The 57,671-nt window shown below is 38.9% G+C and carries 45 protein-coding genes, 9 tRNA genes, 1 rRNA gene and 2 pseudogenes (1 of these 57 running past the window's edge); 42 read left to right on the forward strand and 15 right to left on the reverse strand.

What is annotated here, in order from left to right; all coding sequences use genetic code 11:
- Positions 1 to 10: 10 nt before the first annotated feature.
- From rrf to gor, 15 genes are all read left to right on the forward strand, one after another.
- Positions 11 to 126, forward strand: a 5S ribosomal RNA gene (gene rrf, locus OZZ83_RS07250).
- Between the two features lie 13 nt (positions 127 to 139).
- Positions 140 to 212: transfer RNA gene (locus OZZ83_RS07255), tRNA-Val, on the forward strand.
- 3 nt (positions 213 to 215) lie between these two features.
- Positions 216 to 288, forward strand: a tRNA-Lys gene (locus OZZ83_RS07260).
- Positions 289 to 295: 7 nt separating this feature from the next.
- Positions 296 to 377: transfer RNA gene (locus tag OZZ83_RS07265), tRNA-Leu, on the forward strand.
- A gap of 17 nt (positions 378 to 394) precedes the next feature.
- A tRNA-Thr gene (locus OZZ83_RS07270) sits at positions 395 to 467 on the forward strand.
- 11 nt (positions 468 to 478) lie between these two features.
- Positions 479 to 550: transfer RNA gene (locus OZZ83_RS07275), tRNA-Gly, on the forward strand.
- A gap of 16 nt (positions 551 to 566) precedes the next feature.
- Positions 567 to 652, forward strand: a tRNA-Leu gene (locus OZZ83_RS07280).
- Positions 653 to 662: 10 nt separating this feature from the next.
- Positions 663 to 736, forward strand: a tRNA-Arg gene (locus OZZ83_RS07285).
- Positions 737 to 757: 21 nt separating this feature from the next.
- Positions 758 to 831 (forward strand) — tRNA-Pro (locus tag OZZ83_RS07290).
- Positions 832 to 888: 57 nt separating this feature from the next.
- Positions 889 to 962, forward strand: a tRNA-Arg gene (locus OZZ83_RS07295).
- A 135-nt stretch (positions 963 to 1,097) separates the two neighbouring features.
- Positions 1,098 to 1,565, forward strand: coding sequence for a CtsR family transcriptional regulator (locus OZZ83_RS07300; protein WP_002310600.1), 468 nt, complete (start codon positions 1,098 to 1,100; stop codon positions 1,563 to 1,565).
- Positions 1,566 to 1,571: 6 nt separating this feature from the next.
- Positions 1,572 to 4,058 carry an ATP-dependent Clp protease ATP-binding subunit gene (locus OZZ83_RS07305; protein ID WP_002310599.1) on the forward strand — a complete coding sequence of 829 codons (2,487 nt, stop codon included), beginning with the start codon at positions 1,572 to 1,574 and terminating at the stop codon, positions 4,056 to 4,058.
- Positions 4,059 to 4,279: 221 nt separating this feature from the next.
- The gene (locus tag OZZ83_RS07310; protein WP_104760424.1) at positions 4,280 to 5,203 is read left to right on the forward strand and encodes a peptidase U32 family protein; all 924 of its coding nucleotides are present in this window, start codon (positions 4,280 to 4,282) and stop codon (positions 5,201 to 5,203) included.
- 5 nt (positions 5,204 to 5,208) lie between these two features.
- Positions 5,209 to 6,462 (forward strand): peptidase U32 family protein, encoded by a 1,254-nt coding sequence (locus tag OZZ83_RS07315; protein WP_002310597.1) that lies wholly within the window; start codon positions 5,209 to 5,211, stop codon positions 6,460 to 6,462.
- A 133-nt stretch (positions 6,463 to 6,595) separates the two neighbouring features.
- A complete protein-coding gene (gene gor, locus OZZ83_RS07320; protein ID WP_252706714.1) occupies positions 6,596 to 7,942 on the forward strand; it encodes a glutathione-disulfide reductase in 1,347 nt (448 codons plus the stop codon).
- A gap of 90 nt (positions 7,943 to 8,032) precedes the next feature.
- On the opposite strand, the gene OZZ83_RS07325 is transcribed toward gor, so the two are convergent.
- The gene (locus OZZ83_RS07325) at positions 8,033 to 9,475 is read right to left on the reverse strand and encodes a helix-turn-helix domain-containing protein (RefSeq protein ID WP_278023515.1); all 1,443 of its coding nucleotides are present in this window, start codon (positions 9,473 to 9,475) and stop codon (positions 8,033 to 8,035) included.
- Between the two features lie 717 nt (positions 9,476 to 10,192).
- Here OZZ83_RS07325 and OZZ83_RS07330 point away from each other — a divergent pair.
- From OZZ83_RS07330 to OZZ83_RS07355, 6 genes and pseudogenes are all read left to right on the forward strand, one after another.
- A complete protein-coding gene (locus OZZ83_RS07330; RefSeq protein ID WP_104835500.1) occupies positions 10,193 to 11,617 on the forward strand; it encodes a helix-turn-helix domain-containing protein in 1,425 nt (474 codons plus the stop codon).
- A 98-nt stretch (positions 11,618 to 11,715) separates the two neighbouring features.
- Positions 11,716 to 12,030: a hypothetical protein gene (locus tag OZZ83_RS07335; RefSeq protein WP_002345603.1), complete on the forward strand. Its 315-nt coding sequence runs from the start codon at positions 11,716 to 11,718 to the stop codon at positions 12,028 to 12,030.
- A 44-nt stretch (positions 12,031 to 12,074) separates the two neighbouring features.
- On the forward strand, positions 12,075 to 12,257 hold the full coding sequence (locus OZZ83_RS07340; protein ID WP_278023517.1) for a hypothetical protein: 183 nt from the start codon (positions 12,075 to 12,077) through the stop codon (positions 12,255 to 12,257).
- 85 nt (positions 12,258 to 12,342) lie between these two features.
- Complete coding sequence (locus OZZ83_RS07345; protein WP_325066032.1) at positions 12,343 to 14,556, forward strand: hypothetical protein; 2,214 nt, start codon at positions 12,343 to 12,345, stop codon at positions 14,554 to 14,556.
- A pseudogene (locus OZZ83_RS07350) lies at positions 14,460 to 15,236 on the forward strand (lysozyme family protein); the annotation flags it as partial. The gene OZZ83_RS07345 and the pseudogene OZZ83_RS07350, both read left to right, overlap by 97 nt.
- A gap of 26 nt (positions 15,237 to 15,262) precedes the next feature.
- Positions 15,263 to 15,532 (forward strand): hypothetical protein, encoded by a 270-nt coding sequence (locus OZZ83_RS07355; RefSeq protein ID WP_278023522.1) that lies wholly within the window; start codon positions 15,263 to 15,265, stop codon positions 15,530 to 15,532.
- 187 nt (positions 15,533 to 15,719) lie between these two features.
- Here the strand turns inward: OZZ83_RS07355 and menA are convergent, their stop codons facing one another.
- The 3 genes from menA to pplA all read right to left on the reverse strand — a co-directional run bounded on the left by menA (position 15,720) and on the right by pplA (position 18,813).
- On the reverse strand, positions 15,720 to 16,673 hold the full coding sequence (menA, locus tag OZZ83_RS07360) for a 1,4-dihydroxy-2-naphthoate polyprenyltransferase (protein ID WP_002347986.1): 954 nt from the start codon (positions 16,671 to 16,673) through the stop codon (positions 15,720 to 15,722).
- Between the two features lie 12 nt (positions 16,674 to 16,685).
- Positions 16,686 to 17,789, reverse strand: a complete 1,104-nt coding sequence (locus OZZ83_RS07365; protein WP_002310577.1) for an FAD:protein FMN transferase — start codon at positions 17,787 to 17,789, stop codon at positions 16,686 to 16,688.
- A gap of 91 nt (positions 17,790 to 17,880) precedes the next feature.
- Positions 17,881 to 18,813, reverse strand: a complete 933-nt coding sequence (gene pplA, locus OZZ83_RS07370) for an extracellular electron transfer flavoprotein PplA (RefSeq protein ID WP_325066033.1) — start codon at positions 18,811 to 18,813, stop codon at positions 17,881 to 17,883.
- Between the two features lie 301 nt (positions 18,814 to 19,114).
- Here pplA and OZZ83_RS07375 point away from each other — a divergent pair, with 301 nt between their 5' ends.
- The 4 genes from OZZ83_RS07375 to OZZ83_RS07390 all read left to right on the forward strand — a co-directional run bounded on the left by OZZ83_RS07375 (position 19,115) and on the right by OZZ83_RS07390 (position 23,263).
- On the forward strand, positions 19,115 to 21,049 hold the full coding sequence (locus OZZ83_RS07375) for an NAD(P)/FAD-dependent oxidoreductase (protein WP_002347984.1): 1,935 nt from the start codon (positions 19,115 to 19,117) through the stop codon (positions 21,047 to 21,049).
- 208 nt (positions 21,050 to 21,257) lie between these two features.
- A complete protein-coding gene (locus OZZ83_RS07380) occupies positions 21,258 to 21,674 on the forward strand; it encodes a NusG domain II-containing protein (RefSeq protein WP_278023526.1) in 417 nt (138 codons plus the stop codon).
- A gap of 13 nt (positions 21,675 to 21,687) precedes the next feature.
- Positions 21,688 to 22,254: a Gx transporter family protein gene (locus tag OZZ83_RS07385; RefSeq protein WP_002310572.1), complete on the forward strand. Its 567-nt coding sequence runs from the start codon at positions 21,688 to 21,690 to the stop codon at positions 22,252 to 22,254.
- Between the two features lie 22 nt (positions 22,255 to 22,276).
- The gene (locus OZZ83_RS07390) at positions 22,277 to 23,263 is read left to right on the forward strand and encodes a polyprenyl synthetase family protein (protein ID WP_002310571.1); all 987 of its coding nucleotides are present in this window, start codon (positions 22,277 to 22,279) and stop codon (positions 23,261 to 23,263) included.
- A 154-nt stretch (positions 23,264 to 23,417) separates the two neighbouring features.
- Here the strand turns inward: OZZ83_RS07390 and scm are convergent.
- A pseudogene (gene scm / locus OZZ83_RS07395) lies at positions 23,418 to 25,499 on the reverse strand (collagen-binding MSCRAMM adhesin Scm).
- A gap of 285 nt (positions 25,500 to 25,784) precedes the next feature.
- Here scm and OZZ83_RS07400 point away from each other — a divergent pair.
- Positions 25,785 to 26,309 (forward strand): mycothiol transferase, encoded by a 525-nt coding sequence (locus tag OZZ83_RS07400; protein ID WP_002310568.1) that lies wholly within the window; start codon positions 25,785 to 25,787, stop codon positions 26,307 to 26,309.
- A 56-nt stretch (positions 26,310 to 26,365) separates the two neighbouring features.
- Here OZZ83_RS07400 and OZZ83_RS07405 read toward each other — a convergent pair whose 3' ends face one another.
- Together OZZ83_RS07405 and OZZ83_RS07410 are read right to left on the reverse strand one after the other, a co-directional pair.
- Positions 26,366 to 27,574 (reverse strand): leucine-rich repeat domain-containing protein, encoded by a 1,209-nt coding sequence (locus OZZ83_RS07405; RefSeq protein WP_325066034.1) that lies wholly within the window; start codon positions 27,572 to 27,574, stop codon positions 26,366 to 26,368.
- A gap of 51 nt (positions 27,575 to 27,625) precedes the next feature.
- Positions 27,626 to 27,763 (reverse strand): hypothetical protein, encoded by a 138-nt coding sequence (locus OZZ83_RS07410; RefSeq protein WP_278023531.1) that lies wholly within the window; start codon positions 27,761 to 27,763, stop codon positions 27,626 to 27,628.
- 519 nt (positions 27,764 to 28,282) lie between these two features.
- On the opposite strand from OZZ83_RS07410, the gene OZZ83_RS07415 reads away from it, so the two are divergent.
- Positions 28,283 to 28,678: a hypothetical protein gene (locus tag OZZ83_RS07415; protein ID WP_325066041.1), complete on the forward strand. Its 396-nt coding sequence runs from the start codon at positions 28,283 to 28,285 to the stop codon at positions 28,676 to 28,678.
- Positions 28,679 to 28,713: 35 nt separating this feature from the next.
- Positions 28,714 to 29,187, forward strand: a complete 474-nt coding sequence (locus tag OZZ83_RS07420; protein WP_278023533.1) for a hypothetical protein — start codon at positions 28,714 to 28,716, stop codon at positions 29,185 to 29,187.
- Between the two features lie 607 nt (positions 29,188 to 29,794).
- On the opposite strand, the gene OZZ83_RS07425 is transcribed toward OZZ83_RS07420, so the two are convergent.
- The 4 genes from OZZ83_RS07425 to OZZ83_RS07440 all read right to left on the reverse strand — a co-directional run bounded on the left by OZZ83_RS07425 (position 29,795) and on the right by OZZ83_RS07440 (position 33,610).
- Positions 29,795 to 30,760, reverse strand: coding sequence for a biotin--[acetyl-CoA-carboxylase] ligase (locus OZZ83_RS07425; RefSeq protein WP_325066035.1), 966 nt, complete (start codon positions 30,758 to 30,760; stop codon positions 29,795 to 29,797).
- A gap of 155 nt (positions 30,761 to 30,915) precedes the next feature.
- Positions 30,916 to 31,722: an ABC transporter ATP-binding protein gene (locus OZZ83_RS07430; RefSeq protein WP_278023537.1), complete on the reverse strand. Its 807-nt coding sequence runs from the start codon at positions 31,720 to 31,722 to the stop codon at positions 30,916 to 30,918.
- Complete coding sequence (locus OZZ83_RS07435; RefSeq protein ID WP_325066036.1) at positions 31,719 to 32,624, reverse strand: ABC transporter permease; 906 nt, start codon at positions 32,622 to 32,624, stop codon at positions 31,719 to 31,721. The genes OZZ83_RS07430 and OZZ83_RS07435 overlap by 4 nt, the downstream gene beginning before the upstream one ends.
- 17 nt (positions 32,625 to 32,641) lie before the next feature.
- The gene (locus tag OZZ83_RS07440; RefSeq protein ID WP_002314279.1) at positions 32,642 to 33,610 is read right to left on the reverse strand and encodes an ABC transporter substrate-binding protein; all 969 of its coding nucleotides are present in this window, start codon (positions 33,608 to 33,610) and stop codon (positions 32,642 to 32,644) included.
- A gap of 726 nt (positions 33,611 to 34,336) precedes the next feature.
- Between OZZ83_RS07440 and rpoB the strand changes: the two genes are divergently transcribed.
- Both rpoB and rpoC read left to right on the forward strand, forming a co-directional pair.
- Complete coding sequence (gene rpoB, locus OZZ83_RS07445) at positions 34,337 to 37,954, forward strand: DNA-directed RNA polymerase subunit beta (RefSeq protein ID WP_278023541.1); 3,618 nt, start codon at positions 34,337 to 34,339, stop codon at positions 37,952 to 37,954.
- Between the two features lie 78 nt (positions 37,955 to 38,032).
- Positions 38,033 to 41,686 (forward strand): DNA-directed RNA polymerase subunit beta', encoded by a 3,654-nt coding sequence (rpoC, locus tag OZZ83_RS07450; RefSeq protein ID WP_002295965.1) that lies wholly within the window; start codon positions 38,033 to 38,035, stop codon positions 41,684 to 41,686.
- A gap of 268 nt (positions 41,687 to 41,954) precedes the next feature.
- Here rpoC and OZZ83_RS07455 read toward each other — a convergent pair whose 3' ends face one another.
- On the reverse strand, positions 41,955 to 42,845 hold the full coding sequence (locus OZZ83_RS07455) for a hypothetical protein (protein ID WP_325066037.1): 891 nt from the start codon (positions 42,843 to 42,845) through the stop codon (positions 41,955 to 41,957).
- Positions 42,846 to 43,135: 290 nt separating this feature from the next.
- Between OZZ83_RS07455 and msrA the strand changes: the two genes are divergently transcribed.
- Positions 43,136 to 43,663 carry a peptide-methionine (S)-S-oxide reductase MsrA gene (msrA, locus tag OZZ83_RS07460; protein ID WP_002310548.1) on the forward strand — a complete coding sequence of 176 codons (528 nt, stop codon included), beginning with the start codon at positions 43,136 to 43,138 and terminating at the stop codon, positions 43,661 to 43,663.
- Positions 43,664 to 43,734: 71 nt separating this feature from the next.
- Here the strand turns inward: msrA and OZZ83_RS07465 are convergent, their stop codons facing one another.
- Complete coding sequence (locus OZZ83_RS07465) at positions 43,735 to 44,421, reverse strand: prepilin peptidase (RefSeq protein ID WP_104869389.1); 687 nt, start codon at positions 44,419 to 44,421, stop codon at positions 43,735 to 43,737.
- A gap of 79 nt (positions 44,422 to 44,500) precedes the next feature.
- Between OZZ83_RS07465 and OZZ83_RS07470 the strand changes: the two genes are divergently transcribed.
- From OZZ83_RS07470 to rpsI, 4 genes are all read left to right on the forward strand, one after another.
- Positions 44,501 to 46,039 (forward strand): gluconokinase, encoded by a 1,539-nt coding sequence (locus OZZ83_RS07470; protein WP_002345621.1) that lies wholly within the window; start codon positions 44,501 to 44,503, stop codon positions 46,037 to 46,039.
- Positions 46,040 to 46,158: 119 nt separating this feature from the next.
- Positions 46,159 to 46,626: a Dps family protein gene (locus tag OZZ83_RS07475; RefSeq protein ID WP_002310545.1), complete on the forward strand. Its 468-nt coding sequence runs from the start codon at positions 46,159 to 46,161 to the stop codon at positions 46,624 to 46,626.
- A 275-nt stretch (positions 46,627 to 46,901) separates the two neighbouring features.
- Complete coding sequence (gene rplM / locus OZZ83_RS07480; RefSeq protein ID WP_002323724.1) at positions 46,902 to 47,330, forward strand: 50S ribosomal protein L13; 429 nt, start codon at positions 46,902 to 46,904, stop codon at positions 47,328 to 47,330.
- Between the two features lie 15 nt (positions 47,331 to 47,345).
- The gene (gene rpsI, locus OZZ83_RS07485) at positions 47,346 to 47,738 is read left to right on the forward strand and encodes a 30S ribosomal protein S9 (RefSeq protein ID WP_002287505.1); all 393 of its coding nucleotides are present in this window, start codon (positions 47,346 to 47,348) and stop codon (positions 47,736 to 47,738) included.
- Positions 47,739 to 47,912: 174 nt separating this feature from the next.
- Here the strand turns inward: rpsI and OZZ83_RS07490 are convergent, their stop codons facing one another.
- Entirely contained in the window at positions 47,913 to 48,131 is a 219-nt protein-coding gene (locus OZZ83_RS07490; RefSeq protein WP_002310544.1) for a helix-turn-helix domain-containing protein, read from the reverse strand.
- 77 nt (positions 48,132 to 48,208) lie between these two features.
- Positions 48,209 to 48,427 carry a helix-turn-helix domain-containing protein gene (locus OZZ83_RS07495; protein ID WP_002310542.1) on the reverse strand — a complete coding sequence of 73 codons (219 nt, stop codon included), beginning with the start codon at positions 48,425 to 48,427 and terminating at the stop codon, positions 48,209 to 48,211.
- Positions 48,428 to 48,687: 260 nt separating this feature from the next.
- Between OZZ83_RS07495 and OZZ83_RS07500 the strand changes: the two genes are divergently transcribed.
- The 7 genes from OZZ83_RS07500 to OZZ83_RS07530 all read left to right on the forward strand — a co-directional run.
- Positions 48,688 to 50,646, forward strand: coding sequence for an alpha-glucuronidase (locus tag OZZ83_RS07500; RefSeq protein ID WP_278023565.1), 1,959 nt, complete (start codon positions 48,688 to 48,690; stop codon positions 50,644 to 50,646).
- A 152-nt stretch (positions 50,647 to 50,798) separates the two neighbouring features.
- Positions 50,799 to 52,124: an ABC transporter substrate-binding protein gene (locus OZZ83_RS07505; RefSeq protein ID WP_278023566.1), complete on the forward strand. Its 1,326-nt coding sequence runs from the start codon at positions 50,799 to 50,801 to the stop codon at positions 52,122 to 52,124.
- A 101-nt stretch (positions 52,125 to 52,225) separates the two neighbouring features.
- Entirely contained in the window at positions 52,226 to 53,110 is an 885-nt protein-coding gene (locus OZZ83_RS07510) for a carbohydrate ABC transporter permease (protein ID WP_002344807.1), read from the forward strand.
- On the forward strand, positions 53,111 to 53,986 hold the full coding sequence (locus tag OZZ83_RS07515) for a carbohydrate ABC transporter permease (RefSeq protein ID WP_002335266.1): 876 nt from the start codon (positions 53,111 to 53,113) through the stop codon (positions 53,984 to 53,986).
- A 484-nt stretch (positions 53,987 to 54,470) separates the two neighbouring features.
- The gene (locus OZZ83_RS07520; RefSeq protein ID WP_025479421.1) at positions 54,471 to 54,674 is read left to right on the forward strand and encodes a hypothetical protein; all 204 of its coding nucleotides are present in this window, start codon (positions 54,471 to 54,473) and stop codon (positions 54,672 to 54,674) included.
- Between the two features lie 149 nt (positions 54,675 to 54,823).
- Positions 54,824 to 55,891: a Fic family protein gene (locus tag OZZ83_RS07525; RefSeq protein WP_278023568.1), complete on the forward strand. Its 1,068-nt coding sequence runs from the start codon at positions 54,824 to 54,826 to the stop codon at positions 55,889 to 55,891.
- 437 nt (positions 55,892 to 56,328) lie between these two features.
- Positions 56,329 to 57,671: the 5' portion of a DUF1430 domain-containing protein gene (locus OZZ83_RS07530; protein ID WP_104869393.1), read on the forward strand. 787 nt of this gene lie beyond the right edge of the window; only the first 1,343 of its 2,130 coding nucleotides appear in the window; its start codon is at positions 56,329 to 56,331; its stop codon lies off the right edge, out of view.

Genomic DNA, 57,671 nt, shown 5'->3' on the forward strand with positions numbered 1-57,671 from the left:
AACACCACAGTGTGGTGGCGATAGCGAGAAGGATACACCTGTAACCATGCCGAACACAGAAGTTAAGCTTCTTAGCGCCGATTGTAGTGAGGGGTTGCCCCTTGTGAGAGTAGGACGTCGCCACGCTTAAGTTATCCATGGAGGTTTAGCTCAGCTGGGAGAGCATCTGCCTTACAAGCAGAGGGTCAGCGGTTCGATCCCGTTAACCTCCATATGAGCCGTTAGCTCAGTTGGTAGAGCATCTGACTTTTAATCAGAGGGTCACAGGTTCGAGCCCTGTACGGCTCATATTTTTGCGGGTGTGGCGGAATTGGCAGACGCACTAGATTTAGGATCTAGCGCCTTACGGCGTGGGGGTTCAAGTCCCTTCACCCGCATAATTTAAGTTTTACATGCCGGCTTAGCTCAGTTGGTAGAGCATCTGATTTGTAATCAGAGGGTCGAGGGTTCAAGTCCTTTAGCCGGCATCTTTAAACACGCGGAAATAGCTCAGTGGTAGAGCACCACCTTGCCAAGGTGGGGGTCGCGGGTTCGAACCCCGTTTTCCGCTTTGCCAAAGCAATCGCGCCGGGGTGGCGGAACTGGCAGACGCACAGGACTTAAAATCCTGCGGTGAGTGATCACCGTACCGGTTCGATTCCGGTCCTCGGCATTTCAAATATGCGCCCATAGCTCAACTGGATAGAGTGTTTGACTACGGATCAAAAGGTTAGGGGTTCGACTCCTCTTGGGCGCGTAGTCTTTTTTATTTTTTAAACGGGAAGTAGCTCAGCTTGGTAGAGCACTTGGTTTGGGACCAAGGGGTCGCAGGTTCGAATCCTGTCTTCCCGATTTTTTTTATCTTGCTTTTTGTTTTCAAATGATTTATAATTTTTTTAAATTGAATATGCGCCCATAGCTCAACTGGATAGAGTGTTTGACTACGGATCAAAAGGTTAGGGGTTCGACTCCTCTTGGGCGCGTCGATACGGAATAGCATATTCCGTATTTTTTTTTGTTGATTCTAAAGGATTTATTTAACAAAAAGCGTTCTTCTTTCTTTCTATTACCAAATTCGTTATAATTAAGGTCAATATTAGTCAAAGGGAATGAATAAGATGGCACATCAGAATACCTCGGATTTAATTGAATCATATATAAAGAAAATTCTGGAAAATAGTGAAATGATCGAGATTCGAAGGATTGAAATGGCAGACCTCTTTAACTGTGTTCCTTCACAAATCAACTATGTGATTAATACCCGTTTTACTATCCAACGCGGTTATTTAGTAGAGAGCAAACGCGGGGGTGGCGGCTATATACGAATTGCGAAAGTAAGAATATCAGATAAAAAACAGTTACTTGAGCAGATAAATCAGTTGTTTGATGATACAATCAGTGAGAAAAATGCTTTTGCTATTATTCAAAAACTTTATGAAGACCAAATAATTACAAAAAAAGAAGGAAACTTGATGTTAAGTGCAATTGCAAAAAACACATTGAATTTCAATGAATTTGAAGATCATACACGTGCTCGGATTCTCCGAGCATTTCTGGAACGTTTAAGTTATGAAGATGGGAAGTGAGATTAGATGGAAGAACTTTTTACTGAAAGAGCCCAAGCGGTATTAGAAATTGCACAAGAAGAAGCAAAACGATTGAAACATCAATCAGTTAGTTCAGAGCATGTTTTACTAGCGTTAGTAGTTGAACAAAATGGAATTGCTGGAAAAGTATTACGTGAAATGGATTTGAATGAGACAGAAATTTATGAAGAAATTGAACATCTGATTGGTTATGGCGGTATCCGTTCTTACCCTAAAGGAGTCTTTCTTCCATATTCTCCAAGAATGAAACAAGTTTTTGCTTTAGCTAGTAGCGAAGTAAAGAAAACGGGTTCTCAAAAAGTTGGAACAGAACATATTTTGATGAGCTTATTAAAAGATGAAAGTATCATGGCTACTCGAATTATGATCAACTTAGGTATCAGCCTTTCAAAAGCCCGACAAGTTCTGAAACAAAAAATGGGACTAGCTGGTGATTCGGGTGGAAAGGGAATGAATCGTCGTAGAAATATACAAGATAAACGGCAAACACCACAAGGCACGCCTACACTAGATTCATTAGCACGTGATTTAACGAAATTAGCAAAAGAAAACAAGTTGGACCCAGTTGTTGGACGTTCTAGAGAAGTGAAACGGCTTATCCAGATTCTTAGCCGACGGACAAAGAACAACCCTGTATTGGTGGGTGAACCTGGCGTAGGTAAAACAGCCATTGCTGAAGGGTTAGCTCAAAAAATCATTTTAGGTGAAGTACCAGAAGACATGCAAGAAAAGCGCCTGATGATGCTTGATATGGGATCTTTGGTTGCTGGTACGAAATACCGCGGTGAATTTGAAGATCGAATGAAAAAAGTCATTGACGAAATCTATAATGATGGTCAAGTAATCTTGTTCATTGATGAATTGCATACCTTAATTGGTGCAGGTGGCGCAGAAGGAGCAATTGATGCTTCGAATATCTTGAAACCGGCGTTAGCTCGAGGAGAATTACAAACGATTGGAGCAACGACTCTAGATGAATATCAAAAATATATCGAAAAAGATTCTGCATTAGAACGGCGTTTTGCACGAATTCAAGTAGATGAACCAACTCCTGAAGAAGCGGAAGAGATTCTTCAAGGATTGCGTTCAAGATATGAAGAGCACCACGGGGTAGAGATTACAGATGAAGCTGTGCGGGCAGCAGTTAATCTTTCTGTTCGTTATATCACTTCTCGTCAACTACCTGATAAAGCTATTGATTTGATTGATGAATCAGCGGCGAAAGTCCGTTTGGATCAAACCGATCACTTAACAAAATCAACTGTAATCAAATTAGAAATTGATGAATTAGTACAAGAAAAAGAAGCAGCGATCCAAAAACAAGACTTTGAAAATGCTGCGCAATTACGTAGACAAGAAAAAGCACTACGTAAAAAGCTACAAAAAGTTTCTGCAATCGAAGCAAAACAAGAACAAGGATATTCTGATCGTGTAACGGAAGAAGATGTTGCTACAGTTGTATCGGAGTGGACTGGTGTCCCTCTACAGCAGTTGGAGAAAAAAGAAAGTGAACGTTTGTTAGAATTGGAAGGTCTCCTGCATGAACGGGTGGTTGGTCAAGATGAGGCTGTCAAAGCAGTTTCACGCGCCATTCGTCGTGCACGAAGCGGCTTGAAAGATCCTGACCGTCCAATTGGATCATTTATGTTCCTTGGACCAACTGGTGTCGGAAAAACAGAGTTGGCCAAAGCACTTTCAGAAGTCATGTTCGGAAGCGAAGATGCCCTGATCCGTGTTGATATGTCAGAATTTATGGAAAAATACAGTACAAGCCGATTAATCGGATCTCCTCCAGGATACGTAGGGTATGATGAAGGTGGACAGTTGACAGAAAAAATTCGTCAAAAACCATATTCAGTGATTCTCTTAGATGAAGTGGAGAAAGCACATCCAGATGTTTTCAATTTACTTCTGCAAGTATTGGATGATGGTCATTTAACAGATTCTAAAGGTAGAAAAGTGGACTTTAGAAATACGATCATGATTATGACTTCAAATATCGGAGCGACACAAATTCGAGAAGAAAAAAATGTCGGATTTAATGTCCAAGATGTCACGAAGGATCACAAAGCCATGCAAAAACGTATCTTAGAAGAGTTAAAGAAAGCTTTCCGACCTGAATTCTTGAATCGAATTGATGAGACTGTCGTCTTCCATTCATTGAGTAAAGATGAAATCCATACAATCGTCCAAATCATGAGTAAAGCGATTATCAAGCGATTGAAAGAACAAGATATTCAAGTGAAAATCACCCCATCTGCAATCGATGTGATTGGGAAAGCCGGATTTGATCCTGAATATGGTGCACGTCCAATCCGTCGCGCACTTCAAAAAGAAATTGAAGATCGATTGAGCGAGGCATTGCTTGGCGGAGAGATTCGCTTAGGTGACCACGTAACAGTAGGTGCATCAAAAGGAAAGATCACATTGAATGTTCGCGGGCCTAAAAAGGAAACAGTAGGTTCCCTATAGGTACTCGGTCTGTGTTAGCTGAATTTTTATAATAGTAAGACTTGATTAAGAGGTTGTGACAAGATTTTTGTCACAATCTCTTTTTATATTTGGACAGAATATATCGAACTTTATTTTGACTTTTTGTGAAATAATTTTCAAAAATCCGACTTTAAATAGAAGAAGTATTGGAAAGTTTTTAGAGCTATGCTACTATTATGAAGTTGTAGGAGGAGGAAATTATGATCGAACTCATAACCACAGTAGAGACTATCAAACAAGCAGAACAGTTGCTTGCTGCAGGTGCAGACACACTATATTTCGGTGAAGAGCAATTTGGATTGCGTCTGCCTGCTTCGTTCACACGAGAAGAACAGCGACAATTAGTAGAATTAGCACACAAGCATGGTAAAAAAGCAAATATTGCTGTAAATGGGATCATTCATCCTGAAAAAATGAAAAATATACCTGAATATTTGGCTTTTTTAAAAGAAATAAACGTAGATGTGATCACAGTTGGTGATACAGGTATCATTTATACGATGAAAAAGAATCCTGAATTGCGTATACCGTATATTTATGATGCTGAAACATTAGTAACGAGTGCACGTCAAATCAATTTCTGGGCGAAAAAAGGCGCAGTTGGCGCAGTACTTGCTCGTGAAGTTCCTTTTGAAGAGATGAAGGCGATGGAAGAAAAACTCGACATTCCTGTAGAAATCCTTGTGTATGGTGCTACATGCATCCATCAATCCAAACGTCCACTGCTACAGAATTACTATAACTATACGAAGCAAGACGAACAAAAAGATCGTGAAAGAGGTCTTTTTATCTCGGAACCAAAAAAAGAAGAGACACATTATTCTATTTATGAAGATAGTCATGGCACACATATTTTTGCCAGTAATGATCTAAATCTCTCGAATGAATTGAATGAACTTTATCAGCATCATTACCGTACATGGAAATTGGACGGGTTATTTACTCCAGGCGAAAATTTCGTGACTATCACTCAACTATTCGCCGAAGCAAAAAAACAAATTTTAGAAGGTAGCTGGAATCAAGAAAAAGCAGAAAAATTGACGAGCGAAATCAACAAATTGCATCCTGAAAACCGGGAATTAGATACAGGATTCTTTTATATTGATCCTTCTGCTATCAAATAAGGAGTATGATGAATGAAATGACAGTAAAAAGAAAATTAAAACGTCCAGAAATCTTAGCGCCAGCAGGAACACTGGAAAAGTTAAAAACAGCGATCCATTATGGAGCAGATGCAGTATATATTGGCGGAAATGCGTATGGTTTAAGAAGCCGTGCAGGTAATTTTACTTATGAAGAAATGGCTGAAGGGGTTGCTTTTGCAAAAGAACACGATGCAAAAGTGTACGTTGCTGCTAATATGGTCACCCATGAAGGAAATGAAGAAGGCGCTGGGGAATTTTTCCGTAGTCTGCGCGATGTCGGTATTTCTGCAGTGATCGTTTCTGATCCAGCTTTGATCGAAATTTGCGCGACAGAAGCTCCAGGTCTGCCGATCCATTTATCTACTCAAGCTTCAGCAACCAATTTTGAGACATTGGAATTCTGGAAAGAGGAAGGGTTGGAACGTGTCGTTTTAGCTCGTGAAGTTTCAATGGAGGAAGTGGCAGAAATCCGTAAAAATACGGATATCGAAATCGAAGCATTTATTCATGGAGCCATGTGTATTTCTTATTCTGGTCGCTGCACATTGTCCAACCATATGTCAATGCGAGATGCTAATCGTGGCGGATGCTCTCAATCTTGTCGCTGGAAATATGGATTGTTCGATATGCCTTTTGGTCAAGAACGAAATAGTTTGACTGATACAGGAGAAATTGAAGAAGAATTCTCGATGAGTGCAGTTGATATGTCCATGATCGAGCATATTCCAGAATTGATTGAAAACGGCGTAGACAGCTTCAAGATCGAAGGAAGAATGAAATCGATCCATTATGTATCTACAGTGTCAAATGTCTATAAAGCAGCTGTAGACAGCTATATGGAAGATCCTGAAAACTATGTCTGCAAACAAGAATGGATCGACGAGTTATGGAAAGTGGCACAACGAGAGTTAGCTACAGGCTTTTATTACAATACACCAACTGAAAACGAGCAATTATTTGGTGAACGTCGTAAAATCCCAGTATATAAATTTGTCGGTGAAGTATTATCTTATGATGAGGCAACACAGATTGCTACGATACGTCAGAGAAACTTATTCTCTGTAGGGGATGAAATCGAATTTTATGGTCCAGGATTCAGTCATTTCAGTCAAACAGTCGAAATCATGCATAATGAAGAAGGGGAATCCATTGACCGAGCACCAAATCCAATGATGGTTTTGGCCATGCCAGTTGCACAACCAGTGAAACCTGGAGATATGATCCGGAAACGCAAATAAAGAAAAAGCTGATACATCTTTGTTTCAAGCATCTTCGCATACAAAATCTAAGAAAAGTGTTACACTTGTTTTCTGTAGAAAAAGGATCGTTAAATAAAGGTTTTGATTGATCTCTTCAATAAGGAGGAACAAAATGCAAATATATGATTACATCGTAATTGGTGGCGGCTCTGGCGGTATTGCTTCAGCAAACAGAGCAGGGATGCATGGCGCAAAAGTTTTGCTGATTGAGGCAAATGAATTAGGCGGAACCTGTGTCAATGTCGGTTGTGTACCTAAAAAAGTCATGTGGCAAGCAAGTACGATTTTGGAAACAATTGAACGCGATGCTCCAAGTTACGGCATCCAAGCAGATTTAAAAAGTGTTGATTTCGCTGATCTAGTAGAAAGACGAGAAAAATATATTGATTTTCTACACGGTGCTTACCAAAGAGGATTAGATAGCAATCATGTCGAGGCTATAAAAGGATATGCTACTTTTATCGATAGTCAAACGATTGAAGTAAACGGTGAAACTTATCATGCGCCTAAAATTTTGATTGCGACTGGAGGCCGTGCAAGCAAAATGGGCATTCCTGGTGGTGAGTACGCCATTGATTCAAATGGATTTTTTGAATTAAGGGAATTACCTAAGAGAGCAATCGTTTTAGGTGCTGGATACATCGCAGCTGAACTTTCAGGTGTATTTCGTGGTTTAGGTAGTGAAGTCATGTGGGCATACCGAAAAGAACGTCCACTTAGAACGTTTGATAAAATGCTTTCGGACAATCTGATCCAAATGTACCAAGAAGCTGGGATCAAGACTTACGCACATCATATGGCTAAAGAAATCACTAAAAACAATGACGAATACACGGTGTTATTTGAAAATGGCGAAACCTTAACTGGTGATTGTGTCCTTTTTGCAGGCGGGCGTGTGCCGAATACTGAAAATTTAGGTTTGGAAAATACAAATGTCGAATTGGACGAAAAAGGATTTATTAAAGTAGATAAATACCAGAACACAACGGATGAACATATTTTTGCGGTTGGTGATGTGATCGGTAAATTAGATTTGACTCCTGTTGCAATCGCAGCTGGCCGACGTTTGTCGGAACGTTTGTTTAATGGGAAGAAAGATTCTTATCTTGACTATAATCTTGTTCCGACAGTCGTCTTTACGCATCCACCAATTGCAACGATTGGATTGACAGAAGAAGAAGCATTGGAAAAATACGGAGAAAATGACCTGAAAGTTTATCGTTCACGCTTTACTCCAATGTACTTTGCTTTGAATGAATATCGCCAAAAATGCGAAATGAAATTGATTTGCGTCGGAAAAGAAGAAAAAATTGTCGGCTTGCATGCCATTGGTGTAGGTGTCGATGAAATGCTACAAGGTTTTGCTGTGGCTATCAAGATGGGGGCAACTAAAGAAGACTTTGATAATACAGTAGCCATCCATCCAACAGGAGCGGAAGAATTCGTAACGATGCGATAATTTAATACTAGCAGTTCTAGTAGCTTTTTATTGAATAAACCAATGTAAAACCCGAAAATCTGTATACTGATTTTCGGGCTTTTTATTTTTTCATTGTTTATGTAAGATGGCTTCGATATTTTCCCAAAACGAATAAGCAGGGAAGTTGGATATTTTGATTATCTTCGTATTCAGCTGATTCCTATCTAAAGGAAAGTCGGTCAAAACCAAATCATATTGATTGATCAACCGATAGTTCAAATCAAAAAAGCTATCCTGATATTCTTTTATTTCTTTTATCTCAGGAAATTTTTTAGTTAACAATTCCTTATATAAGAAACAAACTTTCGGTTCTTGAGAAGAAAGGATCATGACTGTATATGTCTTTTTTTTTGGAATGATTCGATCAATAAGAGCTGGAGACAGCAAAACCAGTTCTTCCAGCAATTCTTCATATAATAGACGATTGGTTAGAATAAACGAATAATTTTCTTCCACTAATGCTTGTTCATAAAAAGAAAGAATGAGTGGATCCGAATTCAAGACGATCACAAAGAATTGTTTAAAGGAATTGGTTAGAAAAGGTAAAAACTCCTTCTTGAAAGAAATCAAATGATACAAGTAATTTAATTGCTGATCAGATAACATCGTATCAGTAGATAAAGAACGATAGAAATTTTGTGACAAATTTCTTAATTTTTTGATTTCATGAGCTGGCGCCTTTACAGAAGCAAAATGGATCATCTGGCTGATTGGACGCAAAAGTTCACTAGCTGTTTCTTTAGTTAAATAGAAATGATAATTTTTCTCCATAACGGAGCAAAATGTAACGTTATTTTTCGTTCGCTCAAAAAATAAATCAATATCCATTTCGAGAGGTTGGCTTTTCACCTGATCGGATAATCTATGTTTCTTTCCGAGCCGGATAATAGAAATCAAAAAATAATAAATCAAAAACAGCTGTTTGTGGACAGATAGTTTGTTTAATGGAGGATAAAGTTTCATGTATCGTTTGATAGCTGCAGACAATATTTGGTAATGAGGAAGTTGATCCGGTGTATAGATCTCCTCGAATAAACTGCAGTAGAAAAAACGTATTTGTCTCTCCTCACCTTGAATATGTACATATGGAGTAGTGTGGATTCTAAAAAGAAATCCTCGCTTTTGAAAGGATTCATTCAGAAACATAATGATTCTGCGAATACTTGCTATACTCATAAATAACTGATCAGCTAGTTTAGCAATACAAGGTTCTTGCATCAAAATGATTTTCAACACTTGTATATGGCTTGAATGTTTTAAGATAGTACTCGTGATGCTTTCTAAATTATATTCACAAGGTAATCTCAAAGAAACTTTCTGATGCTCGTCGATATGAATAGATGCCGGAGAATGAACAAAATTAAATGCGGCAATATCAGATAAGAGTGTTTTTTTTGTTACAGCAATTTTCTTCTCTAAGTCTTCTAAATAAAATGAATCCATACTCAAAAGCATGGCTAATCTTAACTGTCTTTCTGATAATTTTTCAAGCATAGTTATATCTTCTGTCATATTTCCAACTGCGTTTTTAAGAAATAATAGATAAAACGCTCCTTCACTTCCTTTCTTTTCAGTCGTTCTTAATCATTATCCCACGTTATAGAGAAAATTGTTTCATTTGTATGTTTGTTCAACAATTTTAAGCAACAGGCAGAATAAACAGCAAAAACAGAATGCTTTGACCTCATATTTTTGTTAATTAAAATAACGTAATAACTATAAAATAAATAGTTTGATATTTTGTATTTTTGTTATTTTTAATTATGTATTTATAAATCCTTATTGTACTCTCTATATTTACATTAAAAAAATAAAACATAAATAAAAAGCTTAGATAGAAATATCATGCTTATGTTCTTTAGATTATTGTTATTTAAAATAGCAAATATAACTACTGAATGAAAATTAAACCAACTATACTTTTAATTATTTTATATAAAATTGTTTTTTTAATTTATATCTTCGAGGGTTGTAAATGATATTTCAAGGGAGTTACTCTTCATTCGATTTTTTGTTTCCGAAAATAAAAGATCATTTTCTTTTATTTTTTTGATATATACTCCATTAGATATAGTTATTTATACTGTTTATCCAAAAATAATAATTATAACATATAAAAACAGTTTTTAAGAAACAGGTTTTCCAAAATAGAAAAAAAAAAATACTAAATTCTAGCGTAAATAACTGTAGGATAGATTTAATAGCAAACGAGAAAAGGGGAAGAAAAAAATGGTAGGATTTTTAGAAAAGCAACTAGAGAGACAAATCATGCTGATCTGCTTGTTAAGCATGGATATGGCTGAGATCAACGACCTTGCGGAAGAGCTAAAAGTAACGGATAAAACAATTATTGCAGATATTGATAATTTTAATTCTTCTTGTTTTCCTGCGTACATCGAGGTCAATCAGTATAAAGAAGTAACGTTGAAAATACCCAGTAACCTCAATTTAGATGATATTTTTATCAAGATCCTAAATAATTCTATCTATATAGAAGTCTTAAAATACATTCTGATTTCAGAACCATCACTAACTGAGATTTCAGCTAAATTATTTTTGAGTAAGACAAGTGTCAGGAGAATCATTACCAAAATAAATACGTACTTTTCAAAAGAAAGATTAGATATACAAATCATCTTAACCACCAGACTTCAAATCATCGGTGATGAAATCTATATTCGCAAATTTTTCTCAAGTATGTTCAAAGAAATCTGCAAAGAAAAAGATCTTCCTTATTTTGAAATGATTTATAAAATGTTGAAACGCTGTTTGATCAAGCAAGGACGGGATGCTAGCTCTTCTAAAATCATTTATACAGTCTATTATATTTTTACTTCGATCATTCGAATCGGGAACGACCATCTGATTCCTAAAGGGGAACTGGCAGATCGACCAGCTGTCGTTGATTCAATTATGGAAACGATCAAGAGTGATACTGTCTTCTGCACACTTATTAATCAAAATTATAAATTTGTGATCAGTAGAGAAAATATAGAAAATATTTTGAGTCCATATCTCAGTCTGCTTTTTACCAATCCAGCTGAAACAGATGAGTATATGCTCAGAAGAGTAGAACTGTTTCTTAAACATTTCTATTATCTTTCCAATATCAATGAAACGGTCACACCTGAAAAGGTTTTGCATTTTACCAGTTTTATTACCTTTTATAAAGAATTGACTTTTTTCAAAGTCAGCTATGCAGATATCTTTTATAAGAAAATCCTAAAGAAAAAAGTCCAGATATGGGAAGCTTATCAAAGTGCATTGATTATCTCTAACTTGTCCTCTGTACGGAAAAATGAACTTTTGTTAAAAGAATTACTGTTGGAGCTGATTGTCTCTTCGAATGAATTACTGCATCAAGTGGAGCCAAAATTAAAAGAACGGTCTATTTTGTTATTAAGTTCACAAGAAATGGGACTGCCTATTTTATATAAGAACTTGATTTTGAATAAGTACCCTTCTTTTAAGAAAATCGATATTTATGAAAAAGATGTTTTTTCTTTAGACTATACACTGATCAACCAATACGACCTAGTATTGACCGATGTGAATTTGAATTTGAATCGCATATCTTCTGCCATTCTGAAAATTTCTAAAGTACCGACGGATGCTTTCTGGCATAATTTGGAAACATTTCTTCATTCTACTTGAGAAAAGAGTTGCCAATAAATTATTATTTCGGAAAAAGTAGGCGTGGTATAGACAATTTTCAGCGTTAAGATAAAAATAAAAACACTGGAGGAACGAAAATGAAAGAGTTAATCGGTTTATTTTGTATTTTATCCTTTACGTTCAGAATATTGGCCTCAATGATCAAAGCATTGTATTACGTGGCAAGAACCCTTGTTTTATTACCAGTCGCAGGATACAAGTGTTACAAAGAATGCAAAGCCAACAAAAGAGAGAGCAATCTTTTAAATATTTCATCTACATCATCAAGGGAAAACAATAGACAATATGGGACTATTGCCAATCGGATATCAGAAGCTTTCAAGGATGCAGATAAGACAAATGAGTCAAAAAACGAACCGATTTTACACAAGGAACAAGCAATTTGTCGTTAACCGCAACTGTATATAGAGTAAAAATCTGAGAGGAAGTAAAAAAGATGCTTACACCAATCAATCAAAAGTTATTTGAACTTCTGGAATACAACTTGGCAGATGAACGATTTACAAAAGAACCATCTCCCTTCGTAAACCCACGCGACCCGAACATTGAAATCAATATGGATAAGTTGAACGAATCTGTTTCAGAAGCAATTGAGGGGAAAATAAAAAACGTTAACTGATGAACAGAAGCTATATAGTTATCTTTCGGAGGAAAAGCAACTTCAAATTGTGATCAATAACATAAAGAAACAACCTTTAGGGGAGATGGAGCAGGAAAAAAATTTTTTAGAGGAAAAGGTCCAGAAAGTCACTGAACATAAAAATAAACTTGAACAACAAAGAGAATCTGTTACTTATGGAGCTCCTGAGAAACCAGCTCTTAACACCGATAGCTATCAAAATGAAATGCTGATCTTATCTAGAATAAATGTGGCAGAAAACAAATATCGTCTTGATCAAATAAATGAGCCTTCTAATAAAGCTAGGGAAAGAGTAGAAAAACTAAGAATAGAAGCTACCCAGTTAAAAAAACATTTGTCTAGAGATTTAGAGAAAAAAAAACAAGAAATCACAAAAATTGAATCCACTTTGCCTCCAGCACCTGAGGATAAAGAGCGAAGAAAAAGTTGGGAAATGAATAACAATGTGGTGATTGTACAGCTCCAAAAACTAATAGAAGAAAAAGCAGTCATCGAATCACAGATATCGGCAATAGCTAAGATTGAACGTTCTCAAGATGTTCCTACTAAGACAAAAGAATTTTCACAAGAATTACCGAAAAAGGAAGATATCCCAAAAGAGCAGCCTAGCCAAATAGTCAAAGAAAGTGTCCCTCTGCATCGAGCTGATAGTGAAAAGGTGCAACCGAGTATTCCAGTGCCATCTCCTATGCCAAGTAAAGAATTATGGCAGAGACAAGAAACACAAAAATCAGAGAAAGCACCTCATCCTATTGAGCCGAACGTTATCATTCAAGAGAATCCTAGCCAAAAACGGGAAAATGGACCTCGTCCAAGAGCTGCTAGCGATCCTGGAGAGTCTCGGACAGACGTACCAGATAGTGGTAAAAAGACGCAAGATACACCTGAAATAGCCAAGGAAGTTACACCAGATATATCAAATAAAGATGCTTTACATACAGCAATCGGCGAAAACTTAAAAGCTAGACAAGAACTACTCCAAGTGACGATCGAAAAACAAAAAGAAATATTTGGTATCATTCCTAAAAAAGCGAAACATTTACCAGAATTAAATGCGATAGATAAGAAGATCCAAGAAAATGAAGCCGAACTCGCGAAACTGAAGATCCAGTTAGATGACCCTAAAACGTGGAAGCCCGAAATGATTCAACTGCCAAAAGGGCAATCAGCTACTGTTGAAAATATCAAAGCAGATACAGACAAGATCAAAACAGATATCGAAAAGATCAAAAGCATGGATATCAAAGATTTAAAAAAAGAACTATTCCCACATTCTAAAAAAATGCGTTGGCTCCGCCGAGCGTTGCATCTATGGCCTTTGGCGGCATATCCTTTATTTGTGAGTTGGGCAGTGATGATTTTACCAGCTCTGACGGTTAGTCTCTATGCGGCACCAGTTGCGATTACTGCTTTTTCTTTCTTTTGTGCCAGTTATTATGTCCCTAAATTAATCAATTATGCGAGAAAAAAAATAGCCAATCGACGCGAAGCTCAGAAAGATAAAGAAGAACTAAATAAAGGACTGACAAAAGAAAAAGAGCAGCCAGAAGCAACAAAAGAAGCAGACAAAGAAACAGAAAAAGAAGCAAAGAAAATAGATATAACGACAAATGAAAAAGACAAAGAAACGCTTAAAGGAGAAAAAACGGCAGAACCAAGTCTGGAACCTTCCACGAAAAAAGATTGGAAAGCCAAAACGAAAGATTTCTTGAAGAACAATTGGAAGACGCTAGCGATCATAGTAGGCGGAAGTACGTTGATTGCAGTGGCTTCTGTATTCCTCATGCCAATCATTGCACCTGGACTAGTTGGGGCCGGTATATTTACTCTTGGAACTGTAGCGTTGATGGGGGCTTCTGTGGGTATCGGGGCGCAACTGATTGACAAATTTGGATTGAAAAAAGTAGAAAATCATTTGAATAAAAGAGAAGAGAAAAACTTTGATCAAAAATTAGAAAAAGCACTTCATTCATTTGACCTCTCGAATCAAAAAGAAGAGAAAGTTAAAGAGGTACAAGAAAAAACAAAAGACTCAAAAGTGCAAGAAACAAAAGAACAAAACATCTCGTCAGATAGTTCTCGAACAAGCTCAGTAGTTTCTCAGGATGCTTTAGGTGCCAAAAGAAGCTCAATAAGTTCTCAAGGTTCTCTTGGACCCATAGACTACAACTTGTTTGCACACTCAAAGCCAGTGAATCACAAGGAAGACCGCCTAATTCAATTAGAAGTCCAGAAGAATCCATCGAAGTTGGCGTACGTTATTTTGCTCGTCTTCTGAAAAAAGCACAGGAAAACCAGAAGAATGAGCGAGCTGCTGTCCAGGCATATAACTTTGGAGAAGGATATTTAGATGACTTGATCCGAAGAAATAGTGATTACTCCTTTGATGACAGCAGAATCTTTGCCCGAGATAAAAGTAATGGGAAAACCGTTCCGTATCACAATCCTATTGCGTTGCGGTTTGGTTATACGTGGCGATATGATTATGGAAATATGTTTTATGCGCAACTTGTAACGAATAATATCATGGTCGAGAGTGGACGTATGGTAGAAATAGCTAGAGAAGAGTTAGGGAATTTGAATGGTGATAAATACTGGCGCTGGTTTGGTTTTGAAAATCGTGCAGAATGGTCTGCGATGTTCGTTTCATGGGTGGCAGATCAAGCAGGGTATATCAACCAGAATCGAGTATTGAAGACTCCGAATGTATTAGCGATGAGAGACTGGTTCTACGAAAATGAAAAATTCAAACGTCATGATGAAGAGTATTTACCACAATCTGGTGATCTTATTTTCTTTGATTGGACAGGTGGAAGAACTGGCAAGGATTTTGTCGGAATCGTGGAATATGCAGGGGGCGGAATGGTCCAAGTCATCGAAGGAAATTCCGACAATCGAGTAAGAAGAAGAACCTATGCTTTAGATAGCATAGCTATCTCGGGGTATGGAACCCCATAATCTTATTTTTTAAGAAAGGTGCGAAGATGCTTAAAAATTTTTTAGAGACGAAAGCTGGAAGAAACATCATTATCAGTACGATCAAAGATCTTGCTGATACTGCTAATGTCAAGTTACACCTTCTCAATGAACAAGAAATATCTCAAGAGTTGAACAATTTATTGCCAGCTGTGCGTAGAGAAGGAGAGATTAATAAACAAAATCCAAACTTAGAAAATAAAGTAGGACAAGCGCGTAGAAATGCTAAGTCTATGAGAAATTCATTAGTTCAAGAAAATTCTCATCAAGTTCGCTGATACGAATCAAAAAAATAAGGAACTGTGACAAAAGTCTTGTCGCAGTTCCTTTTTCCGAATAAACGGTGTTCCAGAAGTAACTTCTTCGGAAATAAGCCGAAATTTCACAAAAATTTGAAAAGCAATTTTCGTAAACTCCTTCTTATTTCTTGAAGCTGACCACTTCTGTTACAACCTCTTCAAATCGTTAAATGGATTGCACAATGATCGTTAGTAATAGACCCAATACATAGCTAGCATTGAACAAGACCATATTTTTGATGGAATAGCTGAAACTGATAGGTTGGGGTAATGTTTGCTTGAATTGATCTAAATGCTTCTTCACAATTGGCAAAGTCAAGAAGGTGACTAAGATTGGCCATTCATAGATACCACTCAACAAGCCCATCAAGATCACAAAATAGCAAGCATACATCAATAACTGGAATAAGACTGTTCCTGCTGGGCGTCCGATATAAAAAACCAGTGTATAGCGATGATTTTCAATATCGCGGTCAAGATCTCGTAAATTATTAGCTAACATGATATTGGCAATCGTAAACACCAAGGGTAAGGAAGCCAATACAATGGCTGCTACAGCCCAAAGGTTTCCTACCAAAGCAAATTGTCCGGATGAAAAATCGATTGTCAGATCATAGACATCCGAACCGAATGTATTGACATAAACGACCATGGCAAAAATCCCAAGTCCCATAGTCACCCCGCTGAAGATTTCCCCTAAAGGCATTCGTGACAAGGGAATGGGACCGAATGTATAAAATACTCCGATGAAACAACAGATAAATCCCATCAAAAGCAAAAGCCAACCCGTATTGATTGTTAAAATAACGCCAATAACAAAAACAAATGCGATCATCGCTAAAATCATGTTTCGGATCAATACAGGGGATAGATTTCGGCGACCAATGACGTTTTCTTCATACTTATATACTTCAGAATGCGCCTTTTCATAATCCATGTAATTATTGATCGCGGTTGTCGCTAAATCAAAAACTAGCATCCCAACAAAAAATAAAAAAGTGTTCAACCAATGTATCTCGTGAAAAAAAGCGATAGAGAATAATACCCCTACCGCAAAAGGAAATACACTAGCCACCTTTGTTCGTATTTCAACTACTTCTAAAAAGATTTTTAGTGTCATGGTTCGTGCTCCTTATTTTAGTTCAGAACGGTCACCCATCGTGTAATGGGAGTCCTCAGATAATTTGAAAGTGTCTTTGATCGGATCGGTCACATATACTTTATCGTCTTTTGTCACGAAGATTGCTTCCGTCCCATTGTTCAATTCACTTTCAACATATTCCAGACCTTTTTTCACACCCATTGAAAAGACTGCTGTAGACAGACCGTCACCATCAATGGATTTATCTGTTATGATCGTGACACTTGCGATATCGTTGTCGAATGGATAACCTGTTTTTGGATCAAACAAATGATGGTATTTTTTGCCATCTACTTCTAAATAGCGCTCATAAATTCCAGAAGTAACTAATGTTTTGTTCCGTTCTTTGATAGAACCTAAAACAGAGCCACGAGCCATATTTGGATCTTGGATGCCGACTGTCCAGTCTTGGTTTTCGCCTCTTGGGCTGTGTCCTAAGACATAGACATTCCCACCTAAATCAACGATAGCAGTAGTCACACCTTGTTTCTTCAAGACTTTCACTACTTCGTCTGTAATGTAGCCTTTGGCGATCGCCCCTAAGTCGATGATCATTCCTTTTTCTTTTAGATAGACCGTTTTTTCTTGGTCATTTAGTTCAATTTTATGATAATCCACTAATTTCAATGCCTGATCGATTTCTTCTTGTGAAGGTTTTCTGGCGTCATCAAATCCGATTCGCCATAATTGAGTGATTGCACCGATTGCCATATCGAATCCGCCTTGAGAATCTTGGCTGTATTCATAGGCTCGTTTGACTAATGTGTAGACGTCGTCAGAAACTTTTACGGGTTTGATTCCAGCCTGTTCATTCACTTCATCAATCTCGGAACCTTTTTGGTTGATCGTGATTTTATCACCAAGCTCTTTTACTCGATCAAAGGCAGGTTTCAATGCTGCTTCTTTGCCTTCATCATACACACGGATACGAACGTAAGTCCCTAACAAGAACTGTTCATCAGAGTACGGATCTTTCAAGATCTTGGTAGAAGCTGAACTTTCAGTGGTTGTTTTTTTTGCTGAATTAGTACAGCCAGTTAGCACCATAAAAGAGATGCCCAGTGTGATTAAGGAAAATAGTAGTTTTTTCCGCATTGTTTTCCTCTCTTCATTTTGAAAGGTGAGACGACTGCCTAATCTGGCTATCGTCCCACCCTCCAACTTTTATTAATATGGTTATATGATATTACTCTGTTACGATATTGTCTACTTCGATTGTTTGAGTGTCGCCTTTTTCAGCTGCATTCACTAATTGTTGTGCGTACATGATGAATGAATGTGAGCTGTGTGTAGCACCTGTAACAACTTCTACATCAGCAGGTGAGCCATCTTCTTCACCCATTGCTTTGACGAATTCATCGTTAAGAGTAGGGATGTAAGTTTTTGGTTCTGTTCCGCTTTTGGCTTTCATGTTTTCATTGTATTCTGTATCATCTTGTTTTGATTTACCGTCTTTGTCGATATAATCAAAGTTTGATTCAGTTACTTTGCCGCCAGCAACTGTCATTTCGAATTGCACACGGTAGCCGTTAGAGTAGTTCTTTTCCTCTAGCTTGTAAGTGCCGTCTTTCAAATCAGCACCATTGTCGATTTCGATTGTATCTGTGTTCCCAGCTTGAGCAGCTTGGATCAATTGTTGTGCGTAGTTTTGGAAGCTTTCAGATGAGTGAGTAGCTCCAGTTACGACTTCCACACCGCTTGCGCTTTGTGCTTTTAAGAATTGGTCGTTCAACTCAGGAATATATTTTTCTGGATTTGTGCCAGATTTTGCTTCCATGTTTTTGTTGTATTCTGCATCTTTTGTTTTTGATTCGCCGTTTTCATTGATGTTATCATATTTTGATTCAGTAATTTTACCGTCTTTTACAACCATTTCAAAAACTGCGCGGTAACCATTTGAATAATTTTTTTCTTCTAATTTATATGTGCCGTCTTGCAAGTCTCCGCCAGCAACAACTTTTGCAGATGATTCTGTTGTGCTTTTTGCAGTTGAAGATTGTGCTGTAGATGATTCAGAAGAAGAATTTGAACTTCCGTTATCATCTGCGCCGCAAGCGCCTAACACTAGAGCTGAAAATGCTAACACGGCAAATCCAGTTACAAAACGTTTTTTCTTCATTTTAATACCCCACCATTCCATTTTTAGTCCACAATTTTTCTTTGTGATTCATTATACATTCTAATCTTTTTAGCCTATAAGTCAACTATTTTTGATAAATAACCCGCGTAATATTTCAAACGTTTTCTTTCAGCAAATTTCGTGAAAAAACGCTTTATTTTAAAATTTGAAAAAAATCCAAAAGGAGTTAGACAAAAGAACAGAACATCTATATAATATATGGAGATTGTGTAATAAGTATCAAACTAAAAGAATTATCATATATTTATTATATAGATAGTCTATAAGGAGCGGATGATCAATGGCAAAGCAAAATATTGTCGTTGTAGGAGCAGGATATGCCGGTGTTTCAGCTACAAAATACTTGGCAAAAAAACTGAAAAAAGAAGATGTAGCAATTACTCTGATCGATCGTCATTCGTACCATACTATGATGACCGAGTTGCATGAAGTAGCTGGCGGACGTGTAGAACCAGAAGCAATCCAATACGATCTGCAGCATTTGTTTGCTCGTCAAAAGAATGTACAACTTGTCACAGATACAGTTGTCGGTATCGATAAAGAACAGAAAATCGTCAAGACCAAATTGAGTTCCTATCCTTTTGATCAGCTGATCCTTGGAATGGGCGGAGAGCCGAATGACTTTGGTACACCTGGTGTCAAAGCTCACGGATTCACCCTTTGGTCATTTGAAGATTCTGTAAGGATACGTGAACATATTGAGAAAACAGTAGCAAAAGCTGCGTTGGAACCAAATGATGAGTTGCGTAAAGCCATGCTGACTTTCGTTGTCTGTGGTTCTGGGTTTACCGGTATTGAAATGATTGGGGAACTGATTGACTGGAAAAATCGCTTAGCCAAAGATTACAAGTTGGATCCAAACGAGATCACACTGATGGTCGTAGAGGCAATGCCGACGATCTTGAATATGTTAGACCGAAATGATGCTGCAAAAGCTGAACGCTATTTGCGTAAGCACAATGTAGAATTATTATTGAATGCACCAATCGTAGAAGTGGCTGCGGATCATATCAAGCTGAAGGACGGACGCAACATTCCGACCCACACACTGATTTGGACAGCTGGTGTTAAAGGAACTTCTGATGCTGCTGATTTTGGATTAGAAGCAGCACGCGGACAGCGGTTGATCGCCAATGAATACATGCAGGCAAAAGGCTACGAAGATAAAAACATCTATATCATCGGTGATTTAGTCTTTTATGAAGAGTTTCCAGGAACACCGACACCGCAGATCGTCCAAGCTGCTGAACAAACAGGACACACAGCCGCAGCGAATATCGTGGCTTCGATCAAAGGCGGAGAAAAGCATAAATTTAAAGGAAACTATCAAGGATTTATGGTTTCTATTGGTGCCAAATGGGGGGTAGCTAACCTATTTGACAAGATCCATTTAAGCGGATTTTTAGCTATCGTAATGAAACATATCGTGAATTTGAAATACTTCTTTGATATTCGTTCTGGTTATTATATGTTCCAATATTTAATGCATGAGTTTTTCCATATCAAAGACGATCGCAACGTGACTCGAGGACATTCTTCTCGTTACGGTAACGTCTTATGGAGTGTGCCACTTCGTATTTTCTATGGTTTAGTTTGGTTCGTTGAAGCTTCCAAAAAAATCATTGGTAATGGTGAAGTGTTCAGACCAAGTACTTGGTTTGGTGAAGGATCATGGTTCACTGGAAACAGTGTATTTCCTTGGACGTGGGAATATAATGTAACAGATGTTGCCAGTGGTGCTTCTGCTGCTGGAGATGCAACCACAGCTGCCAGCGGAGCAGGGGCAAGTGCCGGAGAAGCAGCGACTCATGCTGCACATTTCGGTTTGAGTTATGCATACGGAGAAGAACCAATGGCTGTGATCGAGAAGTCACCAGACTGGTTCACGAAGATTATGCAAGTAATCATGCCAAATAATGATGTAGCAATGTTCTTCCAAAAATTTATGGTATTCTTTGAAATCGCCTTGGCATTAGCATTGATTGCTGGATTATTCACATGGCTATGCAGTGCGACAACGATCGTATTAGTGATCACATTCTGTTTATCAGGAATGTTTTATTGGGTAAACATTTGGTTCATTTTTGTTGCTTTCGCATTGATGAACGGCTCTGGTCGTGCGATTGGTTTGGATCGTTGGGTGATTCCGTGGCTACAACGTACACTAGGTAATTGGTGGTACGGTAGACCAAGTGCCCAATACGGCAAGAAATAAATAGATAAAAATAAATGAACAACGTTATTTGAATGCAAGATTTTCAATAGAAAGGGGCTGAGGCAAACCGTCGCAGCCTCCTTTTTATGTAAAACAAAGGAATAAGATGCCCGAGATAAACCTCCTGTTTTAAGCAAGACGTAAGTGTCACAACCTCTTGTTTTTATGCTAAAATTGGGTGAGTTAATCTGGAAAAAGGAGAACAAAAATGAGCCTTAAAGAATTTGCTGAAAAAAGTCTGCTCAAACCTTGGGATGTTTTTATTATTTTGCTTTTGACTGTTCTTTCTTTTTTACCAGTCATGATTTTTGGTCTTCAGCAAAATACCGCAACAGCAGAAAAAGAAGCGGTACTGCGTGTGGATGGCACAGAAATCAAAACATTCCCTTTGATGGTTGGAGAAAAGAGCTACACATATACTTACAAAGATAAACACGGAGATTATAACTTGATTGAGATAGATGGCGATCGAGTACGGATAAAAGAAGCAGACTGCGATGACCAGATCTGCGTACGTCGAGGCTGGGCAACGAAAAATGGTGAAACCATTGTTTGTTTACCACATAAATTAGTGATCGAGGTCCGATCTACAGATGGGGGTGACGAAGACAGTCTGATTTATTAGACCTTCACACACCATGAGCAAATTACAAAAAATGATTTATATTTCGCTACTTGTTGCACAAGGAGTGATCATTGGCTTATTGGAAAATATGATTCCTTATCCTTTTGCTTTTGCGCCTGGAGCAAAATTGGGCTTAGCCAACCTGATCACGATCGTTGCGATTTTTACCATGAAAAAACGGGACAGCTTCTTGCTATTGTGGCTGCGACTATTTCTGACTACCTTGCTAGGTGGAACGATTTCCACGTTCCTTTACAGCATGAGCGGTGCTCTGCTTAGTTATTTTGGGATGTTATTGGTCAAGCAATTAGGACCCAAACGTATCAGTATCATCGGGATCAGTGCGGCCGGTGGGTTCATGCATAATGTCGGTCAGCTTTTGATGGCCTCTTTCATTGCGCAATCATGGACAGTCATGCTGTACTTGCCAGTCCTTTCCGTTTTAGGAATATTGTCAGGAATCGCTATCGGAATCGCGGCGAATTATCTTTTACGACATGTGCAGACACTGCAACGATTCCAAAAAGATTATGAGCAGGGAACCAAACAACAATGGAGCCCGATGTTTACCAAAAAATAATCGTCACACAAGGAGTTTTTTTATGAAGCTACATCCAATGTGGGAAAACTATCCTGCTTTAAGTAAAGAATTGACAGAAACACTAAAACGGATGGAAGAAACTGTCCGTCTGAAAAACAAACCTGTCGAACAAGCAATCAAAGAAACGATCCATGCTGGCGGAAAACTGTTGCGACCTGCCTATCAGCTACTGTTCTCACAATTTGGACCAGAGCAAGACCGGGACAAAGCCATCGCTTTGGCAGCTTCCATCGAAATGCTCCATACGGCCACACTGATTCATGATGATATCGTTGATGAAGCAGATCTGCGGCGTGGTCAGCCTAATATCCGTAGTCAGTTTGGGAATGTCGTTTCTGTTTATGCAGGAGATTATTTATTCGTCTGCTGTTTTAAACTATTGTCTGATTACTCGACTTCCCTGAAAAGTCTTCAATTGAATTCTCGCAGTATGGAAAAAGTATTGAATGGCGAATTAGGGCAGATGGATGATCGCTATAATTATGAACTTTCTGTAAAAGAATATTTGGAGAATATCTCAGGTAAGACAGCTGAATTGTTCCAACTAAGTTGTTCTGTTGGCGCTTTTGAAAGTGGAACAAGCGAGCGTTTCGCAAAAAAAGCAGGAGATATCGGACTCTCTATCGGGATGGCCTTCCAAATTATCGATGATATTTTGGATTATACAAAAGAGAGTCAGGAAATCGGGAAACCTGTACTAGAAGACATGCGTCAAGGAGTCTATTCTTTGCCATTGATCTATTCTTTGCAAAAAAACAAACAGAGTTTACTGCCTTATTTAGAGAAGAAAACGGAAATGACAGAAGAAGATATTGAAGCTGTACGCAAAATCGTTGAACGTACAGGAGGTGTGGGAGAAGCCAAGAAATTAGCAGCAGCCTACACAGAAAAGGCGTTGAAAGAAATCAAGAAATTACCTGATACCTCTCTTCGAACGAGAGAAAATCTTTTTTCCCTTACTCAATTGATTCTAGACCGCAAAGACTGAACAGAAATTGGTGCAACACGTGGATAAATTCCTAAGGATGAAATCTACGTGTTTTTGGATCACTTGAAATGGCTTTTTTGATGTTAACAAGCAAAAATAAAGAGCAATGTCACTAACTGACGTTGCTCTTTATTTTTTATCTCGGTTCATTTTTTTATCTTTTCGACTTCTTATTACTCATGAAAGTGATTCTTAAACCGATTACAAGTAATATAACGCCTGCGATTGTTATCCAATTATTTGATTGACTTCCAGTTTTAGGAAGTACTTTTTTCGATTTATTTAAACGATCATCGCTTGTTTTATTAGCTAAGTTAACGTTCGTCTTGTTATCCGAACTTGTTCTTGAGAAAGAGACACTTGCATGACGACTATCACTTGTGATAAATGTTGTATCTGCCGTATCGATACTGTCACTTGAAGTGGTAGTAGAATCCGAGCTATCACTTGATGTGGTAGTTGTATCTGTACTATCACTTGTGGTAGTAGAATCTGTGCTATCGCTTGAAGTCGTTGTGTCGGTACTATCACTTGTGGACGTTGTATCCGAGCTATCGCTTGAAGTCGTTGTGTCAGTACTATCACTTGTGGTAGTAGAATCTGAGCTATCGCTTGAAGTCGTTGTGTCGGTACTATCACTTGTGGACGTTGTATCCGAGCTATCGCTTGAAGTCGTTGTGTCGGTACTATCACTTGTGGTAGTAGAATCTGTGCTATCACTTGATGTGGTAGTTGTATCTGTACTATCACTTGTGGTAGTAGAATCTGTGCTGTCACTTGTAGCAGTTGTATCTGTACTATCACTTGTGGTAGTAGAATCTGTGCTGTCACTTGTAGCAGTTGTATCTGTACTATCACTTGTGGTAGTAGAATCCGAGCTATCGCTTGAAGTCGTTGTGTCGGTACTATCACTTGTGGTAGTAGAATCTGTGCTATCGCTTGTAGCAGTTGTATCTGTACTATCACTTGTGGTAGTAGAATCTGTGCTATCGCTTGTAGCAGTTGTATCTGTACTATCACTTGTGGTAGTAGAATCTGTGCTGTCACTTGTAGCAGTTGTATCTGTACTATCACTTGTGGTAGTAGAATCCGAGCTATCGCTTGTAGCAGTTGTATCTGTACTATCACTTGATGTGGTAGTTGTATCTGTACTATCACTTGTGGTAGTAGAATCCGAGCTATCGCTTGAAGTCGTTGTGTCGGTACTATCACTTGTGGACGTTGTATCTGTACCGCCTGTACCATTGTCGCTGATAAATATTTCGTTAGGATCCCAACGATTGGTAGCCGCATCTAAAATCACATTTGTCCCTATAATCGTTCCATCTTGGTTTTGAGTAATGTGAATAGTGGCATTAGGCGCAAGGATTGTTCCTTGAAAAGGAGCACTGATTGTCAAACCAGTCATCTCATTTCCGAAATTCCAAGAGATATTCGCATCCGAAAAATCTTCTGTTTCATGATTTGAGCGATCGTTGTATTTGATTGGTGACTGTACGTTCAATGCAGAAGAACTGTTGATGACATTGAATACGACTACTTGATCACTTGGATTGATGATTTGAAGTGGCGTATTCATCGTTAACACTTCTGCGTCGATATTTACCAATAAAAATCCAGAATCTGATAGACCAGTCAAATCAATTATTCGATTATTCATGTCTGGAAAATCCGCAGCAGTATATGTTTTACCTGGGGTGGCAGTTGCAAGGTCATTTGCTGCTACATTCAATCTAGCAAACTCTTGCTCGAAATCAATATATTCGTTACCATCACGGTCTTTATAAAAATCATCCGGAGTTAAGTGATCAAGCCTTGATCCATTAACCGTAGGATGTCCATCTTGTAATGCTACATCCACATCACTACCAACGACAAATTTATTTACTCTTGTGTCGCCAGTAGGGATACCTGAAGAATTAATGAAAGAATCAGTTTTTTGTATATAATTGATCTCTTGGTTCAATAAGCCTTCATGAAGCTCTGTCCCAAAATTATTATTTGCATCCAGTTCATGTGTTGCTATATTTCCGTCTGTATGGGCATTAACTGTTGTCTTGTTTTTGGCAAATACATGGAATTAACCAGCAATTCCCAGCAAACCATAGTTACCAGTTAAATCATTATAAACATTCCCAGGATCTTTAGGAAATGTCTCCGCTGAAACAGCCACACCATACGAAAAGATGTTGAACAATAAAGTAACTAATATTAATAAACTTACCCTTTTTTTCATCTTTTCCCTTCCTTTCATTTCAAACATTTTCCTATTATACTCTTTTTTTCCTAGGCTTAAACTGTTCGTTTAAAAAATCATTGTTTATTTAAACAATATTAATGAATCATTCATTTTATTGATTTTTGTTCAAATGGAAAATAGAGAATATCTTTCTCTTTCAATCTCCAAACGATTCATACTAGTGACTGGAAAGTGTAAAAAATGAGGGGGTGTAGTAACATATAAGTAGAAATCCTAGAGTTAGGAAAAAGCAAGTAGGATAAATAAAAAGGAGGAAAATAGATGAATTATTTAGATATGTTATGCGAGAGCATAGACCGAGCATACGAGCGATTTGAACGTTTGTTTGAAGGTGTCTCTATTGAGGAGGCCAACCGTTTTCCAGTGGAAGACAGAGCCCCACAAATCAAATCAATGACTTGGCTGGCTTGGCATACCGCTCGAGAATTGGATTTCCAGATTGCTGATTTAGCCAGTACCTCTCCAATTTGGCACAGCCAAGATTGGGAAAGCCGATTTCCGATGAGAATAGCAGATGACGAACAAGATTGGAAGCACAGTCTGGAACGAGCAAAACAAATCCAAACTAATCAAGTAGAAGACTTGCTAGGGTACTTGCGGGCTGCTTCTGATTCTGCTCTTTCCTATTTAAGAGGGTTAGAACCTTCCGAGCTAGATGAAGTAATTGACGAAAACTGGACACCACCAGTCACGCGAGGGATGCGTCTTGTTTCTATTATTGATGATGCTGCCATGCACTCTGGTCAGGTGATCTATGCGAGACGTTTATTGGGATTGAAAGACTAAGACACTAAATAAAAAAGAACTTACGACAAAAACAAGTCGTAAGTTCTTTTTTGATTTTAGTTGATTGGCATCCATGATCTATATATAAGATCGAAAGCAGGATCTGATTTTCTCCTGCTGTTAGAAACGGCAATGATCGTGATTGGGTATTGTCCATGATGACGAATGTCCTCAGCTATGAATTCGGGTTCCGTTGTTGTAGCAATTAGAAAGTCCCATAGATAGAATTCGTAGTGACTGATACCGTAATGATCTACTGAAGGCTCCCAAGTAACTGTCGTGCTTCTTGGATTGAATGTATAGCGAATTCTTCCAGGCTGAGACGGTCGGTAATCAGGAATCGCTTGTTGGATGACGGTACCACTAAATTCAATTGAAGCACCGCCTGTGGTGTACCAGTGAAGATTGTTCGTACCAGCTTCATGCCAAATCACATTCTCTCCGTCATAGGTACCGGGATGATCAAAGACGATTTCAGGTAACTGCCCAAAACGATCTCTGATACGTAATGGAAATGGTGTATAGACAGTGGCGACAGATGGGCTGACTAATTGGTCTCTGGCGTTAAGAAAGCTTATTTCAGGCATGTTTTTCAAAGTGTCAATTGATGTCAATTTATTAGCAGTTAAAAAGACACTTCTCAAATTCACTAAACTTTCTAAAGGTTCGATCGTAGAAAGATTATTGTTTGAAAGACCTAAGGCTTCCAGTGTGGTGAATTGTGCGATCTTATTCAAGAATTGGAGTTGCGCCTCATTATTTAAGTAAGGGAAATCATTGTACCCTAACTCTAAGAGGGACAATTTTGGAAACTGTAATTGGTCATCCAATCGGCGGATTTGATTATGTGCTCCGTAAATTCTTTCTAGATTGACATGGTTCTTCAATGGTGAGATGTCTGCGACAAGGTTATAGTTGAACTCGATCATCTCCAAATTATGTAGATTGTATAGCTCTGTTAATGTAGGCACCTGATTTCTTGAAATCCATAGATGAGTTAAGGAGGTACAGATGGCTATTCCTCTTAGTGTAGTCAAACCGTTATTTACCAAGGACAACAGTTCAAGTGAAGGGACATCTTTTAGTGTCTCCAAACTGCTGATCTGGTTAGAATCTGCTCCGATAATTTTTATATTAAGAAGTTCTCCTAAAGGGGACAAATCAGACACACGGTTATTGTTGAAACGAAAGTTTTCTATATTCTTTGCATGTTCCATGCCTGACAAGTCTGCAATTTCCTGATTAGAGACATCTAATACGATCAAACTCTCCATATGTTTATCGGTAATCGGTTCGTTTTCACTTAAACCAAAGTGCTACTTCAAACAACGTTCCAAGTTCCTATCTTTGATTTGGATCGCTGTTTGGTTTTCAGGCTCGACCACTCGCGTAATGAAAGTAGATACAAGTGGGTCTATTTCTGAGGTGAGTATATTTTCTAGTTCTGTATTCATTTCTCTATGTACTGTTGCAACACTCGGTTGTCTTTCTGGTAAAGAGGTTCCTTCTACTTGTAGAGTAGGAATAGTAGTAAGGAATGTACTAACATAATAGTGAAGCCGTCAGTAAACGTGATTTTCTATTTTTCATTTCAAATCCCTCCATTTTCCATTGTAATCGGTTACTATTTCATCCTAATAAATAATCCAATAAGAAGGAAGTTCATTTAACTTTTCTGGTCATCCACATATTTCTGTAAAAGGAAAAAACTGTTCTAAGAGACCGTTCGGCATCTGATAAAGTAGTAACAGGTAGGCGGTTTTAACGAGAAAAACAAATAGAAAAATCAGATACCATTCGTTTGTTTTTGTAGATAAAACCATAATAGCTCTATCGATAAAAAAACGACAAAGGAGGGAGGCATTCTGATAAAGCGACATAAAAAAAAGCTTATCGCTGCTCTAGCGATCGTGACAACTATGCTTATTGGCTTTTTTATCTATGATCATTTTTGGAGAGAACCCGAAGTGATCATGAACTTAAACAGTGGAGACCAGTCATTTATCAAAGACATGTCAGAAGAAGAACTGCGCAATTTTCTACAGGAACAAGCAGACGGTGATTACGTACGATTGAAGTTAGATACAACGATGCGTTTTGATACTTCTGACGATCCGGGATCAGTGAATATCCAAAACCCGCCCAGCAATGAATATGCGATCAAAGTCACAACTTATATAGAAGGGGAAGACGAAGAGATTTATATCTCGGGTGTAATCCAGCCAGAACAATATGTGACGGAAGGAAAACTACTGCGAAAAGTTGAAGAAGGCACATACAAGACAGTTAGTACCGTCCAGTTTTTAGATGATGAATCAAACGTAGTCGGAACGTCTTCTGTCGTAGGGAAGTTAACAGTTGAAAGTTAACTGATAGCAAACATATATTTTTAGGAGGAAAAGAAATGAAATTATCTGCAAAAGTGATGGTGCCGGCACTTGCTTTATTAAGCACGGCGGCGATTGGGCAAACAGTAAGCGCTTATACATGGGTCGGAGGAGAACCTGATCCAAATACGGTGTATGATTCTGTCCAAAAACAAGACAATGCCACGATCCCAGCAGAAGGTACCTTCAAAGAATGGGACCCGACAGATCCGGGACCAGGACCAGAACCAACTGATCCAGTGGATTGGATCGATGTATCGATTCCGACAAAAGTGTTATTCGGACAAACAGATGCAACAGAAGGAAAGATCGTAGCGCCAATCTACCAAATCAGAAACAACTCGGTAAAAGGCGTGAAAGTCTCTGTTGGAAACTTCGTAAAAGGGCAAGATGCAGACAAAGTGCCGGAATTAGTGTTGAACATGGATAGGCGTAGTGGAGGACAACAGGTCGAGTTGTTGATACGAGGGAATTATATTGATTTCTGTTAAAATTTTTCGGTTCTTTTCGTTAAGTTTTTGTTTTGAAACCCAAAAATAGCGTTTTGGATGCTCCATTTTCTTTTGATTTTTATTTAACTTCGATAAGTGTTTTTCTAAGAAGCTAATCCTCGAATTTACTGTCTGCTTACTTGTGTTTACTTCTAATGCGTTCTTATTAAATTTTTCTATGATTTCAGAAAGTTTTTTGACATTGGAGTCGTTAGATAAGTTTATCAGAAGATTTTGACGCGTGTCTTGTGCGTTTTCTATTTTTTTTTGCAAAGTCTTTATTTTTGTTGCTTTAATTCTCATCTCTTTACTATTCTTAGGTTTCGTCTTTTGTAGTTCATTTAAAGTGTTCTTATATGTTTCGATTGTATAGATATGATTTTTAAATTCTTCTATCTGATTTTCATTCGGCATATGCGTACTCCCTCTCTATTTTATAGTTAGATATACATATGAAGGGTAGCATGATTTATCGGTGTGGCCGAAACGTCTTTTTCTGGTTAATGGAAAAAGTGTAGAGGGGCAGCGTGAGGGAGAATGGTATACGGAGGAAAGCGCAAAAGGACACTGCATAGAAATCGGTGTCCTCTTCATAGCGCTATTCTTATCAGGAACCGATAGAGGTAAGGCTGATTTCACCAGAAGATAGGCTCATTTCCTGTTCATTTGTTTGGACGATCAGTTCGCCATGATCGCCGATTTCTTTTGCAAGACCGACATAAGTCGTTCCTTTCTGATTGAACGACACGTTTTTTCCCAATACGAATGATTTTTCTTTATAAAAGGCCAATGCTTTTTTCGGTTGAGAAAGATAGGTGAACAATTCTTGCCAGATTTTGCTGATTAGCTGATTCCTTGTGATACTCGCTTGTCCATCAGGAAAGACAGAGGTGGCTTTTTCTTGGAGATCAGCTGGAAAATGATTTTGAGGAACAGAAAAATTCAGCCCAATCCCGATAATGATATGACTGATCCTGCCACTTTCCATATCACTGACTGCTTCAGATAAAATCCCACAGACTTTTTTTCCATCCATGTAGATGTCATTGACCCATTTGATCGAAGCAGAACGACCGACAACCGATTCAATGGCTTTCACACAGGCACTAGCTGCGATGATCGTATATTGAGGCAGTTCATCAAAACGTTTGTTTGGATGGAGCAAGAGACTCATGTAGATTCCTCGTCCAGGTTCGGCAAAAAAAGGTCGTCCAAAACGCCCACGAGCTTGTTCTTGTGTATCAGCAACAAATAACTTCGAAACAGAATCTCCGTGAACTGCTGCCAGTTTGGCATCTTTCATCGTAGATTCAGAAGTCAACATCGTTTGTACCTTCAAATCGGGAATAAAAGACCGTAGCTCTTGCTGGATTTCTTTTGCATCTAGTACGTCAGAGGGCAGGTAACGATACCCTGTAGGCCCGTGCTCAAAACGATAGCCTGCCTTTTCCAATTCTTTGATGGCTTTCCAAATACTTGTCCGGGAAACTTCCAGTTGCTGTGCTAACTTTTCTCCGGAAAGAAAATCTGGTGTCTCCTTCAATAAATGAAGTACTTTGTCTTTTGTTGTCATGGCACCAAGCTCCTTTCCCATCCATTCTATCAGGAAGAAGGAGAGAACAAAATAGTTTTCGAAGAAACAACGGTTGATACATAAAACAAAAACGAAAGAAGGAAAGAGAAAAAAGAAGAGGGTGGGCGTTCATTTTTCTCCCAGCCTCTTTCTGATTATGAAGATAAAAGTACTTGATCGTCTTTCAACGTCGTGCCGCTGTTTTGTTTGAACAACGCCAATAGTTGAGGTACTGTGAGTTGCTGTTTTTCCTCTTGCTGGATATCAACGACGATTCTTCCTTGATGCAACATGATCAGTCGATTTCCATAGCGGATCGCGTCTTCCATATCATGTGTGACCATGAAAGCAGTAAGATTCTGCTCGGTGATCAGCTTTTCTGTCAATTCCATCACCGTTTTGGAAGTAGCCGGGTCAAGCGCTGCGGTGTGCTCATCTAATAAGATTAGTTCTGGACGCTGCAATGTAGCCATTAACAGCGTGATGGCTTGACGTTGTCCCCCAGACAGCAAACCGATTTCTGAGGATAAACGATTTTCCAAACCCAAATTCAGCCGAGCCAGCTGTTCTTTGAAAAACGTTCGATCTTGCGGTTTGACACCACGAAAGAAGCCGCGCTTTTTTCCTCGTTTCATAGCAAGAGCGAGATTTTCTTCTACCGTTAAACGCACGGCTGTCCCTAGTTTAGGATCTTGGAATACGCGACTGATGGATTTCGAACGCTCAACAACGGATTTTTTCGTGATATTTTTTTCATTCAATAAAATCTGTCCCTGATCGACAGAAAATGTACCGGCGATGCTGTTCAGCAAAGTAGATTTACCTGCACCATTTCCGCCGATGATCGTCACGAAGTTACCGGGTTTCAGGGAAAGATTGATACCTTTCAGGACATGGTTTTCGTTGATCGTTCCTTTTTCAAAGGTATGATGGAGATTTTCCAATGTTAAGACGTCATTCATTTGACACTACCGCCTTTCTTTTTTTGAGATAAATGGAATTTTTGCTGAATCTGCGGGAAAGAAAGACAGATTACTAGCACGAAAGCAGAAGCAAGTTTCGAATCACTTGGCTCAACATTCAGTTCGAAGACTAACGCCAAAATAAAGCGGTAAATGACCGCACCTAAAACGACAGTCAAGAGACGGAGAAATAGTGGCTGGTTACGTAACAAAACTTCTGCAATGATGATGGAGGCAAGTCCGATCACAATTGTTCCAATACCAGAATTCAAATCAGCAAAGCCGTTGTTTTGTGCAAGCAAGGAGCCAGAAAGAGCAATGCATCCATTAGAGATCATATAACCGATGATCTTCATATTATCTGTATTGATCCCGTTTGCTTCGCTCATTGCCAGATTATCGCCAGTTGCACGAATGGCAAGACCTGTTTCAGTACGTAAGAACAAAACAAGTAAACATACAACGATCAAAGCAAAAAGCAGACCGACGATCAGTATAGCGTTATCTTTTGTTATGCCGAATGACTCGACCCAATGAAAGATCGTTGGCTGACCCAATAAAGAGATGTTCGGCGCACCCATCACACGGGATGTGACAGAGTATAAACCAGTCATGGTGATGATCCCTGCAAGAAGGGCGGGAATTTTTAATTTTGTGTGAAGCAGTCCGGAAACAAGTCCCGCTGCCGCACCTCCTAAAAATCCTAGGAGACAAGCTGTCAATGGATGATAGCCATTTGTAATACTTACTGCCGCAATCCCTGCACCTAAAGGAAAGCTTCCTTCAGCAGTCAAGTCGGCAATGTCCAAGATACGGAAAGTGACATACACACCAATCGCAAGTAGGGCCCATAAGACCCCTTGCGATGCAGATGATAAGAAAAGAGAGAGCAGATTTGTCATGAGAATCCTCCTGTGTTTTATTCAGCTTCTTTGATGCTGTCTGGATTGATGCCTAATGCTTTGGCCATGTCTTTATTGACATACAGTTCCAAATCATTCGCTGTTTCGACAGGAAGTTCACTTGGCTTCTTGCCGTCTAAGATTTTTGCTGCCATGATCCCCGTTTGTTTGCCCAAGCTTTCGTAATCGATTCCTACTGTTGCTAGACCACCGTCTTTGACTTGATCAACTGCGCCAGCAACGACAGGTGTTTTTGTTTCTTTTGCGACTTCACCGACAACACTTGCCGCACTTGCGAACGTGTTATCAGTAGGAATATAGATTCCATCTACATCTTTAGCTAGACTTTTCGTCACTTGTTGGACATCATTTGTGGAATTTGCTGTCAGTACTTTGACTTTTACGCCCGCTTTTTTCAATTCTTTTTCTGCCAAATCAGCTTGGATCTTAGAGTTGGCTTCACCGTTGTTATACATGATGCCGATTGTTTTGGCGTCTGGCACGATATTTAACAGTAAGCTGATTTGTTTTTCGATTGGCACCATATCTGTCGTGCCAGTCACATTGCCGCCAGGTTTTTCATTGGATGTGACTAAATGAGCTTGTTCCAAGTCTGTGACCGCTGTGACAGTCATCGGGATAGTGGTTGTTTCATTTAATAAAGATTGTGCTGCTGGAGTGGCGATCCCAAGTAGCAAATCAGGATCTTCTTTGACGAGTTTCTCACTCATGCTTTTCAGGTTGTCTTGGTTGTTTTGGGCATTTTGATAATCGATTGTTAGATTATCGCCTTCTTTATACCCTTCTTCTGCTAATCCTTCTTTGAATCCTTTATAGGCAGCGTCTAACGAGTTATGCTGTACAAGTTGCAATACGCCAATTGTTTTTTGTCCATCTGATGCCTCTGCGGAATTATCTTTTTGTGCGCAACCTCCTAAAGCTAGTAGCAGGGCAGCGCCTAATCCAATTAATATATTTTTTTTCATTTCTTTTTCCTCCTTAATTTTGGGAAACAAAAAATCCATTCAGACAAAATGTCCAAATGGATTGAAAAGTCGGAAAATAAATTGAAAAGTAGAATGCTTGATACTTTTACTTTGTATTTTCACTGCTCAGCCACTTAGCATTTTGTCTACGTGGCTTTTTGCTGCAATACAAAGTTCTTTAGCCATCATAGATACAAACTGTCGTTTAACGTTTGTATCCATCATGATGAATACAAACCTATCTAAAGTAGCTAAAGAAAAAGTTATTCAGTTGTGTTGGTACGATTTGCTTGATGTTGGTTCGCATAGAAGTTCCTCCACAAAATGAATTTTCTAAAGTATAACCGAGAAAAAACGGTCTGTCAATTAAGAATTGTCAGATAATTGAAAACATAAAATTGAAAACATTAAGAAAATATTGCGAAAAAGCAGAAGAAACGCCAGGAAGTGTTGACTTTTATAGAAAATAAGTGTAGTATATGAAGTTGCAAAAACTATCTGATGAAGAAAAGGCAGAAACGAAATATTGTCCGTTTCGGCTTTAATATAAGGAAACAAAAGTAGAAGCTCACGAAGTAAGGTTTCAAGAGAATGTTCTATTTTTGGTTTTTTTTTGCCTAAAAGCCGCAAAAAATGTCTGTTGTTACCTAGAAATAATATTTGAAATATTATTGTAACAATTGATCGGGTAGTCTTTTTGAATGACATTTTAGAGGGGTGAAGAGCTTGGCTGGACACGTAGTAAAATACGGAAAACATCGCGAACGTAGAAGTTTCGCAAGAATCAGTGAAGTGTTGGAATTACCAAATTTGATCGAAATTCAAACAGACTCTTACCAATGGTTCTTAGATGAGGGACTTAGAGAAATGTTTGAAGACATTTTGCCAATCGATGACTTCAATGGCAATCTATCTTTGGAATTTGTAGATTATGAATTGAAAGAACCAAAGTATACAGTAGCAGAAGCTCGTGCGCATGATGCAAACTACTCTGCACCATTACATGTAACATTGCGTTTGACAAACCGCGAGACTGGCGAAATCAAAGCACAAGAAGTATTCTTCGGTGATTTCCCATTAATGACAGAACAAGGAACATTCATCATCAACGGGGCAGAGCGAGTAATCGTTTCTCAGTTAGTCCGTTCACCAGGTGTCTATTTCCATGGAAAAGTCGACAAAAACGGAAAAGAAGGATTCGGTTCTACTGTTATCCCTAACCGTGGCGCTTGGCTAGAAATGGAAACTGATGCAAAAGACATCTCTTATGTACGTATCGACCGTACACGTAAGATTCCTTTAACCGTATTAGTTCGTGCGTTAGGATTTGGTTCCGATGATACGATCTTTGAAATCTTCGGCGACAGCGAAACATTACGCAATACAGTCGAAAAAGACTTGCATAAAAACGCAAGCGACTCAAGAACAGAAGAAGGTTTGAAAGACGTTTACGAACGTTTGCGTCCAGGCGAACCAAAAACAGCAGACAGCTCACGTAACTTGCTGAATGCTCGTTTCTTCGATCCAAAACGTTACGACTTAGCAAACGTTGGTCGTTATAAAGTAAACAAAAAATTAGATTTGAAAACACGTCTATTGAATCTGACATTAGCTGAAACATTAGTTGATCCAGAAACAGGCGAGATCATCGTTGAAAAAGGAACAGTCTTGACTCACCAAGTCATGGAAACATTAGCTCCTTTCATTGATAACGGTCTAAATTCAGTGACTTACTATCCATCAGAAGATGGTGTGGTCACAGATCCAATGACTGTCCAAGTCATCAAAGTATTTTCACCAAGAGATCCTGAACGTGAAGTGAACGTGATTGGAAACGGCTATCCAGGAGCAGCTGTAAAAACAGTTCGTCCAGCCGACATCATTGCTTCAATGAGCTATTTCTTGAACTTGATGGAAGGTATCGGCAATGTTGATGATATCGACCACTTAGGAAATCGTCGTATCCGTTCAGTCGGCGAACTTTTACAAAACCAATTCCGTATCGGGCTAGCACGTATGGAACGTGTGGTACGTGAAAGAATGTCGATCCAAGATACTGAAACATTGACACCTCAACAATTGATCAATATCCGTCCAGTTGTGGCAAGTATCAAAGAATTCTTTGGTTCTTCTCAGTTGTCACAGTTCATGGATCAAACAAACCCTCTTGGCGAATTGACACACAAACGTCGTCTTTCAGCCTTAGGACCTGGCGGATTGACTCGTGACCGTGCCGGTTATGAAGTTCGTGACGTTCACTACTCCCACTATGGCCGTATGTGTCCGATCGAAACTCCTGAAGGCCCAAACATCGGGTTGATCAATAGTTTGTCCAGTTATGCGAAAGTAAATAAATTCGGATTTATCGAAACACCTTATCGTCGTGTAGACCGCGAAACTGGTCGTGTTACTGACCAAATCGACTACTTGACAGCAGATATCGAAGACCATTACATCGTAGCCCAAGCAAACAGCCCATTGAATGAAGATGGAACATTTGCTCAAGACGTTGTTATGGCTCGTGCTCAAAGTGAAAACTTAGAAGTATCTATTGATAAAGTAGACTACATGGACGTATCACCTAAACAAGTAGTTGCCGTTGCGACAGCATGTATTCCTTTCTTGGAAAACGATGACTCCAATCGTGCCTTGATGGGTGCCAACATGCAGCGTCAAGCAGTGCCGTTGATCAATCCTCAAGCACCATGGGTTGGTACTGGTATGGAATACAAATCAGCGCATGACTCAGGAGCTGCTTTGTTATGTAAACATGACGGTGTCGTTGAATACGTTGATGCTTCTGAAATCCGCGTACGCCGCGACAACGGTGCATTAGATAAATACGATGTAACAAAATTCCGTCGTTCAAACTCCGGAACAAGCTACAACCAACGTCCAATCGTTCATTTGGGTGAGAAAGTCGAAAAAGGGGATACTCTGGCAGACGGACCATCTATGGAACAAGGCGAAATGGCTCTAGGTCAAAACGTTTTAGTTGGTTTCATGACTTGGGAAGGGTACAACTATGAAGATGCGATCATCATGAGCCGTCGTTTGGTAAAAGATGACGTATACACTTCTATTCATATTGAAGAATATGAATCAGAAGCCCGCGATACAAAATTAGGACCTGAAGAAATCACACGCGAAATCCCTAATGTTGGGGAAGACGCATTGAAAGATTTAGACGAAATGGGTATTATCCGTATCGGTGCAGAAGTCCAAGATGGCGATTTGCTTGTAGGGAAAGTCACGCCAAAAGGGGTAACAGAATTATCTGCAGAAGAACGTCTATTGCATGCGATCTTTGGCGAAAAAGCTCGTGAAGTCCGCGATACATCATTACGTGTACCGCATGGCGGCGGCGGGATCGTTCACGATGTGAAAATCTTTACTCGTGAAGCTGGAGATGAATTGTCACCAGGCGTAAACATGTTAGTTCGTGTTTATATCGTTCAAAAACGTAAAATCCATGAAGGTGATAAAATGGCCGGTCGTCACGGAAATAAAGGGGTTGTATCCCGTATTATGCCGGAAGAAGATATGCCATTCCTACCTGATGGAACACCAATCGATATCATGCTGAATCCTTTAGGGGTGCCTTCACGTATGAACATCGGACAAGTATTGGAATTACACTTGGGTATGGCTGCACGTCAGTTGGGTATCCACGTAGCAACGCCAGTATTCGATGGTGCAAGTGATGAAGACGTATGGGAAACAGTTCGTGAAGCCGGTATGGCCAGCGATGCGAAAACTGTTCTGTACGACGGACGTACAGGTGAGCCATTTGACGGACGTGTGTCTGTCGGTGTAATGTACATGATTAAACTTGCTCACATGGTTGATGACAAATTGCATGCACGTTCAATCGGACCTTACTCATTGGTTACACAACAACCATTGGGAGGTAAAGCTCAATTTGGTGGACAACGTTTTGGTGAAATGGAAGTATGGGCACTGGAAGCTTACGGTGCGGCTTATACTTTACAAGAAATCTTGACATACAAATCAGATGACGTAGTCGGACGTGTGAAAACATACGAAGCAATCGTCAAAGGTGAACCAATTCCAAAACCAGGTGTACCGGAATCCTTCCGCGTATTGGTGAAAGAATTGCAATCACTAGGTCTGGACATGCGTGTCTTGGATATCGAAGAGACAGAAATCGAACTTCGCGACATGGACGATGAAGACGACGATTTGATTACTGTTGATGCTTTGACAAAATTTGCCGAACAGCAAACTGCCAAAGAATTAGAAAAGAAAGCTGCTGAACAAGTGGAAGATGAAAGAGACGATGTCATCCAAAACTTTGAAACCGCAGAAGATAATTTAGACTAATCCGGTCTATGAGCTGCAAGGCGGTCGAAGATCAGCCGTCTTGCGGTTTGCCATTAAATGAAATGGAGGGAACCCCTTTTGATCGATGTAAATAAATTCGAAAGTATGCAAATAGGTTTGGCTTCTCCCGAAAAAATCAGAAGCTGGTCTTACGGTGAAGTAAAAAAACCTGAGACGATTAACTATCGTACCTTAAAACCTGAACGCGAAGGGTTGTTCTGTGAGCGGATTTTTGGTCCTACAAAAGACTGGGAATGTGCCTGCGGAAAATACAAACGTATCCGTTATAAAGGAATCGTTTGTGATCGATGCGGAGTGGAAGTTACTCGTTCGAAAGTTCGCCGTGAACGCATGGGACATATTGAATTAGCAGCTCCTGTTTCACATATCTGGTACTTTAAAGGGATTCCTTCACGTATGGGTCTTGTATTAGACATGAGCCCACGCGCTTTGGAAGAAATCATTTATTTTGCTTCATATGTGGTTATCGAACCAGGAAACACGAATTTAGAGAAAAAACAATTGTTGACAGAACGCGAATATCGCGAAAAACGTGAACAATATGGACAAGAATTCCAAGCTGCTATGGGTGCAGAAGCGATCAAACAATTACTTGATAATGTTGATCTAGATGCAGAAGCAGCCGAATTGAAAGAAGAATTGAAATCTGCACAAGGACAAAAACGTACACGTGCAATCCGCCGGTTGGATATTTTAGAAGCATTCCGCGCTTCAGGAAATCAACCAAGCTGGATGGTTATGGATGTTATCCCTGTTATTCCACCAGATTTGCGCCCAATGGTTCAATTAGAAGGTGGACGTTTTGCAACAAGTGACTTGAATGATCTTTACCGTCGTGTCATCAACCGTAATAACCGTTTGAAACGTTTATTAGACTTGAACGCACCTGGAATCATCGTTCAAAACGAAAAACGCATGTTGCAAGAAGCAGTAGATGCATTGATCGATAACGGTCGTCGCGGACGTCCAGTAACTGGACCAGGTAACCGCCCATTGAAATCTCTTTCTCATATGTTGAAAGGGAAACAAGGTCGTTTCCGTCAAAACTTGCTAGGTAAACGTGTGGACTACTCCGGTCGTTCCGTTATCGTTGTTGGACCTTTCTTGAAGATGTACCAATGTGGACTTCCAAAAGAAATGGCCATTGAATTATTCAAACCATTCGTGATGCGTGAGCTTGTTCAACGTGAACTAGCTTCAAACATCAAAAATGCGAAACGTAAAATCGAACGTCAAGAAGACGAAGTATGGGATGTTTTAGAAGACGTAATCAAGGAACACCCAGTATTGCTGAACCGGGCACCTACGCTTCACCGACTTGGTATCCAAGCATTCGAACCAGTTTTAGTACAAGGACGCGCAATCCGTTTGCATCCACTTGTATGTGAAGCTTATAATGCCGATTTCGATGGAGACCAAATGGCTGTCCACGTGCCATTGAATGAAGAAGCACAAGCAGAAGCACGTATGTTGATGTTAGCTGCTCAAAACATCTTGAACCCTAAAGATGGTAAACCAGTTGTTACTCCTTCTCAAGATATGGTTCTAGGTAACTACTACTTAACAATGGAAGAAGAAGGACGCGAAGGCGAAGGAATGGTCTTCAGAGATCAAAACGAAGCCGTTATCGCATGGCGCAACGGATACGTTCATTTACATTCACGTATCGGTGTGAACCCTAACTCATTAGGAGAAAAACCATTTACTGAATGGCAAAAAGAACGTACGATGATCACAACAGTTGGTAAGATCATCTTCAACGAGATCATGCCTCCTGAATTCCCTTATCTGAATGAACCAACAGACTTCAACTTGACCGTCCAAACACCGGACAAATACTTCGTTGAAGCTGGTACGGATATTCCTGCACATATCAAAGAGCAAGAATTAGTGTTACCGTTCAAGAAGAAAAACTTAGGGAACATCATCGCAGAAGTCTTCAAACGATTCAAAGTAACAGAAACTTCTAAGATGCTTGACCGTATGAAAGACTTAGGGTACAAACATTCAACACATGCCGGTATCACAGTAGGGATCGCTGACATCAGTGTACTGAATGAAAAACAAGAAATCATTGAAAATGCCCATAAACAAGTTGAAACTATTACAAAACAATTCCGTCGTGGTCTGATTACAGATGACGAACGTTATGAACGTGTCATTGCTGTTTGGAACGCTGCAAAAGACAGCATCCAACAAAAACTGATGGAAGGTTTGGAAGCGAAAAACCCAATCTTCATGATGTCTGATTCTGGAGCTCGTGGGAACATTTCCAACTTTACACAGCTTGCCGGAATGCGTGGTTTGATGGCCGCTCCTAATGGTCGAATCATGGAATTGCCAATCATTTCAAACTTCCGTGAAGGACTATCTGTCTTGGAAATGTTTATCTCAACTCACGGGGCTCGTAAAGGGATGACCGATACAGCCTTGAAGACTGCCGATTCAGGTTACTTGACTCGTCGTCTGGTTGATGTGGCTCAAGATGTAATCATTCGTGAAGAAGATTGCGGGACTGACCGAGGTCTTGAGATCCAAGCAATCCGTGAAGGAAATGAAATCATCGAATCATTAGAAGATCGTTTAGTGGGACGTTACACTCGTAAAGAAGTACGTCATCCTGAAACAAATGAATTGATCATCGCAGGAAACCAATTGATTTCCGAAGACATCGCAAAACAAATCGTTGATGCAGGTGTCGAAACAGTGACAATTCGTTCTGTCTTCACATGTAATACAAAACATGGTGTCTGCAAACATTGTTACGGACGCAACCTTGCAACTGGCTCTGACGTTGAAGTCGGCGAAGCAGTTGGTACGATCGCCGCTCAATCAATCGGTGAACCTGGTACTCAGTTGACGATGCGTACATTCCATACAGGTGGGGTTGCCGGAGACGATATCACTCAAGGTCTTCCTCGTGTCCAAGAAATCTTTGAAGCACGTAATCCGAAAGGGCAAGCAGTGATCACAGAAGTAACAGGGGATGTCATCGATATCTCAGAAGATCCTGCAACACGTACCAAAGAAGTAACAATCAAAGGAAAAACAGATACACGTACGTATACTGTTCCTTATACAGCACGTATGAAAGTAGCAGAAGGCGATATGATCCACCGTGGCGCACCATTGACAGAAGGATCAATCGATCCAAAACAATTGTTGCAAGTCCGCGATGTATTATCTGTTGAAAACTACTTGCTTCGTGAAGTACAACGCGTTTACCGTATGCAAGGGGTAGAAATCGGCGACAAGCATATCGAAGTAATGGTTCGTCAAATGCTGCGTAAAGTTCGTGTAATGGATCCAGGTGATACAGATATCTTACCAGGTACATTATTAGACATCGCAGACTTTAAAGATCAAAACTACAATACGCTAGTCTCAGGAGGCGTTCCTGCAACTTCTCGACCTGTCTTGCTAGGTATCACAAAAGCATCATTAGAAACAAATAGTTTCTTATCTGCTGCATCATTCCAAGAAACAACTCGTGTCTTGACGGATGCTGCGATCCGCGGTAAGAAAGATCCTCTTCTTGGTTTGAAAGAAAATGTTATTATCGGTAAGATCATCCCAGCTGGTACTGGTATGCAACGTTACCGTGACATGGAACCAAAAGAAGTCGGTGTAGCAAGCGAAAATGTCTACAGTATTTCAGATATTGAAGCGCAAATGGCTGCAGAAGATGCAATGAACAATCAAACAAAATAGAGGTTGTGACAGAAGTGGTCAGCTTCAAGAAATAAGAAAGAATTTACGAAAATTGCTTCTCAAATTTTTGTGAAATTTCGGCTTATTTCCGAAGAAGTTACTTCTGGAATACCGTGTATAAGAGGTTGTGAAATCAGCGTTTTGACCTGAGTATTAGAGAAATAAACGGAAAAATAGTTCCTCATATTTTGCCGTTTGTTGAACTAATACCGAGGGTCAGCTGATTGAACACCGTTTATTCGGAAAAAGGGATTGTGACAAAATCTTGTCACAATCCCTTTTTTTGCTCATACGAAGTAGCTTCCCTCTCATTTGTTTGGTTAGAAGAAAGAGTGGGAGATGATTTTGAAGCTACAGGTTTTGCTATATCAGCTGACTGTTCATTACCTATCATTTCTTGATATATATAAGAAATTGCGGATCTAGATAGACCGAAAAACGATGCAATATGTCTTTGTTTGATATCAGGTATTGTTAAGGCTTGTTGGACTTGATTACGTAATTCTTGTGATATAAATCGCCCTTGTTTGCTGGAAACTTCGCCAATTCTCTCACGCAAAAGCTGATGAGTATATCGTTTATCAATGATATCATACTCTTTTTCAAATTTTTTTTGGGACATAGTATTTACTGTAGACTTGGATACGCCAAAAAATAAGGCAATCTGACTTTGATTAAGATCAGGCAATGTTAAGGCTTGTTGGATTTGATCGTACACTTCTTGCGGTATTCGTTTTTCTCTTCCTTTTTGAAAAGAAACATTGCCAAATATCTCATATAGACGCTGCTGAGCACTATTTGCAACATTTCCTTCTACTGAACTGTCCATTTTTTGCTTATCCGCAACAAAGGCTGACTCTGAACCAGCAGAAGTAGATGGGGTTGGTTCTTCGACTGCTTGTTGATGGAGGATCGAATCGGGCAATATTTCCGCTAGTTCATTGATGACTTGCCTCTCGTTTTCGCTGAGCGTTAGAGAATCATCCTTTGAAGGAAAATCAAATTCGTGTGAAGGAAAATCAAATTCATGTGAAAGAAAATCAAATTCGTGGGGTGTTGCTGGAGGCGTTTTTATTTTTTTGTTCGCTTTAGTTAATAGTTCATCAAATGCAATAAAGTCAGTGGGTGTATCTGAATGTTTTCTTTTTGCTTTAGGCATAGTTATCCCTCCGATAATATGGATTTATTTATTCGCATGAAAAAATAAAGGTACATAATTTTGGGATAAGCATACCATATAAAACTTATACACAACGTGGTTGAAAAGACAACTTTTTCTTTCCTGTGGAAAAAATGATTCAATACAATTGTCATAGTTATCCACAACCAATTGAAAAAGAAGGAAAATGAAGAAAAATCTGCTAAAAATACCGGGAGGGGGTAAAAAACGAGCAAAATAATTTTAATTATCTATAAAACAGGTATGATGAGAAAAAAGGGGGATTTTATATGACAAAAAAAGCAGTTTTCGCAGGCGGATGCTTTTGGTGTATGGTCAAACCATTTGAAGAGCAGCCAGGTATCATTTCTGTGACATCCGGTTATACAGGCGGGCATGTACCAAATCCAACTTACGAACAAGTAACAACAGGCACAACAGGGCATACAGAAGCCGTAGAGATCGAATATGACCCAGAAGTTATTTCTTATGATCAGTTGGTGGAAATCTATTGGCAGCAAACCGACCCGACTGACGCGTTAGGACAGTTCGCTGATCGTGGTGATTCTTATCGACCAGTGATCTACTATAGTGATGAAGAAGAACGAAACATTGCAGAGCGTTCAAAACAAGCACTGCAAGACAGCGGACGATTCGATAAGCCAATCGTGACAAAAATCGAACCAAGAAGCGAATTTTATCCTGCAGAAGATTATCATCAGGATTATTACAAGAAAAACAAGCTCCATTACAATCTTTATCGAGAAGGTTCTGGACGTGCCGGTTTCATTCGTCGACATTGGGGCGACAAGAAATAAGAAGCCGAAAAAGCTACTTTTGGAACACTGTATATCAGAGGTTGTGACAAGTCGTTTGTCACAACCTTTTTTCAATACCTAAAATGAAGGACGATCAGCAGGGCACTACTCAAAAAAGGAATGAAAGGCAGCTTTTCCAACTTTTTTTTATGACAGATAAAGTAAACAGAAAAAAAGGATATTCCAAACAGGCTAGCCAGAAACAAGACCCGAAGCAACTCTTCCAGAGGCAAGCCCCCACTCCAAGAAAGCACCAACAGAGTATCGCCAGCACCGAGATAGGATTGACCATAGCGAAGGCATGCAGCGCCTACGATGAACGTTAACAGCACACTTTGCCATTGGAAAACGCCGGCCTGCAACCAAAAAATCCATAAGACAGCCCAGGAGAAGAATAGCGTGTGAGAATGGACCATGAAGTAAAACAAGTCCATCAACGAAAATAGCAAAGCCGAAAGCACCCAAATGAACGTCGAAAAATTTCTTGCGGAAGAAAAAGTAAAGAACCAGATAAAAAGACCACCACATAAGACTTCTGCCAACAAATAGTAGAAGGGCAACCGACACCGGCAATAGCGGCAGCGAAATCGTTGGACGATGATCGAAAGAATCGGAATCAATTCATACCAAGAAAGCGAACGACAGCATTTGACACAATGAGATCTAGGATAAATAATAGAGTGACCTAACGGAATCCGCTGGGCGGTTAAACATAAAAATGACCCAATACAGCAACCAATGATAAAATAAAGTAACACGCCATCTCCCCCTTTTCAAAACCAAGATACGCAAGCTTAAACTAAATTTTTGTACATACATAAAATTTGAGGTGAAAAAATGAACGTTTCAATCGGATTAGATATCGGAACCACACAAACCAAAGCAGTTGCTTTCACAGATGAAGCCCAAGAAGCAGCATCCGCTTATTTTCGCTACCCTTTGATCCAAGAAACACAAGGGATGGCAGAACAAGATCAGGAATTGATCTTTCAGGGCGTCTGCACCGTTATAAAAGAAGTAATTAAACAGTTGCCTTCAGACACGACCATTCAATTTGTCTCCTTCTCCTCTGCGATGCATAGCCTGATATTGTTGGATGAAGAGAAAACACCGTTATCTCGAATGATCACTTGGGCAGATAACCGAGCAGCGGACGAAGCAGAAAAACTGAAATATACCGTGCTTGGCAAAGAATTTTATCGGCAGACTGGGACACCGATTCATCCAATGACACCATTGAACAAAATCAAGTGGTTGCAAAACAGCCAACCTGAATTATTCAAAAAAACTGCTTATTTTGTCGGTATCAAAGACTATATTTTTTATAGATTGTTTGGAGAACTCATCAGCGACTACGGAACAGCTTCAGGAACTGGATACTTTGATATCCATGAATTCCAATGGGCAGAAGAAGTGCTTGACTACTTGGACATTCGGACAGAACAATTGCCGCAAGTGTTTCCTTCCACCTATCAAGTAACAGGTCTACCGTCAGAAACAGCAGCAGAACTAGGTTTGCCAAATGATATATCATTTGTTTTGGGAGGGGCAGACGGCCCGCTTTCTAATCTAGGGTTAGGCGCTTTTGGTGATACGATTGCCGCTTTGACCGTAGGAACGAGCGGAGCACTTCGTTTTATTACTACTCAGCCTCAGTTCCATCCAGAAATGGAGACGTTTTGTTATGTTCTGGATCAGAAACATTGGGTAGTAGGAGGAGCGACTAGCAATGGTGCTGGCATCTTTGATTGGGCAGGGCATACATTTTTACAGGAAGTCGTTCAATCTGCTAAAGAAAAAGGTGAAAATCCATATGATGCACTGCTTTCAGCTATTGCTTTTGTGCCAGCGGGTGCCAATGGTCTGATTTTTCATCCCTATTTGCTTGGCGAGCGAGCACCGCTTTGGGACGCAGATGCGTTTGGTAGTTTTATCGGCTTACAGCGGCAACATACAGAAAAAGAAATGATGAAGGCGATTCTAGAGGGGATCTGTCTCAATCTTTATCGGATTTTAAAAGGAGTTTGCCAAGAAAATCAGCTCACAGAGATCCGTGCTACAGGCGGGTTTGCTCAATCACCGATTTTTCGTCAGATGATGGCTGATGTACTGGGTTACCCGCTTGTTTTCCCTACTGTCACAGAAGCATCCGCATTAGGAGCTGTGATTTTAGGCTGGCGAAGCATCGGAAAGATTCAAAGTATCAGTGAAGCACAGGAATTGATAGAATTGAAAGAGCAAGTCGGAGTACAAGAAAACGATCATAAAAAATATCAGAAAATCTATCCATTATTTGTTTCGACACAAAAGCATTTAGCACAGACTTATCAGCAATTTGCTCAACTGCGAGAAGAATTAGCTGATTCTGAAAAATGATTGGCTTTACGGATAAAAAAGCGAAATGAAAATCGTTCTCAGGTAAATGATTTTGTTGTACTTTTCATTGAAAGTCTACTATTATTTTAAGTGTAAGAAAATGTTAGGAGGCAAGAAAGATGAAATTCCAACAAACCAAAGAAGTATTAAATCAATTAGTTGCAGATCTAAGCCAAATGTCTGTTGTTGTTCACCAAACACATTGGTACATGAGAGGACCAGGTTTCCTTACATTGCACCCAATGATGGATGAGTTCATGGACGATTTGAACGCTCAGTTAGATGAAGTATCCGAACGCTTGATCACATTAGACGGTTCACCTTATTCTACATTACGTGAATTTGCAGATAACACGAAAATCCCTGATGAAGTAGGACGTTGGGACCGCACGATTCCTGAACGTTTGGAAACACTTGTTGCAGGCTACCGTTATCTAGCAGATCTTTACCAAAAAGGAATCGAAGTTTCTGGAGAAGAAGGCGACGATCCAACACAAGATATCTTTATCGAATTCAAAACAGCCACAGAAAAACGTATCTGGATGATCCAAGCTCATTTGGGCAAAGCGCCAGAGATCGACGCGTAAGCGCGAAACTTATCCTTTTATATAGAAGAAACCGCGGAACAGCATCGTTTCGCGGTTTCTTCTATATTAGAAAACGACCCTTTTACATAAAAAGAAAGGAAAAAAGTAAAGTTTCATATAATTTTTTCAACCGGTCAGAAAAACGTTGACATTGACCAGATTAGAAGGTAATATGTTAAATGGTATTGTTTGCCCCACAAAGAGCCCCGGAAACTCGAAGTGTATGTCAAACATCAGAACTTAAATTGGAGGAAAATAACGTGCGTACAACATATATGGCCAAACCAGGCGAAGTAGAACGTAAATGGTATGTAGTAGACGCAACTGATGTTCCATTGGGACGTCTTTCAACAGTTGTTGCATCTGTACTACGTGGTAAAAATAAACCAACTTTCACACCTCATTTGGATACTGGCGATTTCGTCATCGTCATCAATGCAGACAAAGTGAAATTAACAGGTAAAAAAGCGACTGACAAAATTTATTACCGTCACAGCAACTACCCAGGAGGATTGAAATCAATCACTGCTGGCGAATTGCGTGCTAAAAATTCTCGTCGTTTGATCGAAACTTCTGTAAAAGGTATGCTTCCTAAAAACACTTTAGGCCGCAAACAATTTACAAAATTGAACGTATACGGTGGAGCAGAACATCCACATGCAGCACAACAACCAGAAGTTTTAGACATCACAAACTTAATCTAATAGGAGGGAATTTCATTGGCACAAGTTCAATATATCGGCACAGGCCGTCGTAAAAACGCAGTTGCTCGCGTACGTCTAGTACCAGGAACTGGCAAAATTACTGTAAATAAAAAAGATGTTGAAGAATACATTCCACATGCTGACTTGCGTGAAGTAATCAATCAACCTTTCGCTGTTACTGAAACAAAAGGCGCATATGACGTATTTGTTAACGTAAACGGCGGAGGATACGCTGGACAATCAGGAGCTATCCGTCATGGTATCGCTCGTGCATTGCTAGAAGTTGATCCTGACTTCCGTTTAGCGCTTAAACGTGCTGGCTTGCTTACACGTGACGCACGTATGGTCGAACGTAAAAAACCAGGTCTTAAAAAAGCTCGTAAAGCTTCACAGTTCTCAAAACGTTAATATTATTCGAGCAAAACACACCTTCTATTTGGAAGGTGTGTTTTTTTTTGTGTATTTTGAGCTATGATGGCGGGTACAATTCTTGGTCTATAACATCATCCAACAGTATTATTCATCAGCATCTCTCCTTTTCTAAAAAAGAAGATAGAGCAGTCAATCATCTTGTTCTTATTCCTAGTTCCTCTTATATGGGGTCTTAATATTAGTCATATTCACCAAGTAATCGACGCTAGTATTATAGTAATGTGCCAATTTTATGACTGTTTTCATAGGGATATCCAATTCACCATTCTCATATCGAGAATATGTTGATTGTGAAACATTTAGAAGTTTGGCGATTTGCTGTTGAGTTAAATCATTATCTTCTCTCAGGTCACGGATTCTTTGAAACATATGCTTCACCTCAACATCATTCTAATTTATGCGTTTATAGCATATTGACTTTTATGCTTTTTTCGCATATTATGAGATTAATTACGAGGATAAGGTTCTTTTTGATCTGTTAAGTTGAGCAAGTAATCAATGCTGGTAGAGTAAAAATCCGCTAGTTTGATCAGGGATTGTGTCGGGATATCTAATTTTCCGGACTCATAACGAGAATAAGTGGTTTGGCTGATATTCAATAGTTTCGCAAGTTGTTCCTGATTCAAGTCTTTATCTTCTCGTAAGTCTCGAATTCTATAATACATAAAATCACCTCTCTTTTATTTTAGAGGAGGAAATTTATGCTGTAATGTATTATGCAATAAACGCATAATTGCTTGTGCGTTTATATATTATTGGTTAGTTTGGTTTTTTAATTAAAGTACTTAAGATTTATCAACTTATATAGCAGATGAAGGGAGGTCATTTAGAGATAACTACTCAATATTAAATTGGGTAATTACTAGTCTTAGTTTCCATTTGTATATCAAATATTCCATTATTTCTAAGGAGGGGAAGAACAGAAATGAGAAAGAAAGACGAGTGTTGGCTAAAAAAGCGTGTATCAACTGATGTAGTTTCGACATATAGTTTCGAGCAGTCGGACCAATTGACGGATACGATCAAACGAGAGATGCAGACATTATTTCCAATGTGCCGCTATGTGGAGGAGACAAATGTAGAGTTATATTTCAAAAAGGCAACGGATGCGCTGCTTGGGGATGAAGGATTTGAAATCAGTCATGAGCACAATCAGACAGTCGTTTATGCGAATACAAGTAAAGGCTGGTTATATGGATTTTTTGAACTATATAAACAATTGGTTCGTTCAAATGCAATACCTACAAATGTACGATCGATTCCTGATCAATCTATTCGAATGCTGAATCACTGGGATAATTTTGACGGGACGATTGAACGAGGATATGCGGGGGAATCGATTTTCTTTTCAAACAATCAGTTTCGGAAAGATCATGAAACGTTGAGAGAATATGCACGTCTTTTGGCTTCCATCGGAATGAATGCGGTTTCTATTAACAATGTCAATGTTCGAAGGAAAGCCAAATGGTTGATTACTGAGCCATATTTAGGTGAGATAAAACAAATCGCAGACACTTTCGCAGCATACGGTATTCGTACGTTTCTAAGTATCAATTTTGGTGCGCCTATATCTGTTGGAGGTCTTGAAACGGCAGATCCGTTGGCTGAAGAAGTCATCACTTTTTGGCAAAGAACAGCAGATACAATCTATAGAATTATTCCAGAATTTGGCGGCTTCGTAGTAAAAGCAGACTCAGAAGGAGAACCAGGTCCCTTTTTATATGGTCGTGATCATAATGATGGTGCCAATATGCTGGCACGTGCGTTGCAATCATATGGCGGGCTAGTGATATGGCGCTGTTTTGTTTATGACTGTTCACAAGATTGGCGAGATCGTTCAATCGATCGAGCCAAAGCTGCGTATGATCATTTCCTGGAATTGGATGGCACTTTTGAAGAGAATGTCCTTTTACAGATTAAAAACGGGCCTATCGATTTTCAAGTGCGAGAACCGGTGAACCCGTTATTTGGCGCTTTGAAACAGACTAATCACATGTTAGAGTTCCAAGTGACACAAGAATATACTGGGCAACAAAAACATATTTGTTGTTTGCTACCTATGTGGAAAGCTGTGTTAGATTTCGATACGAAACGTCCGTTGGAACACTCGAAAGTAAAGGAGATTCTTTCTGAACAAAGTCCTAATCCTAAACATTCTGGGGTGGCTGCTGTTGTTAATGTAGGGATGGATGATAATTGGACAGGGCACAAATTAGCACAAGCCAATCTATTTGGTTATGGAAGACTGATTTGGAACAATGAGTTAAGCACAGAAGATATCATTACAGAATGGATCGAATTGACATTTGACCTTGATGATTCTGCACATCATTTATTGAAAGAGATCCTCGTCACTTCCTACCAAACCTATGAAAATTACACGGCACCATTAGGAATAGGATTCATGGTCCGCCCCAATCATCATTATGGACCGGATGTAGACGGATATGAATATGACCGATGGGGAACGTACCATTTTGCTGACAGAAACGGTATTGGTGTCAATCGAACAGCAAAAGATGGTACAGGGTATACAATGCAGTACGCTGATTATTGGTACGAAATCTACGAGAACTTGGCTACTTGCCCAGATGAACTTGTCTTATTCTTCCATCATCTGCCATACGAGCATATTCTGCAAAGTGGAAAGACAGTCATCCAACATATTTATGACACGCATTTTGAAGGCTATGAAAAAGTAAACTCGTATATTGCCGATTGGGCTTCTTTACGTGGTCAAATCGATGAGGTTAGTTATCGGAATGTAGCCGAAAGATTGCAGGAACAAGAACGCTCTGCGAGAGATTGGAAAGACCAGATCAATACGTACTTTTATCGTAAAAGCGGCATTCCCGATGCATATGGTCGCACCATTTATGCGTAGGAAGATAGGGCGAATGTGATCCTTCATTTTTTGATAGCGCTTTATAAAAAATGTGGAGCAAAGAATTGCTGATTTTGCCAGATGAAGAAACATTTCGCAGTATGTTTGGTTTTATCAGATATTCGACTAAAAACAGATTAGGGGGAAGATGGATGAAAAAATGGAAAAAACAAATATTAATACTAAGCTTTATGCTTTTGGCATCGCTAGTAACAGCGGGATGTAACGCAGGAAGAAAAAAGACAGAAACAGCTTCCAGTGATGAACGTGTAGAGATCAGTTTTAGCTGGTGGGGAAATGACGATCGTCATCAGGCAACACAAGAGATGATCGCTTATTTTGAAGAGGAATACCCAGAGATTGCGGTGAAAGGTGAACCTAGTGGATTTGGCGATTTGGATCAGGCATTCACTACGAGATATGCAGGAAATACTTTAGCGGATATAACCACACTTCTCTACAATTGGGTGCCGCAATTTGGTCAAAATGATGGTTTTTATGACCTTGATACGATTGATACATTGGATTTATCCACCTATGATCCTGATTTTTTGAAATTTGGACAGGTTGATGGAAAGCAAGTTGCCGTTCCTTATGGAGAAAATACCTTAGTCATGTATTTAAACAAATCTGAATATGAAAGACATGGGATCGATATTTCTACGTTGAAGACGTGGGATGATTATGTTGAAGCAGCAAAGAAATTACCAGAAGGATCCTATTGCGTCGTATCACCGACTTGGCGTTTTCCAGTGACAATCTGGTTACAACAGAAAACTGGCAAGTCTGAATTTGATGAAAAAGGGAATATGAATTGGACAGAACAGGATTATCTTGAAGCGATGACTTGGTATAAAGAGATGGCGGATGCAGGAGTGTTTGTTTCAAGACAGGATTATTTAGAAAATGTAGGATCAGAACCAGTTTCGTTAGCCACGAACAAAAAATGGATAGAAGGACAGTATGCAGGTGGAATTGACTGGAATGCAGGAATCGCTTCGAACTATGAAGCGTTAAAGGAGATTGGCGATGAAATGGTCATTGTTGATTATCCAATCGCAGAAGGTGGAACGGAAGTGAATTTAATGTCGAAACCTTCTCTATTGTTTGCCGTTCGAAAAAATGTCGAGCATCCGGAAGAGGTAGGAACATTTCTAAATGAATTTTTAAATGGCGAAGAGGCAAATAAAATACTGGGTCTTTCAAGAGGAATACCGGCTTCAAACAAAGCCATCGAAGCTTTATCTGAAAATGGTCAACTGGCTGGAGTGATGAAGGAGGGATTCGAATATGCTCAAAGCGCAACAAAAATCAATCAGACTCCTTTTTATGAGGATGGTACCTTGACGACTATTTACACGACAGAAATGGAAGCAGTTGAATTGGGGCGGACGGATTTAGAAACAGCTGCGCGAAATGTGTATACGAAAACAAAAGACCAAGCGGAGAAGCTTGCCAAAGATTATAAATTGCAATAGACAGATGTATCGGCACTTTGTGGGAGTATGAGTGATTCAATATACTCCTATGAAGTTCCGCTGTTGATGATGGAACAACTATAGACGTTTGGAGGGCTTTTATGAAAAAAGAAAGAATAGGACTGATCTATGTGACCCCGTGGCTAATTGGTTTCTTTTTACTAACTGTTTGGCCGATCTTATCCTCATTTTATTACTCACTGACAGATTACTCATTGGCTCGTGTTGGACAGACACCAGAATTTTTAGGCATTCAAAATTATTTGAATCTATTTAAAGATCAAACATTCCTTGATTCGATGCGGGCGACATTGATCTATACAGTGTTTACAGTGCCGTTTCAGCTTGCATTTGCTTTATTCGTTGCTTTTATCCTGAATTTCAAGTTGAAAGCCATCAATTTCTATCGAACGGCTTATTACATTCCCTCGATTTTAGGAGGAAATGTGGCGGTTGGTGTGCTTTGGCGGTCCATGTTTCAGCCAGAAGGTTTAGTGAATATCTTCCTTGGCTATTTTGGGATAGAGCCAATCAACTGGTTATCGACACCCATAGGAGCGATGATCGTATTGATTCTCTTAAAAGTTTGGCAATTTGGTTCATCTATGCTGATATTTTTAGCTGCATTGAAAGAAATCCCCCAAGATTTATATGAATCATCGAGTTTGGATGGCGCTTCTAAATGGACGCAATTTTTCACAATCACGATTCCCTTGATTACTCCTACGATTTTCTTCAACTTAGTGATGCAGCTAAACAACGCCTTTCAAGAGTTTAATGGCCCTTTTATCGTAACCGGTCGTGGACCACTCAATGCTACGTATCTATCATCGATGTTTATCTATGACAAAGCGTTCAAAGAATTTGATATGGGCTACGCAAGTGCGGCGAGTTGGGTGTTGTTTGCACTGATTGTTTGTTCAACGATCATCCTTTTTTCAAGCCAGAAAAGATGGGTGTATTATTCTGACGGAGGTGGGAAATAGATGGAGGCAACACCTGTAGTATCTAAAAAAAGGAACCACCATAAAAAGCAAGGACAATCGATTATTCGCTATTTTATTTTGACTGTTGTTGCACTGATCATGCTCTATCCAATTATTTGGATGATTGGTGCGTCATTTAAATCGAATAATGAAATCTTTACATCGATCGGCTTTATTCCTTCGACCATTGATTTCCAAGCGTATATTGATGGTTGGGACACAAAAGGAGATTATACTTTTACCTTATATTTTATCAATACTTTTAAATATGTTATTCCCAAAATCGTTTTTACTGTTGTTTCAGCAACTCTTACAGCGTACGGGTTTGCCCGATTTGATTTTCCGTTTAAAAAAGTGATGTTCTCACTTTTGATGGCAACGATGTTTTTACCGCAAGTCGTGACAAGAATCCCCTTGTATCTTTTTTGGAATCGGTTGGATTTGTTAGATACATATATTCCACTGCTGGCAAACTCCTTTTTAGGTCAAGAACCATTTTTTGTTTTTATGATGATTCAATTTCTGCGTTCGATTCCGCGAGATCTTGATGAAGCGGCAATTGTTGATGGCTGTACTTCATTTGGAGTTCTATGGAGAGTACTGCTTCCGGCATTGAAACCTGCATTGATTTCCTGTGTGATTTTTCAGTTTGTCTGGAGTTTCAGTGACTTTTTAGGACCGCTGATTTATATTACCTCCCAAGACAAATTCCCGGTGTCTCTTGCTTTACGGTTAAATGTCGATCCGTCCACTAATACACCATGGAACCAAGTGTTTGCGATGTCGGTTATCTCTTTGTTACCAGCGATCATCCTGTTTTTCAGTGCTCAAAAGTATTTTGTAGAAGGTGTCACTAGTTCTGGTATCAAAGGATAAGGTAGAGCAGATGAATAGTATTTTTCATTCTATTTCTGAGTGGACCGTTTCGACTGTTCATTATGTATATCGATTGCTGGTTTATCAGATGTATTTCATTCTTTCAAATAGCTTCTTTCTGATCGTCTTGTTTTTTATAAGATTCACACTGAATAACTTTCTTTTATTTCTAGGCCCATTCGTTTTATTCCTTGCGAGTCTTTCAGCTCAATTTCGACTATTTACTGATTCAAAGCATTTAATGGATCGAAAAGACTATTTCATGTATTATCGAGAAATTTTCAAGAATAACTGGATATTTTTTGTTTTGTGTTCACTTTTCATTTCTTTTATTCTCTTTGGTTTTCGTATACTGATACTTTACCGTCAATCTGTTATGTTGTTTCCGTTTGTTTTGACTAGCTGTTTTTTATTGAGCAGTATGCTTTTTGTTTTACTGATCTCAAGTGATTCGAGAGTTACCCAAATCCCTTTCAGGAAGAAAATGGAATGGTCTTTGTTGGTAAGTTATCGGCTCCCTTTAGTAACTGTCTATAACATTGCTTTTATTGGACTGACCATTTTCTTTATGCAACATTTTTCATTGGCGTATATTTGTTTTTTTAGTGGTGTGATTAATCATGGTATTTATCGTAACCTGACAAGACGTTTTTCGATTGATAAGTTTTATGAAGATTGGAATGGTTAAAAGAGAGGGTGAGACGTATGCAGAGTTTAGTATTGCTTCATTTATTTGCTTGCGGATACTATTTAATTGCATCCTTTCAAGGCACTTCCTATGTTGGAGGTGTCTTTTTTCTCCGCCAAATGGTATGAAATGGCGGAGAAAAGAGGTGGATGGCAGTGAAAGAATTCAATTATCAAAAGTTAGAAAAACTATCGATTACTTATGATTTATTAAATATGTTGACAAAGATTCATGAATACAAAGGGAAACAAGAGCTGTATATCACAACAAAACCAGAAATTTTGAACAAGTTGACAGATTTAGCTTTGATTCAAAGTACAGAGGCTTCGAATAAAATCGAAGGAATTGCGACTACGGACGGTCGATTAAAGCAACTCGTAGAAGAAAAAGTCAAACCGCGCAATCGAGATGAAGAAGAAATAGCAGGTTATCGTGATGTTTTGAAACTGATTCATGACAGTTACGAGTATATTCGCGTAGTGCCAAACGATATTTTAACGTTACACAAGAACCTCTACAATTACTCAGCTAAAAGTTACAAAGGAAAGTTCAAAAGTGGTGATAATGTCATTACAGAAAAAGATCTAGATGGTAACGAACGAGTTCGCTTTGTACCAGCTCCAGCTTATTTAACGCCCGATTTAATTGAAGAGTTGTGTTATCAGTACAATCAAGCAATTCAAAAGGATGAGATTGATCCATTAATTTTGATTCCCTGTTTTGTTTTAGATTTTCTATCAATCCATCCATTTAGTGTCGGAAATGGTCGTATGTCACGTTTGTTAACACTGTTACTGTTATATAAGTCAGGGTATTTGGTTGGTAAATATATTAGCATTGAAATGCTAGTTGAAAAATCGAAACAAACTTATTATGACGCTCTGCAAACAAGTTCTGTTGGCTGGCTAGAAAATGAACAAGATTATACGCCTTTCGTTCGCTATTTATTGGGTATTATTTTACGAACTTATGAAGAATTTTCAGAACGCTTCGAGATGATTATCAATCGTGAACTAACACCAGCAGAGCGGGTAGTAGAAGAACTAGAAAAGTCCTTTGAACCTCTAAGTAGGGCTGACCTAGAAAATTTGTTGCCGGATATTAGCCAGCGAACGATTGAACGAGCTTTGGCTGAATTACAAGCGGAGAGCAAGATTCAGAAAGTTGGGAAGGGGCGTTCAACTAAGTATCAACGATCAAATGATTTTAAATCGTAATACGATTCACTGCTTCTTACTAGAACTAGTGAAAACAGTGAAAATTTTCCAATCAATGCGTTCTGCGTTGATCCAGCTTCACAGTTAAAAATGAATTGGAAAAAAATTCCTTGTTAATAACCATTATGACAAGGAACTTTTCTGTAGAAAAATTAGCAAAGATATTCTTGTTTTAAAAATAAAGCGTGTTAGCAACTAGAGACCTTGATTTAACAGCATTAGTAATATTTTTCTATTTTTTTTTTGCTTTAGTAAATATATTGGATAGAGTCACAAATAATAAAATAGTAAGGTAAGGGTGTCAACTAATAGAAATAAAAAATATATGTATTTTTTGCCGAAGTCAATTTTCCGTCTTTACTATGATATGATTTGATTGAGATGTGGTGAGCTAGATAAGTTCTTTCAATAGGAGCTAAAAACAAGGAGTTTTGCCGATGACTAATATAGTATTGAAAAAAATCGTTTTGCTGTTGTCTATACTCTCAAGTCTTGCATTGGCTGTTGCCATTAGGAATGTGAATAGGGAAGAAGATTTCCAAAAAAAGGTAAACACGGCCGAGTATTTTACACCGTTCAGATTTCCAGAATTTATCGTAGATCCTCAGCAAGAAACTAGGGTTCTAGAAATACTTGAATCAGTCTCAGAAAAATTGAATGTAAACTATATGGCAAAAGTTTCATTCTATGGTGTGAGAGACCATACCTTTTCTGAAACAGGAGAAATCTCTTTTGATCGTTTAGGTGAAACACATACATTTTTTCTTTCCAAGCAAACAGAAACACATCTTTTGAACAATTTTTACATAGAGCCTCAAATAATCAGTGAAAAAAATTATTTTGCATCTGACTTAGAGAAATATCCAGATGCGGAATATTTAGAAAATAAACAACTGAAAAACGAAGATTTTTTTATACTACCGATACAAATGGCTGAGGCGCTAAATCCAGCTGATTTTTTTGTGGAAACGAAAGATCAAAAAACTCTAGATAGGTTCCTATCAAAATTATCTGATGAATACAATCTCTCCTTTGAGACAGCGTACGAACCCACATCTTTTCAATATGAGAATGACATAGAAACATTTGCACCATCTCGAACATTAGAAGCATCTACTTTTGTGATATTTACTCTTTTCTATAGCCTTTCCTTGATTTTATGGATACTAGAGAACAATAGACACATTGCGATCTATCGTTTAAATGGTTTAACTAGTAGAAAAATTTTAAAAAGATTATTATTAAAAGAATTAGTGATTCTTTTTCTCTTGAATCTATTGGTAGCTTTCTTCTTTGTCCTACATTCAGTGAATCATTTGTTTGTGCTAGTGCAACTGTTCTTGCTTATTTTTAGTCTAATCATTTCTTTTTTTGTGATTGATTTACTAGGCAATCTTTCATTGAATAAGCAACTAAATCGCCAAACTTTTGGTAAAGGATTCTTTTATACTATCTATTCTGTCAAAATGTTGATTTTATTTTTTAGCGTGGTACAACTTGTTCCGTTAACTGAATATGCTCGCACATTCCTTACACCAGAAGCAGTACCTGAAGAAATAAAAAATCATGCCGTTTTCTATCCAAGACTTGGCGGCAATGAAGCGACTTTGACAGATCTTTCTCAAGATATGAGAGGATTAGATAAAACAAAGTTGCTTTCGCAACTGTTGGATGATGGAGCAATCGAGGTTGATACAAGTGCTTATTTTGAAGAAGAGAATCCTTTGATCCATCAATCTATTTATGTAAATAAAAACTATTTAGACAAGTATCCGCTCAT

The organism is Enterococcus sp. E5-162 (assembly GCF_035725965.1).
In the GTDB taxonomy this organism is placed as follows: domain Bacteria; phylum Bacillota; class Bacilli; order Lactobacillales; family Enterococcaceae; genus Enterococcus_B; species Enterococcus_B lactis.

What these genes read in the sequence shown, in the direction of transcription:
- OZZ83_RS07300 (WP_002310600.1), top strand. Translation starts at nt 1,098, where the DNA reads ATGGCACATCAGAATACCTCGGATTTAATTGAATCATATATAAAGAAA.
- OZZ83_RS07305 (WP_002310599.1), top strand. Translation starts at nt 1,572, where the DNA reads ATGGAAGAACTTTTTACTGAAAGAGCCCAAGCGGTATTAGAAATTGCA.
- OZZ83_RS07310 (WP_104760424.1), top strand. Translation starts at nt 4,280, where the DNA reads ATGATCGAACTCATAACCACAGTAGAGACTATCAAACAAGCAGAACAG.
- OZZ83_RS07315 (WP_002310597.1), top strand. Translation starts at nt 5,209, where the DNA reads ATGATGAATGAAATGACAGTAAAAAGAAAATTAAAACGTCCAGAAATC.
- gor (WP_252706714.1), top strand. Translation starts at nt 6,596, where the DNA reads ATGCAAATATATGATTACATCGTAATTGGTGGCGGCTCTGGCGGTATT.
- OZZ83_RS07325 (WP_278023515.1), bottom strand. Translation starts at nt 9,475, where the DNA reads ATGACAGAAGATATAACTATGCTTGAAAAATTATCAGAAAGACAGTTA.
- OZZ83_RS07330 (WP_104835500.1), top strand. Translation starts at nt 10,193, where the DNA reads ATGGTAGGATTTTTAGAAAAGCAACTAGAGAGACAAATCATGCTGATC.
- OZZ83_RS07335 (WP_002345603.1), top strand. Translation starts at nt 11,716, where the DNA reads ATGAAAGAGTTAATCGGTTTATTTTGTATTTTATCCTTTACGTTCAGA.
- OZZ83_RS07340 (WP_278023517.1), top strand. Translation starts at nt 12,075, where the DNA reads ATGCTTACACCAATCAATCAAAAGTTATTTGAACTTCTGGAATACAAC.
- OZZ83_RS07345 (WP_325066032.1), top strand. Translation starts at nt 12,343, where the DNA reads ATGGAGCAGGAAAAAAATTTTTTAGAGGAAAAGGTCCAGAAAGTCACT.
- OZZ83_RS07355 (WP_278023522.1), top strand. Translation starts at nt 15,263, where the DNA reads ATGCTTAAAAATTTTTTAGAGACGAAAGCTGGAAGAAACATCATTATC.
- menA (WP_002347986.1), bottom strand. Translation starts at nt 16,673, where the DNA reads ATGACACTAAAAATCTTTTTAGAAGTAGTTGAAATACGAACAAAGGTG.
- OZZ83_RS07365 (WP_002310577.1), bottom strand. Translation starts at nt 17,789, where the DNA reads ATGCGGAAAAAACTACTATTTTCCTTAATCACACTGGGCATCTCTTTT.
- pplA (WP_325066033.1), bottom strand. Translation starts at nt 18,813, where the DNA reads ATGAAGAAAAAACGTTTTGTAACTGGATTTGCCGTGTTAGCATTTTCA.
- OZZ83_RS07375 (WP_002347984.1), top strand. Translation starts at nt 19,115, where the DNA reads ATGGCAAAGCAAAATATTGTCGTTGTAGGAGCAGGATATGCCGGTGTT.
- OZZ83_RS07380 (WP_278023526.1), top strand. Translation starts at nt 21,258, where the DNA reads ATGAGCCTTAAAGAATTTGCTGAAAAAAGTCTGCTCAAACCTTGGGAT.
- OZZ83_RS07385 (WP_002310572.1), top strand. Translation starts at nt 21,688, where the DNA reads ATGAGCAAATTACAAAAAATGATTTATATTTCGCTACTTGTTGCACAA.
- OZZ83_RS07390 (WP_002310571.1), top strand. Translation starts at nt 22,277, where the DNA reads ATGAAGCTACATCCAATGTGGGAAAACTATCCTGCTTTAAGTAAAGAA.
- OZZ83_RS07400 (WP_002310568.1), top strand. Translation starts at nt 25,785, where the DNA reads ATGAATTATTTAGATATGTTATGCGAGAGCATAGACCGAGCATACGAG.
- OZZ83_RS07410 (WP_278023531.1), bottom strand. Translation starts at nt 27,763, where the DNA reads ATGAATACAGAACTAGAAAATATACTCACCTCAGAAATAGACCCACTT.
- OZZ83_RS07415 (WP_325066041.1), top strand. Translation starts at nt 28,283, where the DNA reads ATGAACTTAAACAGTGGAGACCAGTCATTTATCAAAGACATGTCAGAA.
- OZZ83_RS07420 (WP_278023533.1), top strand. Translation starts at nt 28,714, where the DNA reads ATGAAATTATCTGCAAAAGTGATGGTGCCGGCACTTGCTTTATTAAGC.
- OZZ83_RS07425 (WP_325066035.1), bottom strand. Translation starts at nt 30,760, where the DNA reads ATGACAACAAAAGACAAAGTACTTCATTTATTGAAGGAGACACCAGAT.
- OZZ83_RS07430 (WP_278023537.1), bottom strand. Translation starts at nt 31,722, where the DNA reads ATGAATGACGTCTTAACATTGGAAAATCTCCATCATACCTTTGAAAAA.
- OZZ83_RS07435 (WP_325066036.1), bottom strand. Translation starts at nt 32,624, where the DNA reads ATGACAAATCTGCTCTCTCTTTTCTTATCATCTGCATCGCAAGGGGTC.
- OZZ83_RS07440 (WP_002314279.1), bottom strand. Translation starts at nt 33,610, where the DNA reads ATGAAAAAAAATATATTAATTGGATTAGGCGCTGCCCTGCTACTAGCT.
- OZZ83_RS07455 (WP_325066037.1), bottom strand. Translation starts at nt 42,845, where the DNA reads ATGCCTAAAGCAAAAAGAAAACATTCAGATACACCCACTGACTTTATT.
- msrA (WP_002310548.1), top strand. Translation starts at nt 43,136, where the DNA reads ATGACAAAAAAAGCAGTTTTCGCAGGCGGATGCTTTTGGTGTATGGTC.
- OZZ83_RS07470 (WP_002345621.1), top strand. Translation starts at nt 44,501, where the DNA reads ATGAACGTTTCAATCGGATTAGATATCGGAACCACACAAACCAAAGCA.
- OZZ83_RS07475 (WP_002310545.1), top strand. Translation starts at nt 46,159, where the DNA reads ATGAAATTCCAACAAACCAAAGAAGTATTAAATCAATTAGTTGCAGAT.
- rplM (WP_002323724.1), top strand. Translation starts at nt 46,902, where the DNA reads ATGGCCAAACCAGGCGAAGTAGAACGTAAATGGTATGTAGTAGACGCA.
- OZZ83_RS07490 (WP_002310544.1), bottom strand. Translation starts at nt 48,131, where the DNA reads ATGTTTCAAAGAATCCGTGACCTGAGAGAAGATAATGATTTAACTCAA.
- OZZ83_RS07495 (WP_002310542.1), bottom strand. Translation starts at nt 48,427, where the DNA reads ATGTATTATAGAATTCGAGACTTACGAGAAGATAAAGACTTGAATCAG.
- OZZ83_RS07500 (WP_278023565.1), top strand. Translation starts at nt 48,688, where the DNA reads ATGAGAAAGAAAGACGAGTGTTGGCTAAAAAAGCGTGTATCAACTGAT.
- OZZ83_RS07505 (WP_278023566.1), top strand. Translation starts at nt 50,799, where the DNA reads ATGAAAAAATGGAAAAAACAAATATTAATACTAAGCTTTATGCTTTTG.
- OZZ83_RS07510 (WP_002344807.1), top strand. Translation starts at nt 52,226, where the DNA reads ATGAAAAAAGAAAGAATAGGACTGATCTATGTGACCCCGTGGCTAATT.
- OZZ83_RS07515 (WP_002335266.1), top strand. Translation starts at nt 53,111, where the DNA reads ATGGAGGCAACACCTGTAGTATCTAAAAAAAGGAACCACCATAAAAAG.
- OZZ83_RS07520 (WP_025479421.1), top strand. Translation starts at nt 54,471, where the DNA reads ATGGAATGGTCTTTGTTGGTAAGTTATCGGCTCCCTTTAGTAACTGTC.
- OZZ83_RS07525 (WP_278023568.1), top strand. Translation starts at nt 54,824, where the DNA reads ATGGCAGTGAAAGAATTCAATTATCAAAAGTTAGAAAAACTATCGATT.